The sequence below is a fragment of the Bacteroides oleiciplenus YIT 12058 genome (genome assembly GCF_000315485.1).
Lineage (GTDB): Bacteria > Bacteroidota > Bacteroidia > Bacteroidales > Bacteroidaceae > Bacteroides > Bacteroides oleiciplenus.
The window spans coordinates 403,700-461,370 of record NZ_JH992941.1; the positions used below are offsets into that span (position 1 = coordinate 403,700).

The 57,671-nt window shown below is 46.5% G+C and carries 34 protein-coding genes, 1 tRNA gene and 1 pseudogene (2 of these 36 running past the window's edge); 23 read left to right on the forward strand and 13 right to left on the reverse strand.

The window, feature by feature from the left end; all coding sequences use genetic code 11:
• The 7 genes from HMPREF9447_RS09770 to HMPREF9447_RS09800 form a co-directional block, all read left to right on the forward strand.
• Window positions 1-405 carry the 3' end of an MFS transporter gene (locus HMPREF9447_RS09770; protein WP_009129555.1) on the forward strand. 918 nt of this gene lie to the left of the window's left edge, so the window shows 405 of its 1,323 coding nt (coding positions 919-1,323); its start codon lies off the left edge, out of view; its stop codon occupies window positions 403-405.
• A 55-nt stretch (window positions 406-460) separates the two neighbouring features.
• A complete protein-coding gene (locus HMPREF9447_RS09775) occupies window positions 461-1,693 on the forward strand; it encodes an exo-beta-N-acetylmuramidase NamZ family protein (RefSeq protein WP_009129556.1) in 1,233 nt (410 codons plus the stop codon).
• Window positions 1,694-1,862: 169 nt separating this feature from the next.
• Window positions 1,863-4,838 carry an FAD-binding and (Fe-S)-binding domain-containing protein gene (locus tag HMPREF9447_RS09780; RefSeq protein WP_009129557.1) on the forward strand — a complete coding sequence of 992 codons (2,976 nt, stop codon included), beginning with the start codon at window positions 1,863-1,865 and terminating at the stop codon, window positions 4,836-4,838.
• Window positions 4,839-4,901: 63 nt separating this feature from the next.
• Window positions 4,902-6,089: an acyltransferase family protein gene (locus tag HMPREF9447_RS09785; protein ID WP_009129558.1), complete on the forward strand. Its 1,188-nt coding sequence runs from the start codon at window positions 4,902-4,904 to the stop codon at window positions 6,087-6,089.
• A 49-nt stretch (window positions 6,090-6,138) separates the two neighbouring features.
• Window positions 6,139-6,990, forward strand: coding sequence for a hypothetical protein (locus HMPREF9447_RS09790; protein WP_009129559.1), 852 nt, complete (start codon window positions 6,139-6,141; stop codon window positions 6,988-6,990).
• A 23-nt stretch (window positions 6,991-7,013) separates the two neighbouring features.
• The gene (gene murQ / locus HMPREF9447_RS09795) at window positions 7,014-7,829 is read left to right on the forward strand and encodes an N-acetylmuramic acid 6-phosphate etherase (protein ID WP_009129560.1); all 816 of its coding nucleotides are present in this window, start codon (window positions 7,014-7,016) and stop codon (window positions 7,827-7,829) included.
• A gap of 30 nt (window positions 7,830-7,859) precedes the next feature.
• Window positions 7,860-9,719 carry a serine hydrolase gene (locus HMPREF9447_RS09800; protein WP_009129561.1) on the forward strand — a complete coding sequence of 620 codons (1,860 nt, stop codon included), beginning with the start codon at window positions 7,860-7,862 and terminating at the stop codon, window positions 9,717-9,719.
• A 75-nt stretch (window positions 9,720-9,794) separates the two neighbouring features.
• Here the strand turns inward: HMPREF9447_RS09800 and HMPREF9447_RS09805 are convergent, their stop codons facing one another.
• The 9 genes and pseudogenes from HMPREF9447_RS09805 to HMPREF9447_RS09845 all read right to left on the reverse strand — a co-directional run bounded on the left by HMPREF9447_RS09805 (window position 9,795) and on the right by HMPREF9447_RS09845 (window position 22,275).
• Window positions 9,795-10,424 carry an FKBP-type peptidyl-prolyl cis-trans isomerase gene (locus tag HMPREF9447_RS09805; protein WP_009129562.1) on the reverse strand — a complete coding sequence of 210 codons (630 nt, stop codon included), beginning with the start codon at window positions 10,422-10,424 and terminating at the stop codon, window positions 9,795-9,797.
• 21 nt (window positions 10,425-10,445) lie between these two features.
• Window positions 10,446-11,987, reverse strand: coding sequence for a glycine--tRNA ligase (locus HMPREF9447_RS09810; protein ID WP_009129563.1), 1,542 nt, complete (start codon window positions 11,985-11,987; stop codon window positions 10,446-10,448).
• Window positions 11,988-12,105: 118 nt separating this feature from the next.
• Window positions 12,106-13,311, reverse strand: coding sequence for an ATP-binding protein (locus HMPREF9447_RS09815; RefSeq protein ID WP_009129564.1), 1,206 nt, complete (start codon window positions 13,309-13,311; stop codon window positions 12,106-12,108).
• A gap of 109 nt (window positions 13,312-13,420) precedes the next feature.
• Window positions 13,421-14,110 (reverse strand): ABC transporter ATP-binding protein, encoded by a 690-nt coding sequence (locus tag HMPREF9447_RS09820; protein WP_009129565.1) that lies wholly within the window; start codon window positions 14,108-14,110, stop codon window positions 13,421-13,423.
• 41 nt (window positions 14,111-14,151) lie between these two features.
• Entirely contained in the window at window positions 14,152-15,405 is a 1,254-nt protein-coding gene (locus HMPREF9447_RS09825) for an efflux RND transporter periplasmic adaptor subunit (protein WP_009129566.1), read from the reverse strand.
• Between the two features lie 43 nt (window positions 15,406-15,448).
• A pseudogene (locus tag HMPREF9447_RS09830) lies at window positions 15,449-16,777 on the reverse strand (TolC family protein).
• A 125-nt stretch (window positions 16,778-16,902) separates the two neighbouring features.
• Window positions 16,903-18,270 carry a sensor histidine kinase gene (locus tag HMPREF9447_RS09835; RefSeq protein WP_009129569.1) on the reverse strand — a complete coding sequence of 456 codons (1,368 nt, stop codon included), beginning with the start codon at window positions 18,268-18,270 and terminating at the stop codon, window positions 16,903-16,905.
• A 27-nt stretch (window positions 18,271-18,297) separates the two neighbouring features.
• Window positions 18,298-19,662: a sigma-54-dependent transcriptional regulator gene (locus HMPREF9447_RS09840; protein WP_009129570.1), complete on the reverse strand. Its 1,365-nt coding sequence runs from the start codon at window positions 19,660-19,662 to the stop codon at window positions 18,298-18,300.
• 249 nt (window positions 19,663-19,911) lie between these two features.
• The gene (locus tag HMPREF9447_RS09845) at window positions 19,912-22,275 is read right to left on the reverse strand and encodes an ABC transporter permease (RefSeq protein WP_009129571.1); all 2,364 of its coding nucleotides are present in this window, start codon (window positions 22,273-22,275) and stop codon (window positions 19,912-19,914) included.
• A 333-nt stretch (window positions 22,276-22,608) separates the two neighbouring features.
• Here HMPREF9447_RS09845 and HMPREF9447_RS09850 point away from each other — a divergent pair, with 333 nt between their 5' ends.
• From HMPREF9447_RS09850 to HMPREF9447_RS09865, 4 genes are all read left to right on the forward strand, one after another.
• The gene (locus HMPREF9447_RS09850; protein WP_009129572.1) at window positions 22,609-25,287 is read left to right on the forward strand and encodes a DNA gyrase/topoisomerase IV subunit A; all 2,679 of its coding nucleotides are present in this window, start codon (window positions 22,609-22,611) and stop codon (window positions 25,285-25,287) included.
• A gap of 40 nt (window positions 25,288-25,327) precedes the next feature.
• Window positions 25,328-26,191, forward strand: a complete 864-nt coding sequence (locus tag HMPREF9447_RS09855; protein ID WP_009129573.1) for a DUF3316 domain-containing protein — start codon at window positions 25,328-25,330, stop codon at window positions 26,189-26,191.
• 24 nt (window positions 26,192-26,215) lie between these two features.
• Complete coding sequence (locus tag HMPREF9447_RS09860) at window positions 26,216-27,241, forward strand: S41 family peptidase (protein ID WP_044138115.1); 1,026 nt, start codon at window positions 26,216-26,218, stop codon at window positions 27,239-27,241.
• A 75-nt stretch (window positions 27,242-27,316) separates the two neighbouring features.
• A tRNA-Leu gene (locus HMPREF9447_RS09865) sits at window positions 27,317-27,398 on the forward strand.
• A 53-nt stretch (window positions 27,399-27,451) separates the two neighbouring features.
• On the opposite strand, the gene HMPREF9447_RS09870 is transcribed toward HMPREF9447_RS09865, so the two are convergent.
• Window positions 27,452-28,771, reverse strand: a complete 1,320-nt coding sequence (locus tag HMPREF9447_RS09870; protein WP_009129575.1) for an ATP-binding protein — start codon at window positions 28,769-28,771, stop codon at window positions 27,452-27,454.
• 591 nt (window positions 28,772-29,362) lie between these two features.
• Here HMPREF9447_RS09870 and HMPREF9447_RS09875 point away from each other — a divergent pair.
• The 12 genes from HMPREF9447_RS09875 to HMPREF9447_RS09930 all read left to right on the forward strand — a co-directional run bounded on the left by HMPREF9447_RS09875 (window position 29,363) and on the right by HMPREF9447_RS09930 (window position 53,690).
• Window positions 29,363-32,401 carry a SusC/RagA family TonB-linked outer membrane protein gene (locus HMPREF9447_RS09875; RefSeq protein WP_009129576.1) on the forward strand — a complete coding sequence of 1,013 codons (3,039 nt, stop codon included), beginning with the start codon at window positions 29,363-29,365 and terminating at the stop codon, window positions 32,399-32,401.
• 65 nt (window positions 32,402-32,466) lie between these two features.
• The gene (locus HMPREF9447_RS09880) at window positions 32,467-33,987 is read left to right on the forward strand and encodes a RagB/SusD family nutrient uptake outer membrane protein (RefSeq protein ID WP_009129577.1); all 1,521 of its coding nucleotides are present in this window, start codon (window positions 32,467-32,469) and stop codon (window positions 33,985-33,987) included.
• A gap of 18 nt (window positions 33,988-34,005) precedes the next feature.
• A complete protein-coding gene (gene bglX / locus HMPREF9447_RS09885) occupies window positions 34,006-36,309 on the forward strand; it encodes a beta-glucosidase BglX (protein WP_009129578.1) in 2,304 nt (767 codons plus the stop codon).
• Between the two features lie 72 nt (window positions 36,310-36,381).
• On the forward strand, window positions 36,382-37,746 hold the full coding sequence (locus HMPREF9447_RS09890; RefSeq protein ID WP_009129579.1) for a glucoamylase family protein: 1,365 nt from the start codon (window positions 36,382-36,384) through the stop codon (window positions 37,744-37,746).
• Window positions 37,747-37,922: 176 nt separating this feature from the next.
• The gene (locus HMPREF9447_RS09895) at window positions 37,923-40,751 is read left to right on the forward strand and encodes a helix-turn-helix and ligand-binding sensor domain-containing protein (RefSeq protein ID WP_009129581.1); all 2,829 of its coding nucleotides are present in this window, start codon (window positions 37,923-37,925) and stop codon (window positions 40,749-40,751) included.
• A gap of 221 nt (window positions 40,752-40,972) precedes the next feature.
• The gene (locus tag HMPREF9447_RS09900; protein ID WP_009129582.1) at window positions 40,973-44,011 is read left to right on the forward strand and encodes a SusC/RagA family TonB-linked outer membrane protein; all 3,039 of its coding nucleotides are present in this window, start codon (window positions 40,973-40,975) and stop codon (window positions 44,009-44,011) included.
• A 45-nt stretch (window positions 44,012-44,056) separates the two neighbouring features.
• Window positions 44,057-45,574 carry a RagB/SusD family nutrient uptake outer membrane protein gene (locus HMPREF9447_RS09905; RefSeq protein ID WP_009129583.1) on the forward strand — a complete coding sequence of 506 codons (1,518 nt, stop codon included), beginning with the start codon at window positions 44,057-44,059 and terminating at the stop codon, window positions 45,572-45,574.
• Window positions 45,575-45,669: 95 nt separating this feature from the next.
• Window positions 45,670-47,991, forward strand: a complete 2,322-nt coding sequence (gene bglX, locus HMPREF9447_RS09910; RefSeq protein WP_009129584.1) for a beta-glucosidase BglX — start codon at window positions 45,670-45,672, stop codon at window positions 47,989-47,991.
• Between the two features lie 7 nt (window positions 47,992-47,998).
• A complete protein-coding gene (locus tag HMPREF9447_RS09915) occupies window positions 47,999-48,856 on the forward strand; it encodes an endonuclease/exonuclease/phosphatase family protein (RefSeq protein ID WP_009129585.1) in 858 nt (285 codons plus the stop codon).
• Between the two features lie 11 nt (window positions 48,857-48,867).
• The gene (locus HMPREF9447_RS09920) at window positions 48,868-50,190 is read left to right on the forward strand and encodes a glucoamylase family protein (RefSeq protein ID WP_009129586.1); all 1,323 of its coding nucleotides are present in this window, start codon (window positions 48,868-48,870) and stop codon (window positions 50,188-50,190) included.
• 362 nt (window positions 50,191-50,552) lie between these two features.
• Window positions 50,553-51,767 (forward strand): alpha/beta hydrolase family protein, encoded by a 1,215-nt coding sequence (locus HMPREF9447_RS09925; RefSeq protein WP_009129587.1) that lies wholly within the window; start codon window positions 50,553-50,555, stop codon window positions 51,765-51,767.
• Between the two features lie 45 nt (window positions 51,768-51,812).
• On the forward strand, window positions 51,813-53,690 hold the full coding sequence (locus HMPREF9447_RS09930) for an outer membrane protein assembly factor BamB family protein (protein WP_044137973.1): 1,878 nt from the start codon (window positions 51,813-51,815) through the stop codon (window positions 53,688-53,690).
• Between the two features lie 108 nt (window positions 53,691-53,798).
• Here the strand turns inward: HMPREF9447_RS09930 and HMPREF9447_RS09935 are convergent, their stop codons facing one another.
• The 3 genes in view from HMPREF9447_RS09935 to HMPREF9447_RS09945 are tightly spaced (at most 35 nt apart) and all read right to left on the reverse strand, a layout consistent with a single transcriptional unit that may run on beyond the window.
• Window positions 53,799-55,121: a zinc-dependent metalloproteinase lipoprotein gene (locus HMPREF9447_RS09935; protein WP_009129589.1), complete on the reverse strand. Its 1,323-nt coding sequence runs from the start codon at window positions 55,119-55,121 to the stop codon at window positions 53,799-53,801.
• Window positions 55,122-55,139: 18 nt separating this feature from the next.
• Window positions 55,140-56,282 carry an Omp28-related outer membrane protein gene (locus HMPREF9447_RS09940; RefSeq protein WP_009129590.1) on the reverse strand — a complete coding sequence of 381 codons (1,143 nt, stop codon included), beginning with the start codon at window positions 56,280-56,282 and terminating at the stop codon, window positions 55,140-55,142.
• Window positions 56,283-56,317: 35 nt separating this feature from the next.
• Window positions 56,318-57,671 carry the 3' portion of a DUF6029 family protein gene (locus HMPREF9447_RS09945; RefSeq protein WP_009129591.1) on the reverse strand. It continues 227 nt past the right edge of the window, so 1,354 of the gene's 1,581 nt are visible here — the last part of the coding sequence; the start codon falls outside the window, past its right edge; its stop codon occupies window positions 56,318-56,320.

Sequence of the window (57,671 nt, forward strand, 5' to 3'; positions counted from 1 at the left end):
TTGTTTGCATCGCGCATCGGACTGAAAAAATCCATCTGGTGGATGGCAGCGTGCATGACGTTGCCTTGCCTGACATTCGTCTATCTGGCCATCGGCCAACCCGACAACCTGTTTGCCATCTCCACAGCCATCGCCATCGAGCAGTTCGGCTATGGATTCGGCTTCACAGCCTATATGCTTTACATGATGTACTTCTCCGAAGGTGAGTTCAAGACGTCGCACTATGCCATCTGCACCGCTTTCATGGCCTTGAGTATGATGATTCCGGGCATGTTTGCAGGTTACCTTCAGGAAGCGGTCGGCTACATCAACTTCTTCTGGATAGTAATCGTCTGCTGTGCCGCCACCATTGTAGTCACAGTGTTTGCTGACAGGAAGATTGACCCGGAATACGGGAAGAAGTGATAAGCGTTAAGTGATAAGTGATAAGCAAGAAATCATAAATTATAAATCATAAATCATGAAAAAGTATATTCTCCTCTGTGTCCTCTGCGTTCTCTGTGGTGCAATGAAGGCGCAAAAGATTAAGATAAAGACCGGCATTGAAGTACTGAAAGAGCAAAACTTCAAGTGTCTGGAAGGCAAACGCGTAGGTCTGATCACCAACCCTACGGGAGTGGATAACCAAATGAAATCGACCATCGACATCCTGCACGAGGCTCCCAATGTGAACCTGGTAGCCCTCTACGGACCGGAACATGGCGTGCGCGGCGACGTACATGCAGGAGACCACGTGACGGACATCAAGGATGCCAGTACCGGACTCCCTGTATATTCCCTTTACGGCAAAACCCGTAAAGCCACGCCGGAAATGCTGAAAGACATTGACGTATTGGTATATGATATTCAGGATATCGGTTGTCGCTCATTCACCTATATCAGTACGATGGGGCTGGCTATGGAAGCTGCTGCCGAAAATGGTAAAGAATTCATCGTTTTGGACCGTCCCAACCCGGTGGGCGGATTGAAGATAGAAGGCAATCTTGTAGAAGACAATTGCATTTCCTTTGTCAGCCAGTTTAAAATTCCGTACCTTTACGGGCTCACTTGCGGCGAGCTGGCTTTGATGCTGAACGGAGAGAGAATGATGGCGGCACAATGCAACCTGCACGTCGTAAAAATGAAAGGTTGGAAACGCAAGATGGACTATGTGCAGACAGGCCTGCAATGGGTACCCTCTTCCCCGCACATCCCGCATCCGCACTCGGCGATATTCTATCCCGTAAGTGGTATTTTGGGTGAGTTGGGATACATGTCCATCGGCGTAGGTTATACCATACCGTTCCAGATGTTCGCCGTCCAATGGGTGGAAGCTGAAAAGCTGGCCCGGAACCTGAACGCATTGAACGTGCCGGGTGTTGTATTCAGGCCGATGTACCTGAAGCCCTTCTACTCCGTAGGAAAAGGAGAGTTGTTGCAAGGCGTACAGGTGCATATCATGGATGTGCAGAAAGCACCGTTGAGCGACATCCAGTTCCTGGTGATGCAGGAAGTGGCGGCACTCTACCCCGACCGCGCCGTATTTGACCATGCCGACAAGGGACGTTTCCGGATGTTCGACATGGTGAGTGGTTCGGAGGAGATACGCAAGAGGTTCTCACAGCGCAACCGTTGGGAAGATGTACGCGATTATTGGTATAAGGATGCAGAAGACTTCCGCAAGCTGTCGAAGCAATACTACTTATACAAATAACAGGACAAGAAAGAAGTAGTCCCGAAAAAGGATAGGATTGAGCCCTATTCAGTCGTATACTCAATAGGGTTCAGTCGTATACTTAATGGGGTTCAGTCGTATACTCATTTCATCCCCTTCCACAGTATATTCTGGCGGGGGATAGAGTAAAGTTAAATTAATATACAATATGGCAAAGAGCAACTACATGGCCTTTCTGCACGATGCCTCTCAGGTCATCCCGCAAGAAAGGATATATACCGACGAACTGCGCCGGTTGGCATGGGGAACGGATGCGGGTTTCTACCGTCTCATTCCTCAAATCGTGATTCGTTCCAGCAGCGAAGGAGAAATCTCCGACCTGTTGAGATTGGCAAACCGCTATGGGCTACCTGTGACGTTTCGTGCTGCAGGAACCAGTTTGTCCGGTCAAGCCATTAGTGACTCTATCTTAATAGTAGCCGGAAAAAACTGGGAGAAGTACAGCATCTCTCCCGACCACGAGCAGATAACGCTGCAACCGGGCATCATCGGTCAGCGGGTCAATGAAATCCTTGCACCCTACGGGCGTAAGTTTGCTCCGGACCCTGCCTCGGTAAAATCGGCCATGGTGGGCGGCATCGTCATGAACAACGCCTCGGGCATGAATTGCGGCACACATGCCAACAGTGACAAAGTGCTGCTCTCCGCCCGCATCGTACTGGCTGACGGCACAGTGCTGGACACAGGGGATGACATCTCCCGCGCCTCCTTTGAAGCCACACATACCGATTTCCTCAACCGCATTTGCGAACTGCGTGATGAGATACGCGCCAACGAAGAACTCTCGGCACGCATCCGTTATAAATATTCCATCAAGAACGTCACCGGACTGAACTTGTTACCGTTCATCCGCTTCGACGACCCGTTCGATATAATCGCCCATCTGATGGTAGGCTCGGAAGGTACGCTTGCATTCCTCTCTCAAATCACCATGCGTACAGAGTACGACTATCCTTACAAGGCAAGTGCAATGCTCTACTTCAAGAGTATAAAGGACGCCTGCCGAGCTGTGGTAGCGATGAAAAAACTTCATTCTAATGAAGAATTAAAAATGAAAAATGAAGGATTACCTTGTGACGGAACAGCACAGCCTGATTCTTCATTCATTGTAAAAGGTGCGGAACTGCTGGACTACAAAAGCCTTTCTTCCGTAGATGACCCCGTCTACCTGAAATATAAACAGGAAGTCTCCGACGCTTCCGGCCTCACCGCCGTGCTGACCGAGACAAAAGCCCGCACCCGTGAGGAACTAGAACAAAACATATCAGCCATCGAAGCATGTCTGGAAGCTTTCAGCACCTACATCCCCGTGCACTTCACTGACCGGCCGGAAGAATACTCCAAGTACTGGGCCATCCGCTCGGGCATATTCCCCTCCGTAGGTGGCACACGCCAACCGGGAACTACCTGTCTCATTGAAGATGTAGCCTTCCACATCGAAGACCTGCCCGAAGCTACCGCCGACTTGCAGCAACTCATCGCCCGCCACGGCTATGATGACGCCTGTATCTACGGCCATGCCCTGGAAGGAAACTATCATTTCATCCTCAACCAGTCCTTCAGCACCGATGCCGAAGTGAAGAGGTATGAAGAATTGATGAATGACGTAAAATCACTGGTAGTCGATAAATACGACGGTTCACTGAAAGCCGAACATGGAACAGGGCGTAATATGGCCCCCTTTGTAAAATATGAATGGGGGGAAGCAGCCTTCGAAGCCATGAAGACCGTGAAGCAGTTGTTCGACCCGAAATGTCTGCTCAACCCGGGTGTTATCTTCAATGATGACCCGCAATGTCATATAAAAAATTTTAAACCACTGCCTCTTATTCCTGTTGATGAAGCCAGTCCGGCTGAGAAAGTGAATAAATGTATCGAATGCGGTTTCTGCGAAGTAAATTGTTTATCTTGCGGATTCACCCTCTCTTCCCGTCAGCGTATTGTGTTGCAACGGGAAATATCACGTCTGAAACAAAGCGGAGAAAATCAGGAACGTCTAGTATTACTCGAAAAGCAATATCGCTATCCGGGCAATCAAACCTGTGCCGGTGATGGCCTCTGCTCCATGTCCTGTCCGATGAATATTAATACGGGCGACCTGACTCATATCATCCGCCAAGAATTGTTGCCGAAAGGCAGCCTCGGATATAAGGCAGGTGATTTCGTTGCCAATCATTTTGCAGGTGTAAAGAGTACGTTGCGCCCTGTGCTGTCATTAGCCAATTTCGGGCATTCCGTATTAGGAACAAAAGCCATGAGCAGCATCACGAAAGGCATGCATAACCTGTTAGGAATACCTTTGTGGACGCCTGCTATGCCAAAATCCTATAGAATAGGGAATGAAGAATTAGGCTACACTGTTGTGCCACAAGGTAATTCTTCATTCTTCACTCCTAATTCCTCATTCAACAAAGTAGTCTACTTCCCCAGTTGTATCAACCAAACCATGGGTCTCCCGAAACGCTCTCCCGTGGTACAGCCTCTGGTCAACAAAATGATTTCCCTCCTCCGGAAAGGCGGTTACGAAGTCATCTTCCCCAAAGATATGGACAAGCTCTGTTGCGGCACCATCTGGGAAAGCAAAGGCATGCTCGACATTGCCGACCGCAAAGCCGCCGAACTCGAAGCCTCCCTTTGGGAAGCCAGCGAGCAAGGCAAATATCCCGTACTTTGCGACCAAAGTCCCTGCCTGCACCGCATGCGCGAAACCATCAAAAAGATGAAACTCTACGAACCCGCCGAGTTCATCTACACTTTCCTGCGAGACCGTCTGGTCTTTACCCAGACCGACCGTCCTGTAGCCCTGCACATCACCTGTTCTATGCGCAAGATGGGACTGGCAGCCACCATCATCTCCCTGGCCAAGCTTTGCTCCACGCATGTCATCATCCCCGAAGAAGTGGGCTGCTGTGGCTTTGCCGGTGACCGTGGCTTCACCTATCCCGAACTGAACTCGTATGCTCTGCGCAAGCTCCGTCCGCAGATAGAAGCCTCCGGTGTGGCCATCGGTTACTCCAACAGTCGTACCTGCGAAATAGGACTAACAACCAATTCCGGCATTCCTTACGTCTCCATCGCTTACCTTGTAGACCAATGCACGGAGAAAGCGGAAAACAAAGAATAACCCTCATTAATTGATAACTAATAACTGATAACTTATAACTAATAACTTAACACACTTATTATCATGAGCAGTCAAATGAAAACCAACAAACGCATTCTTGCCCTCGACATCCTTCGCGGTGTCACCATTGCGGGCATGATAATGGTAAACAACCCCGGCACTTGGGGACATATATATGCCCCTCTGCGCCATGCTGAATGGAACGGCCTCACCCCAACCGACCTCGTCTTCCCCTTCTTCATGTTCATTATGGGTATCTCCACCTATATCTCCCTGAAGAAGTATAACTTCGAGTTCAGCCACGCCGCTGCCATGAAGATACTGAAACGTACTATTATTATCTTCCTCATCGGCCTTGCCATCGGCTGGTTCTCCAAGTTCTGTTACTACTGGACAAACCCCAGTGAAGGTATCGGCTTCGGCGCCCAACTCTGGGAATCTGTGTGGACATTCGACCGCATCCGCATCCTGGGTGTCATGCAACGCCTCGCTCTTTGCTACGGCGCCACTGCCATCATTGCCCTGACCATGAAACACCGACATATCCCCTACCTCATTGCCACCTTACTGATAGGTTACTTTATCCTTTTGATATGCGGCAACGGCTTTGCCTATAACGAAACCAACGTACTTTCCATAGTGGACCGTGCCATCCTTACCCCCGCTCACATGTATAAGGATAACGGTATCGACCCCGAAGGACTTTTAAGCACCATCCCCTCCATTGCCCATGTTTTGCTGGGCTTCTGCGTAGGTCGGATGATGCTGGACGGCAACAAAGCTCAAAGCCGTGAGGAGTTGCTCAATTCGCATCTCATCAAGTTATTCCTGATAGGCACCATCCTTACCTTTGCAGGCTTCCTGCTGAGTTACGGCTGCCCCATCAACAAGAAAATCTGGTCTCCCACTTTCGTCCTCACCACTTGCGGACTGGCCTCCAGCTTCCTTGCATTACTCATCTGGATCATCGACGTGAAAGGATATAAGAAGTGGAGCACCTTCTTCGAAGCTTTCGGCATCAACCCGCTATTCATGTATGTTCTGGGTGGAGTGCTTGGTATCCTGTTCGGTAGTATCAGGTTCCCTTGGGGCGAAGCCAGCATCAGCATACACGGATTCTTATATAAGATTATCCTTATGCCCGTATTCGGTGAAACCGGTGGCTCACTGGCTTACGCACTGCTCTTCGTAGCCATCAACTGGTGCATCGGCTATCAACTGTATAAGCGGAAAATATACATCAAGATATAAGAAGGAGTAGCGGAGTTACCAACATAGTAAACAATTAAAATTGAACGATATGATATTAATAGCAGACAGTGGCTCTACAAAAACCGATTGGTGTGTTGTAGAGAATGGTAAACTCATCCAACAGGCTTTTACGAAAGGTACCAACCCTTTCTTTCAGTCGGAAGAGGAAATCAGTAACGAAATAGCGACAGCGCTGCTGCCCCAGTTAACAACCAATGCCTTCGACGCTGTGTACTTTTATGGCGCAGGTTGTGGCTTCCCCGACAAAATTGCAATGGTGCACCGCGCCATCACCCGACATCTCCAGGTCTCGGGCGACGAAGTAGAAGTAAATACAGACATGCTTGCCGCCGCCCGCGGACTCTGCGGACATGAGCCGGGCATCGCCTGCATCATGGGTACAGGTTCCAACTCGTGTTATTATGACGGAAAACACATAGGAGCCAACGTTTCTCCCCTAGGTTTTATCCTTGGTGACGAAGGTAGTGGCGCCTGCTTAGGTAAATTGTTGGTAGGCGATATTCTAAAGAATCAGATGACTCCGGGACTAAAAGAGAAGTTCCTCAAGCAATTCAATCTGGAACCGGGGGACATCATCGACCGTGTATACCGCAAACCGTTCCCCAACCGTTTTCTGGCAAGCCTGTCACCCTTCCTTGCACAGAATCTGGACGAACCTTGTGTGCGCACGCTTGTACTGAACAGTTTCAAGGCTTTTCTGAAAAGAAATGTAATGCAGTACGACTACGAACATAGCAAAGTACACTTCATCGGTTCCGTAGCATTCCATTACAAAGAAGTGCTTGCCGAGGCAGCACAAGAAATGGGCATTCAACTAGGCACCATCCTCAAAAGTCCGATGGAAGGCCTGATTAAGTATCACAGCACTATTGACAATTAAAAATTAATATTTAAATCATCATCATGGCATTCATAAAGATATCAGAGCAACCTTCGCTCTACAACGACTTAGAGAAGAAGTCTGTCCGCGAAATATTGGAAGACATCAACACAGAAGACCAGAAAGTGGCATTGGCCGTTCAGAAAGCCATTCCACAAATTGAGAAACTGGTCAACCTAATTGTTCCTCGCATGAAACAGGGCGGACGCATTTTCTATATGGGCGCCGGCACCAGCGGACGTCTGGGAGTATTAGATGCATCGGAGATACCGCCCACGTTCGGCATGCCTCCGACACTTGTCATCGGTCTGATAGCAGGTGGTGACACTGCCTTACGCAACCCAGTGGAGAATGCAGAAGATGATACCCGCCGTGGCTGGGAGGAACTCATCGAGCGCAACATCACCGACAAAGACACCGTTATCGGCATTGCAGCTTCCGGCACCACTCCTTACGTTATCGGCGCCATGCAGAAAGCTCGTGAGCATGGCATCCTCACAGGATGCATCACCAGTAACCCCGACTCACCGATGGCGGCCGAGGCGGATGTTCCTATCGAGATGGTGGTCGGTCCGGAATATGTGACAGGAAGCTCACGCATGAAATCAGGCACAGGACAGAAGATGATACTGAACATGATTACCACTTCTGTCATGATACAATTAGGCCGCGTGAAAGGTAACAAGATGGTAAATATGCAGTTGAGCAACCAGAAGTTGGTGGACCGTGGCACACGTATGATTGTAGAAGAGCTCGGTCTGGATTATGGCAAGGCGAAAGCACTGCTGCTGATGCACGGTTCGGTGAAAAAAGCAGTGGATGCTTACAGAGGGAAATAAACATCATTTATCTCTTAATACAGTAATAGTATGAAACTCATCTCCTCTTTTCTTTTCCTTGCGTTGCTTGCCCTGCAAACCAACGCACAATCCCTGCAACGCGTAGCCCCCGAACAAGTCGGCATGGACTCCCGCAAACTGATGTACGCTGACGAAGCTATAGAAACCGCCATAGCCAACAAGGATATTCCCGGCGCTGTGCTCGCTGTAGTACGCAATGGAAAAATGGCTTACCTCAAAGCTTATGGCAACAAACGCGTGTATCCCAACACCGAGCCTATGACCGTGAACACAATCTTTGATATGGCTTCATGCAGCAAGTCCATGTCTACCGCCACCTGTACTCACATCCTGGCAGAACGTGGAAAAGTCCGTCTTCTGGACCCGGTCAGTCTCTATATCCCCGGATTCAAGAACTGGGCAAGCGAAGACGGCAAAGACAAGAAGGTCATCCGCATCGCCGATCTATTGACGCACACTTCCGGTCTTCCTCCTTACGGCCCCACCGCTGAATTGGAAAAGCAATACGGCTCTCCCAGCCCCGACGGATTAATAGAATACATTGCCAACTGCCGCCGTGACTTTAAACCGCAGACCGATTTCCAATACAGTTGCCTCAACTACATCACCCTGCAACGTATCATTGAAACCGTCAGTGGGCAATCATTGCGTGACTTCGCCCGCGAAAATCTATTTGATGTTCTGGGTATGAACCATACCGATTACCTGCCCTGCAAACGTGATAAAGATGGAAAATGGGTAAATACAGCAGATGCCCATTGGGCATCCACCACCGATGGAGACTGGCATAGTCTCATCGCCCCCACCGAGAAGCAACCCGATGGCAGCGTCCTCTGCGGACAAGTGCACGACCCGCTGGCTCGCATCATGAATGGCGGTATCTCCGGTAATGCCGGCGTTTTCTCCTGTGCCGAGGACATCGCACTTCTCTGTGCCGCCCTGCAAAACGGTGGAGAGTGGAACGGACACCGTATCCTCAGCCCACTGGGAGTAAAAGCCCTGAGTACCGTTCCCCGCGCCACCGCCTCATTAGGCCGCACTTTAGGTTGGGACAATTTCACTGCTTATGCTTCCAACAATGGAGATTACTTCGGTCCTAACACCTACGGTCATACCGGCTATACCGGCACATCCATCGTGATAGACCCGGACAATGACACTTCAGTCATTCTGCTCATCAACGCCGTGCATCCCGAAGACGGACACAGTGTAGTACGCCTGCGTTCGCTGGTATCCAATGCTGTAGCTGCATCTATCTACCCCGCCCCACGCATCTATACGGAGCATTACTACAAACGTTTCCTCCAATTCATGGATGAACCCGCCATCACATCCAAAGACATCGTCATGGTAGGTAACAGCCTTACAGAAGGTGGTGGCGATTGGAACGTCCGCCTCAACAAAAAGAATATCCGCAACCGTGGAATCATCGGCGATGAAGTAATGGGCATCTACGACCGCCTGCATCAGATACTCCCGGGGCAACCCGCAAAACTGTTCCTCCTTGCCGGTGTCAACGATATCTCGCATGACCTGACTGCCGACAGCATTGTCAGCATGATACGTATGACTGTAGAGCGTATCCAGCGCGAATCTCCCGACACAAAACTTTATCTGCAAAGCCTCCTGCCTTTCAACGAAAGCTTCGGGCGCTACAAGAAACTTACCGGAAAAACCGATATGGTTCCCGAAATCAATGCTCAACTGGAAGCTTTAGCTAAAGAATACAAGATTACATTCATCAACCTCTTCCCTCTATTCACGGAGAAAGGGACAAATGTACTGCGCACTGAACTGACCAGTGACGGATTACATTTGAATGAAGAAGGGTATAAGATTTGGGCGAAAGCGTTAAAGAAGAAAATATAAGAATCACCAAGTATAAAACCAAAGAAGGCATATCTAAAAAATAGATATGCCTTCTTTATATTCTTAAGAAATATTTTACTGAACCACTCTTGTCATAATCACATCAAAAGCCAATACTGAATATCCAGGAATACTTCCAGAACCGGAAGAGCCGTACGCTGAATCCCATGGAATATAAACCATCCAACGCTCTCCAGTATGCATGTACTGCAAGAAAGCTCTCCAACCACTTGTCAATGCAGTTGAATTTATTGTGAACTTAACCGTCCAATCGTAGGGGGTAGGTTCTTTTTCAGGCTTCATAGGAATATTTTGATCTATTGCGCTATAGCCGGTAAAACTACCATCAAACTTAGTACCGGTAATCAGAGTGCCATAATAATAAGCATAAGCGGACTCTGTATATAGCGGACGTTGCCCAGACATATCTTTCACAAGTTTTTTGCAATATATGTATTGAGGGTTTTCATTTGTACTGATAAGTTCATTCATTATATAGAACATCTCACCTACCTGAACCTTCTCCAATTGTTCCAAAGTAGCGACATAATTATCTCCTGCAACCACTTTGATTGAATCGATGAATGCCTGATTACGTTCTTGCCAATTCGAATACTTCCCTTCTTCTTCCACCTCTTCACAAGAGATGAACACACCCATGGTGAGCAACAGGAAAGGCAAAAATACTAAGAGTCTTTTTTTCATTCTGCTAATTTATTGTATTACTTATTGCAACGTCTTCAGCAATGACGTAAGGCTGACACGGTCTGCAATGATGTTATTCAGTTCAGCAATAGCTACGCGTTCCTGCTGCATCGTATCACGGTTACGCAGCGTCACGCAGTTATCTTCCAGAGTTTGATGGTCAACAGTCACACAGAACGGAGTACCGATGGCATCCTGGCGGCGGTAACGCTTACCGATACTATCTTTTTCATCATACTGACAGTGGAAGTGGAACTTCAATGAGTCGATGATTTCACGGGCCTTTTCAGGCAGACCGTCTTTCTTTATCAACGGCATCACAGCCAACTTCACAGGAGCAAGTGCAGCAGGTAATTTCAATACGATACGGCTTTCTCCATTCTCCAGTTGTTCTTCACAATAAGAAGCAGCCATGATACTGAGGAACATACGATCCACACCGATAGAAGTCTCAATAACATACGGAGTATAACTCTCATTCGTCTCGGGATCAAAGTACTTAATATTTTTACCGGAGAACTTTTCATGCTGAGACAAGTCGAAGTTCGTACGGCTATGAATACCTTCCACTTCCTTGAAGCCGAAAGGCATCAAGAACTCGATATCCGTAGCAGCATTAGCGTAGTGAGCCAACTTGTCATGGTCATGATAACGATAGCTACCATCACCGAATCCCAGTGCCTTATGCCATTTCAGGCGGATTTCTTTCCACTTTTTGAACCAGTCCAGTTCAGTGCCCGGTTTCACGAAGAACTGCATTTCCATCTGTTCAAACTCACGCATGCGGAAAATGAACTGACGGGCAACAATCTCGTTACGGAATGCCTTACCAATCTGTGCAATACCGAAAGGTATCTTCATACGGCCGGTCTTCTGCACATTCAAGTAGTTCACAAAGATACCCTGAGCTGTTTCAGGACGCAGATAAATCTTCATGGCACCATCAGAAGTAGAACCCATCTCTGTAGAGAACATCAGGTTGAACTGACGAACTTCCGTCCAGTTCTTTGTACCGCTGATGGGACAAACGATTTCTTCATCCAGAATAATCTGACGGAGATCATCAAGGTTATTATCATTGAGCGCCTTAGCAAAACGTTCGTGCAAAGCATCACGTTTAGCCTGGTGTTCCAGTACGCGGCCGTTTGTGCTGCGGAACTGTGCTTCGTCAAAAGATTCTCCGAAGCGTTTAGCAGCTTTGGCTACTTCCTTATTGATTTTATCATCGTACTTAGCCAGTTGGTCTTCAATCAGCACATCGGCACGATAACGTTTTTTAGAGTCACGGTTATCAATCAATGGATCATTGAATGCGTCTACGTGTCCGGAAGCCTTCCAGATAGTGGGGTGCATGAAGATAGCGGAGTCGATGCCGACAATGTTTTCGTGCAGCAACACCATGCTCTGCCACCAGTATTGTTTTATGTTGTTTTTCAGTTCCACACCCATCTGACCGTAGTCATACACTGCTCCCAATCCGTCGTAGATGTCGCTGGAGGGGAATACGAAACCGTATTCCTTACAGTGCGATACGAGTTTCTTAAAAACGTCTTCTTGTGCCATTTTTTTGTTATATCTATTAATTTTAATCCTGTTCTTTATTAAAAAGCGCCACAAAGATAGGGATTTATATCATAAGTCGGGCAGGCGGGGTATTAATTTATCTTATCATTGCACGTTGTTACACAAACTGATGCATAGGAATAACGTCAATCCAACCCTCTTCCGTACGAATCTTATCTGTTTGATTAAGAGTTATAAGAATCCCTCTATCCATTTTAAAGAAACGCATGGCTTCGCGCAATCCTCCCACTTCACGTGATTCATTTTCCCGATGCAACTCCAGACAGACCTGAATAAGCTGTATCGGTACATTCTTCTCACATACCACAAAGTCGCATTCACTATTATTCTCACTAAAATAATAAAGTTGCCGATAACGACGGCGCAGCTCCCAATAAACTACATTTTCCAGCATATGCCCCGTGTTTTCGGTAAAGGAAACGGTAACAGCTTGCGAAAGGGCTGTATCAATGAAATATATTTTCTGAGGATTGACATATTGTGCTTTCAATGACCATGAGAACTTGGGCATACGACTGATGAAATAAGCTTCTTCAAAATAGCTCAGGTATTCCAAAGCCGTCTTACCGGTTTTTATACCGACCATTCCAGCCAGTTTATTAGCAGAAGCAAGGTTTCCGAAATTAGCTGCCAGATAAAGCAATAATGCCTTAAGGGAAACTACATCACGAATCCCATAACGGACTGCTATGTCCCGATACAAAATATCATCAAATAATGCTGTAAGTACATCCTGATTACCAGTGCGCACAAACTCCGGAAAGCCACCATTCCGAAGATACTCCATAAAAGATTCGGCACAAGGCGTTAACGACCGGAAACGGAGGAACTCTTTATATGAGAATGGATAAAGTTCTTTCGAGATATGTCGCCCGGTAAGTTTTGTACCTAATTCCTTACTCAGTAGAGAGGCATTGGAACCGGTAATACAAACATTGAATCTCTGATCCAGCTTCTGTCTTACATATAATTCCCAACCTTCTACCACTTGAATTTCATCAAAGTAGAGATTCCTTTTCCCTGTTTCTTCTATCAGAAGGTCGAGTAATTCAAAGTCTTTGATATCAAAACGAAACAGTTTTGGGGTATCAAAATTCAAATAAAAAGCCTCGTCGATAGTTGGCCCGACATGCTGCCGCATCAACGTACTTTTTCCACAACGACGTATCCCTGAAATCACTAAAGCATGATTTGCATTATCTACAGGCAATGCCGCCAATAACTCGCGCGAAAGAGATTCATCATGCCTAAAGAATTCCTGCTGTTGATTATAAACCTCTTTGATATCAGAATATTTCACCATACGTTTATTTATTTTGTATAGAGCAAAGATAGTTTATTTATTGCTAATAATCAAATTTGATTATTAGCAATATTCAAGTTTCTCTATTACTAATAAACAGTTTCACCATTTATCGTAATAAACTCTCGCTTTGCACTTCCGTCACAACCTGCCCATCGAACAGATTGATAATCCGGTGGGCATACGAAGCATCGTGGCGTGAATGTGTCACCATGACAATCGTAGTTCCCTGACGGTTCAGTTCAAGAAGAAGCTCCATGACATCCTTTCCGTTGCGGGAGTCGAGGTTACCGGTCGGCTCGTCAGCAAGTATCAGCATAGGATTGATTACTACGGCACGGGCAATGGCTACGCGTTGCTGCTGTCCGCCGGATAACTGGGTAGGAAAGTGCCCGGCACGATGGTCGATACTCATCCTCTTCAGAGTTTCCTCTACCCTGCGCTTACGCTCGGAAGGTTTGATTTTCATGTAAGTAAGCGGCAGTTCCACATTCTCGAATACATTCATCTCTTCGATAAGGTTGAAACTCTGGAAGACGAAACCTATTTTTCCTTTGCGGGTATCGGTGCGCTCACTCTCTTTCATGTGACCGACTTCTACGCCATCGAGATAGTACTCGCCCGAAGTCGGACTATCGAGCATGCCCAGAATATTGAGTAACGTAGATTTACCACAGCCCGAAGGCCCCATTATAGCCACAAATTCCCCCTTCTCCACTTCCAGGGAAATACTGTTTATTGCTGCCGTTTCCACCTCTTCCGTACGGAACACCTTATTCAGTCCTTTAATCTTAATCATATTCTTTATTTTTTATCAATTACAAGTCAATACCCTATTTATCAATCCTTCAAAATCAGTTCTCCGGCATCCGCAAAATTTTCATAACTTGAGATAACTACTTTTTCTCCCGGCTCAAGTCCGCTCACCACCTCATAGTACATCGGATTCTGGCGTTTAATCTGTACATTGCGGCGCACTCCCTTTTTCCCATCCGAAGTAATCACAAATACCCATTGCCCGCTCGTACTCTGATAGAATGCCCCACGGGGAATCAGAGTCGCCTCTACCGGCTGTCCCAGTTGCAGATTGATATAATAAGTCTGCCCCGTGCGGATATTATCAGGGCGCTCGCCTACAAATACGAAGTCTGTTCTGAACTGCTTATCGCGCACTTCCGGATAAACTTTCCGGACACGCAGGGCATAATCCCTGTCCTGCCGTTCAAAAGTAGCCTCAAGCCCCTCGCGGACACGGTCGATATAGTGCTCGTCAATAAAAGCTTCCACCTTGAAATCGGACAGGATATTAATCTGCCCAATCCGGGTGCCGGCAGTGATGGATTGTCCTATCTCTACATCAAGCAATCCAAGTTGTCCGCTCACCGGAGCTTTCACATTCAGATTATCCGCCCGTTGGCGTACAAGCACAAGATTACGCCGCATATTGTCAAGGCTCTCTTCAAGTTGCCTGACCTGCACTTCACGGTAAATAGAATCCTGTTTCCGGCTTTCGACCACCAGATTGCGCTTATTGAAAGCCAGTTCATATTCTTCCTGAGCCTGCAAATATTCTTCCCGCGACACCAATTTTTCCTCATACAACCGTTTATACTGTTCAAACCGGCGCTTCTGCCGCCCCACCTCAATATCAAACTGCAACTGGTCTTTTTTCAGGCTCAGCCTGTTCTGTTCCATATCAAGCAGGGTATTTCGCAGGAAGTTCTGCTTCTCGGCCAGTTGGGCTTCACTATCAAGAATGCTAAGGTTAAGCATCGGATTAGTGAGACGCACGATAACCTTGCCTTGTTCCACCGTTGTCCCTTCTTCCACTATCTTTTCGGCAACCATGCCACCTTCCGCCGCACTCAATTGCACAGTGCGGATGGGCAATACCTGCCCATTGACACGCATATAATCATTGAATAATCCTCTTTCTACCGACCGGACGTTCAGTGTATTTCTATTCACACGCACTCTGCGAGTCTGATTACCGAAGAATAGCCATCCGGCTGCTAAAGTTAGTAACAAACCGATAATTATATACGGTATATGCTTTTTTTTCAATCCTTTTTTCTGTTCGATAATAGTATCCATAGCTTCATTCACTGTTTATTGGTTTATTACTGGCTGCTCCTGTTTATTCACCGATGAAAGGCTCCCCTTTATAATAATTCACAAGACGCTTTTTAAGGCTATACTTCAGGCGTGCATTCAGCTTTTCCGCCCTTGCCTGCATCAACCGGTTAGCGCTTGTGTGCAAATCGATAGCACTGACAAGTCCTTCCTCATATTTACGGAGATTAAGCTGGTGCGCTATCTTCATGGCTTCCTCCTGCCTGTCAGCCTGGTAGAATTCATCGGCCTGACCGTTCATATCGGCTACAGCCTGTTCTATCTCGCTGTACAAAGTTCGCCGGGCTTCTTCCTACTCATTCCGGGCAATGATAAGTTCCTGCCTGCTCCTTTTCAAATTCGACACCCGGGACAAACCGTCAAAGAGGGGAAAAGAAAGGGAAAAGCCAACATAATATCCCCGTTTATTCCTGAACTGTTCGGAGAAAGGAATATACTCACTGCCATCCATAAAGCGTGCAAAACCTGTCGATATTCCGCCCTGGGCCATCAGTGTGGGCAACAGAGAGCCTTTTGCCGCACGATAAGAGAGTTGCCGGATACGCAAAGAAGCGTCTGCAACTTGCGCAGTGGGCAGAAACAGCAGCGCATGCTTATATATATCGATAGGAGAATCCTCCGTTTTAGCTATCAATTCAAGAGTATCATATCCGGCTATCTGCAAGTCTTCATCAATGGGAAAATACATTTTTTCTTTCAGGCGGATAATTCCTATTTTAAGCAAGTTCTTTTGCCGGGTCAGACTATAACTGTCCGAAGCTTCTTTGGCTGCCAACTCGGCCACATCGGGAGAAGATTTCAGACCGAGTTCTTCCATACGCCGGGTACGTTGAAGGTTCCGGCTACTTTCTTCCCACTGCTGTTGTGCCAAATCAACCATCTCGCAATAATAGAGAGTATTAAAAAAAGCCTCCATCGTTTCGTAAGCAGTCAGGTCTTCCGCCTCTTGTAATTGATGTTTTCCCATCAACCTGCTTACCTTTTGCATCCTAACCCTCGTAATACCTGCAAGACCGTCAAACAACACCAGGCTGGAAGAAATGCCATAGGTGTTACTGAATGAATTAACATCAGTATATGTATTCGTTTCAGAATCCAGTCCGCGCCCAAAACTAAAATTAGCATTCACTTCCGCTCCAACAGAAGGCAAGAGTCGGGCAATGGCCTCCCGATAATTCTGAGTATAGATTTTATTCCGGGCTTCCTGACTGCTAACCCGTGTATTATTCTGCACAGCATATTCCATACATTCTTCCAGCGTCCAGACCTTAGTCTGCCCGTGCAGAATAATGGTAATACTCAAAAAAAAGGAAATACATACTACTCTTTTCATAAGCCTCCGGATATAAATTACAATGATATTCAGGTAATATATATCCAGAAGTATGCCAAACCGATAACAAACTATATATCAAACATTTAAGAAATATTCAAGACTAGCAAGAGTGTAAGATAGCTTTACACTTGCACAGGAGATACTTTACAAAACACCATCCCGAATATCGTCCAACCTCCGGCAGTATAGTGTTTCAGATTGCCACCATGCAGACGCATGATATAACGCGAGAGGCTCAGGCCGATGCCTGAACCGGACTCCTTGGTAGTAAAGAAAGGAACAAAAATATGCGGAAGTATCTCTTGCGGAATAGGCGCCCCATTATTACGCACTTCGATAACCGTTTGCCGGGACGATGCGATAACCGCCAGTTCAATGCTCTTTTCGGAATAAGCCTCCCCTTCCCCACTCCCGAAAGCTTCCGCAGCATTTTTCACCAGATTAACGAGTACTTGCAACACCTGACTCTCATCTGCATACAATGGCGGCATATCACCTTTCTGAATAATCTGAACCGTACCCCCTTGTTCTTCTATTTTAGCAGAACACAGGCCCACCACCTTTTCAAGCAATAATCTTGTATCAATAAGCGCTATCTGCGGCTGGGGAATACGCGTAAACTGACGATAAGACTCTACGAAATTCAGCAATCCCTTAGTTGTGGCATTGATGGTTTCAAGAGCATCCACAGTATTCAGATAAAGGGAATTACCAGAAACTTCGGCGCTATGCGAGCGAAACGAAAACAACAACGACTCACTCAATGAAGTAATCGGCGCAATGGAATTCATGATTTCATGCGTCATCACCCGGATAAGACGTATCCACGACTCCATTTCTTTAGCTTCCAATTCACTACCGATATTATTAAGCGTAATGATACGGAAAGAAGTGCCGGAGATTACGATTTTAGTCAGGTGAAGACTAAGTTCCGTCTCTTCCCGCTCATTCGCAATCTTTACGAGAGACGCCTCACCCGGTTTCAAATTTAGAAATAAGGAGGGAAACGATTCATCGACATTGCGCAACTGGTTCAGATGCGAAATACTACTCAGGCCCAGCAATTCCATAGCCGAACGATTGGCATTGCGCACAAAACCATCTTCATCAGTAATAATAATACCGGTAGATACACTTTCCACAATCGTGCCGAGAAACTCCTCATTCTCTATAATCTCGCGACGGGCTTTTACCAAAATCCCTTTAATCCGGTTCAGCATCCGGTTCAGTTCTTTCTCCCGAAGCGACATCCGGGTAGTAGAGAAATGGAAAGAATAGTCGCCGTTCTCCATTGCATTAAGCAGGAACAGGATGTTTTTATTGAATTTTCTGTAGTTTTTGAATAGCCTGAATAAAGAAAATATCACAATAGCCGCACATACAACGCCATAAATGATTTCTTCACGGACGAACAGCAAAGTCGCCGCCATGAGTGCAACCATCAGCACCAGAAGATAGGTTATCAGTTTGTATTCTATTGATTTGAACATTCTCTTTTCTCTTTGGCAGATGTCCGGTTAAAGTTCATACTTTTTAATCTTGCTATATAGCGTAGGGCGCGAAATACCAAGTTCAACAGCTACGGCAGAGATATTGTTATCATACTTCCTTAAAGCCTTTTCTATCAATATCTTTTCCATTTCTTCCAACGTGAAGGATTCTACAACAAATGAAGTCTCATCCGGTGTACGCATATAAAAGTCGGCAGGTTGCAGTTCCTCATTATCACTCAGGATAACAGCCTTCTCAATCGCATGTTCCAATTCCCGCACATTCCCCGGCCAGACATAGTTTTCCAGCTTCCGGAGTGCCTTTTCACTAAATTTCAGGTTGCCTTTATTATATTTTTTCGCAAGGCGTCGCAGAAAGAATTCAGCCAGTTGCGGAACATCTTCCCGACGTTCGCGCAAAGGCGGAACTTCAAGATGAATAGTATTGATGCGGTACAGCAAGTCTTCCCTGAACCCTCCTTCCTTCACGGACTTGAACAAATTCTTATTGGTAGCCGAAATCAGGCGGATGTCTACCGGAATGGACTTATTACTCCCTACCCGTGTGATATGGCGCGTCTGCAAAGCGGAAAGGAGTTTAGCTTGTAAAGGATAACTCAGATTACCTATTTCATCCAGGAAAAGAGAACCACCGTCAGCAGCCTCAAACTTTCCCGCCCTATCCACTTTAGCATCTGTGAAAGCACCTTTCACATGTCCGAAAAGTTCGCTTTCGAAAAGAGTTTCGGTGACAGCACCCATATCTACACTGATAAGTGTCTCTGCCGCCCGGGGCGAATAGCGGTGTATCATCTTCGCTATAAGCTCTTTACCGGTCCCGTTCTCGCCGGTGATAAGGACGTTGGCGTCAGTCACGGCAACCTTCTTAATCATAGTGAGCAGGCGCTGCATGGCAGGAGATTGCCCCCAGCAGATATCTTCTTCCTTTTGAATCTCACGGTTAAGTACACTCTGTTTCTCACGCAACTTTTTCACTTCTTTACGCGATTGGCGCAAAGAAAATGCCGATTGCAGGGTTGCCAGCAGTTTGGCGTTATCCCATGGCTTCACGATAAAGTCGGTTGCCCCAGCTTTAAGGGCTCTCACGGCAAGGTCGATATCGGCATATGCAGTGAAAAGAACCACGGGCAGTTCTTCATCCGTTTTCTTTATTTCAGAAAGCCAGAACAGCCCTTCATTGCCGGAGTTGATGCCTGCCGAGAAATTCATATCGAGCAGCACCACATCCGGGCTTTTATCTCTCAATTCGGAAATGAGTGTATTGGGGGATGTAAGCAAAGAGATATTCTCAAAATAATCGCTTAAGAGTATCCTCAGGGCACTGAGCACATTCTTATTATCATCAACAATGAGGATGTTTCCTTTCTTCATTCGGATATTTCTTTTAAAAGGTTTTCGTCCCGGTCTGCAAGCTCTCACGAACAAATATCGTAATATTCCGGCAGAATAAAAAATTAATCGGGTAGCAACTGCTAATTCCTGTTTTTACCCTATCCACGCCGTACCTGGGATGCACTTGCTCCGTACATACTCCGTACTTTCTTCGCTCAGAGGTACTCCTGACCGAAGAACGTACGGAGCAAGTACGTCTCAGATACGTTCCAGGTACGGTGCAGGTACCTATTCTGTTTTTAATGATTCTATAGGATTTGCCGTCGCCGTTCTCCAGGTCTGATAACTCACCGTAATCAACGCAACTAACGCTGATATGACACCGGCCATTAGAAACACCCAGGGACTCAGAGACGTTTTTACAACAAAACCATCCAGCCAATTATACAGGAAGATGTAAGCTATCGGGCAAGCTATTAGGAATGAAATAAGTACCCAGACCACTACATCTTTATTTAGCAACAGTAATAAGTCCGCCACCTTCGCACCATTAATTTTACGTATGCCGATTTCCTTCACCCGCCGCTGGGTGGAATAGAATGCAATAGCAAAAAGTCCGGCTGCCGAAATAATGAATGTTATCAGCAAAGCATAGCCCAGCACATTGCGTGCATTCATCTCGGCTTTGTATTGCGCATCGTAAGCTTCGTCCAGGAAGTGATACTCAAAGGGAACATTCGGATTCACCTCTTTCCACATCTTTTCCATCGCTTGCAGGGCATCCTGCGGATTGCCGATGGTCCGTACAAAAATAGGATTGTGGTCGTCACGCGACAGGTTCACATATAACTGCGGACCGGGTATTTCATGAAGAGACTTCACATAAGAATCACGTATCACTCCTTTGATTATATAGCTTTTCCCGTCGTTCTCTATCAATTTTTGACCGATGGATATATATATGAAAGGCGCGTCGACCGGATTGTCTTCCACTCCAAGGGCACGTGCCAGCGTTTCATTGATTACGCACCAACGGGCATCTCTGGCAGTCTCCAACCATAAAGGATTTTCACCCTCAACAAACTCCATATCGAAGAAGTCGAAGTAATTGGGCGACACTTCCGAAAAATCCACCAACATAGCATCACCGCCATCCATGTTGCGTACGCCTACTCCATTGCCCGTCCGCAGAGGTAAGTCATATTGCTTCATGGCAACATCTGCAATAGCCGGATTCTTCTTCAATTCATCGCGCAGTGCTTTGTAATCGGCACCAAACCATCCCCAGCCATTCACATAAAATACATTTTTATTATTAAATCCCAGGTCTTGTGATAAAAGAGTATCAATCTGCCTACCGAAGAAAAAGACGATTATCAACAGGCTAATGGAAGATGTGAACTGTATGATGACAAGCACTTTTTGGAAAACAGACATTTTCTTTCCCCGGAATTTACCGCCAAGCGTATCAATAATGCCGAACTGCGTCATCCTGAATGCCGGAAAAGAACCGGCAACCAGAACAGTGACAACTATCAGGCAAAAAAGGAATATATAGAGCTGCGGATTGGTAAAATCGATAACTGTCATCGAGTCTGTATAGTTATTGAATACAGGCAGCGTCAGCATCGCCAGCAACAGTCCTCCGGCTACTGCAATAAGGACATAGATAGCTGTTTCTTTATAAAATTCCAATATCAGTGTTTTCCTCCCCGCTCCCTGGGATTTTTTTATTCCGATGCTCTTGGCACGTATGAATGCAGTGGATATAAACAGATTAGTAAAGTTGATACAGCCTATTATCAGGATAATCAGAGCTGTGAAAACCAATATCTGTAAGAAGCCCTTATCACCTTTCACCGCATATTCAAATTCCGGCTCCGTCTTGCTGAAATGTATCTCCCTGACGGGCTCCAATTTCACTTCATTATATGCATCCTGCAAAAATTTGCCCGCTCCTGCCTTATTAATTAGGGTGAGGCGCTCTCCTATAAGTTCCTTATCTGCATCCGGCGATAGAATAAAATAAGTATCATAGTGAAACCCACTATCCCATCCACGCTTAAAAGAACCGAAGAAAGGAAATATCACCTCCGCCAGCATATGCGAATTACGCGGAATATCATACATCACTGCCGAAATAAAAAAGTCAGAACCATGCGACACAATTCGCTGGCCGACAGGGTCCTCACCAGGAAAGTATTTCTTAGCAGCAGATTCTGTGATAATTGCATTATTGGTGCCGGAAAACGCAGTTTCAGGATCCCCTTCTTTCAATGGGAAACCAAAAAATGAAAAGAAGTTGTGGTCAGTCACAATAGACGCCACCCCAAAATGAACCATATCATGAAAAGTCACTCCCATGGGTCGTCTCACCACCCGGCACATCTGTTCAATGGAGGGAAGTTCTTTCTCTGCGATTTCTCCCAGCGGTTGAAAAGAGGTAGCTGCCCTGATCCGTTTGCCGTTAAGATCGAAGTCCTGTACCACCCTATACATCCTGTCACCATCTGGATAGAAATTATCATAAGTGAGTTCATTTATCGCCCACAGGCCGACAACTATGGAAACCATTATGCTAAGACTAAGGCTGCATATATTCAGGGTTCCCACCACCTTTTGCTTGTTGAAGTTTCTAATGAATTGTTTCATTGGGTCAATTGCTCTTTTTTAAGGTTACAGCCGACTATCCGGCCCAAAGATAGAATTTTATTGCTCTTCTCGGCAAATAGTATATCTAAATCCATGCCAAAACGATACTATATTAATAATCAATCAATTGTCAGAAGCAAGTAATAACAGAGGTGTTAAGGAAGTTTACACGCAGTGGAAAAAAGCCGAATGGTAGCATTCATCCCGGCACACATCATCACGCCCCCAATAATTAAAAGACCTTCATTTGCAGGATTTACCGAGAAAATTTGTATTTTTGCGTTCGACTGAGAAATGCAGTGATTATTCAGAATAGATATTCCCAAAACAGATATGAGCGAAGACTTTGAAGCACCGAAAGACGACTTGGAAAAGAAACTCCCGGCAGGGAGCGATGGACATTCGGATTATAAACCCGCTGACACGAAGGACGTAAAAGCAAAATACCAGCTTAGCGGTATGTACCAGAATTGGTTTCTGGATTATGCGTCGTACGTTATTCTGGAACGTGCCGTACCCCACATCAATGATGGTTTAAAGCCTGTGCAGAGACGTATCCTGCACTCCATGAGGCGAATGGAAGATGGGCGCTACAACAAGGTGGCAAACATCGTGGGACACACCATGCAGTTTCACCCGCACGGTGATGCCTCCATTGGTGATGCATTGGTGCAATTGGGACAAAAAGACTTACTAATAGATTGCCAGGGGAACTGGGGTAACATACTTACAGGTGACGGTGCCGCTGCTCCCCGTTACATCGAAGCGCGACTGTCGAAGTTTGCCCTCGATGTAGTGTTCAACCCCAAAACCACCGAATGGAAACTTTCCTATGACGGACGAAACAAAGAACCGGTAACTCAGCCCGTAAAATTCCCTTTGCTGTTGGCACAGGGGGTAGAGGGTATTGCGGTAGGTCTTTCATCCAAGATACTCCCCCACAACTTCAATGAACTTTGTGATGCATCCATCAATTATCTGCACAAAGAGGAATTCAAACTCTATCCGGATTTCCAGACGGGTGGTAGCATCGACGTATCCAAATACAATGATGGCGAACGCGGCGGAGCCGTACGCGTACGTGCCAAAATAGAAAAGATTGATAACAAAACGCTTGCCATCAAGGAAATTCCTTACGGCAAGACGGTGGCCAGTGTTTGTGATTCCATCGTGAAGGCAAGCGAGAAAGGCAAAATCAAGATAAAGAAAGTGGAAGACCTGACGTCCGGCAGCGTGGAAATATTGGTTCATCTTGCTCCCGGTGTGTCTTCGGATAAAACAATCGATGCCTTATATGCCTTTACTGACTGCGAAGTAAGCATATCGCCCAACTGCTGCGTCATCGATGACCAAAAGCCGCATTTCCTCACAGTGAGCGATGTGCTGAGAAAATCAGTAGACAATACTTTGTCTCTGCTGCGCCGGGAACTGGAAATACGCAAAGATGAAATACTGGAAAGCCTGCACTTTGCTTCATTGGAAAAAATATTCATCGAAGAACGCATCTATAAGGACGAGAAGTTTGAACAAGCCAAAAATATGGATGCAGCTTGCGAGCACATTGATGAACGCCTGACACCTTTCTATCCGTTGTTCATCCGCGAAGTGAACAAAGAGGATATTCTCAGACTGATGGAAATAAAGATGGGACGTATCCTTAAATTCAATTCCGACAAAGCGGAAGAACTCATTGCCCGCATGAAGACGGACATAGAAGAGATAGACCACCATTTGGCAAATATCATAGAGTATACGGTGGACTGGTATCTGATGCTGAAAAACAAATACGGCAAAAATTTTCCACGCCGTACGGAGTTGCGCAGCTTCGATACCATCGAGGCAAGTAAGGTAGTGGAAGCCAACGAAAAATTATATATCAACCGCGAAGAAGGCTTCATCGGCACTGCTTTGAAGAAAGATGAATTCCTCTGCAACTGTTCAAGCCTAGATGATGTCATCATCTTTTTCCGGGACGGGCGCTATCTGGTTACTCCCGTATCCGATAAGAAATTCGTGGGAAAGAATATTCTCTATGCCAATGTATTCAAGAAGAACGATAAGCGCACGATATACAATGTAGTTTATCGTGACGGGAAAGAAGGCACACAATATATCAAACGGTTTGCCGTAACAAGTATTATCCGCGACCGTGAATATGATGTGACGCAAGGTACTCCCGACTCACGCATCATGTATTTCACTGCCAATCCCAATGGTGAAGCGGAAGTCATCAAGGTGACACTGAAACCCAATCCTCGCGTGCGCCGCATTATCTTTGAAGAAGACTTCAGTACTGTCAGCATCAAGGGTCGCCAGGCAAGGGGTAATATCCTGACCAAGCTCCCGGTACATAAGATTGCTTTGAAACAGCGCGGTGGCTCCACACTGGGCGGACGTAAAGTGTGGTTCGACCGTGATGTGCTTCGCCTCAACTACGACGGACGCGGTGAATATCTGGGAGAATTTCAGAGTGACGACAGCATCCTGGTGGTACATGACAACGGCGATTTCTACATCACCAACTTCGACCTCAGTAACCACTATGAGGCGAATATCCGCATACTGGAGAAATTTGACCCGAACAAGGTATGGACTGCCGTGCTTTACGATGCGGACCAACAGAATCTGCCCTATATCAAGCGTTTCTGCATGGAAGCAACCAACCGTAAGCAGAATTATCTGGGAGAAAATAAGAACAACAGGCTAATCTTGTTGACAGACGAATGTTATCCGCGTCTGGAAGTCATATTCGGCGGCCATGACAGTTTCCGTGAACCGCTGATTATAGAGGCAGACGAATTTATTGCCGTAAAAGGCTTCAAAGCAAAAGGCAAGCGTATTACTACCTTTACATTGGAGACTGTTAATGAACTGGAACCGACACGACAGCCCGAAACCCCGGAAGAAACAGAGGAACAGGAAGAGGAGGAACCCGAAATCCTGGACCCCGATCATGGCAAGAGTGAGGACGATATCCGAGATGAAATAACGGGGCAGATGAAACTGTTCTAAGTGATTAACGATTAGTGATTAGTGATAAGCAACTATATCAATGAGTTTATATAGAATAGGTATAATAGCCGCATGCCTGCTGCTCGGAACGGGCGGAAGTGTAAAAGCGCAAAGCGTTGAAGAACGGGCGTTACAAGAATTGAGGGCTGACTCTTCGGCAAGAACACGCTTTGTAACCCGGGCCACCATGTACGGCGTAGGCTATGCCAATGTATTCGACACTTATCTGTCACCACAGGAATACAAAGGTATCGACTTCCGTATTTCCCGTGAAAGCATGCGCATGACCAAGTGGATGAATGGCAATGTATCCTTGCAAAGTTTCTTCCAGGCGGACATCGGGTATACCCACAACCGTGTGGACAATAACAATATGTTCTCCGGGCTGGCAAACTGGAACTACGGATTGCATTACAATTTTCCCATTACTCCGAACTTTAAATTACTTGCCGGAGGACTTATCGACCTGAACGGCGGTTTTGCATACAGCCTGCGCAACGGTAACAACCCGGCACAGGCACGTGCTTACATCAACCTGGATGCATCCGGAATGGCAATATGGGATTTGCGGATTAAGAACTATCCGATTTCTTTGCGCTACCAGATTAATCTGCCTTTTATGGGTGTCATGTTCTCTCCCAATTACGGGCAGTCGTACTACGAGATTTTTACGCTGGGGAATTGGAACGGAGTGATAAACTTCACTTCCCTGCACAACCAGCCCTCCTTGCGGCAGATGCTAACCGTAGACTTTCCGGTGGGACGAGCTAAAATGCGTCTTGCCTACCTGTGGGATGCACAACAATCCAAAGTGAATGACATAAAGACGCATACCTATTCGCATGTGTTCATGGTAGGTTTCGTAAAGGAACTGTTTCTCATTCGTGACAAAAGAAAAAAGTGACTATTGAGAGAAAGTGATAGAATGATGAAAAGAAAAGGAATATATCATATTAAATTAGGGTGGCTTGGAATACTTTTCATGTTGCTGCCTTTACTATCGAGTTGTATCAGGGAAGAAGAGTATAACAATTCCCCACAAGGCAACTTCGAAGCTTTGTGGAAGATTATCGACGAAAAATATTGCTTTCTGGACTACAAACAGGTGGATTGGAATGCAATCCATGATAAATATCAGCCGCTCATTACTTCCAATATGCCAAACGATGGGTTATTTCAAGTGCTCGACAGTATGTTGGCGGAACTGAAAGACGGGCATGTCAACCTCTATAGTTCCTCAAATATGGCCCGTTACTGGGATTGGTATCTGGATTATCCACGCAATTTCAACGAAAGTATCATCGAGCGGAAATATCTTGGAAAGACTTACCGCATTGCCGGTGGTCTTAAATACAAGATTCTTGAAGATAATATCGGGTATATTTATTATGAGTCATTCTCCGATGGTGTGGGAAACGGTAATCTGGATGAAGCACTCTCCTACCTGGCCCCATGCAATGGATTGATTTTTGATGTACGCAACAATGGTGGAGGAAACCTGACTTATTCCACCCGCATAGCCGCCCGTTTCACAAACGAGAAAGTATTGACGGGATACATTCAGCATAAGACCGGAAAAGGGCACAGTGATTTCTCCGAGCCTGAACCCATTTACCTGGAGCCGTCCAATAGTATTCGTTGGCAGAAGAAGGTGATGCTTCTTACCAACCGCCATTCTTATAGTGCTACGAACGATTTCGTGAATGCCATGCGCTATTTCCCTAATGTCACGCTGGTAGGTGACAAAACCGGTGGCGGTTCGGGACTGCCTTTCTCTTCAGAGTTGCCCAATGGTTGGGGAGTACGTTTCTCTGCCAGTCCGCATCTGGATGCAAAGAAGCAACATATCGAGTTTGGCATTGACCCGGATGAGAAAATAGATATGGATGAAACCGACCTTGAGAAAGATGCTATCATTGAACGGGCAAGAGAGCTCTTAAAAGTTACCCAATAATTACTTTCTGCACCAAAGTGTTTGCTGGAAAGAAAAATCTTTCTATCTTTGCCGACGCTTAACAAAAAAGCCACTGCGGGTGTGGCGTAATTGGCAGCCGCGCCAGACTTAGGATCTGGTGCCGAGAGGCGTGTAGGTTCGAGTCCTATCACCCGCACATAAATTAAAAAAGCCTTCGGAATTAAGTTTTCCGGAGGCTTTTTCTATTATCTATATATCTAACAATGAAAGCTTTCCTAAATTACAGTTGTATTTCTTCAGCTCTTTTTCCGCCTCCATCAGATTCGCAACTTTCTCTTCCAGTACAGTACTACTATATCGGGCCTCATCTTTCTTTATTTCATAAATGGCAACTGTCTTATCCAAATCATTCAATGCAATAAGGTCTATCTCATTTTCTCCTTTTCGGTTCCAGTACATCCCCACATTAGTATATAGGCCAGACTGCATAAACTTATCACGGAAGTAGCGCTCCAGCATACCTCCTGAAAAAGTATTATAATCCCTACGAATTATATTCTCCACCAATTTCAATGCACCGGATTCTATATACCCTTGATAACGATAAATAAAACGGAACCAGAAAGTAAGAAAATTATCGGCTATGCAGTATCGTACTTGCTTTGAGTTCTCTTTGGCGAAGATAGGACGCTTCTTACTGATCAATGAATAATAGTTTTCCAACTTAGCCAAATAGCCACCTATTTCAGCTTTTCCTAAACGATTCTCTATCTCTCCACGAGTATAATCTCCGCCGGCTATGCATTCTAATATAGAAAAATAGATAGAATAATCCGGTCCAAATTCTTCAATCAGCAAATTCTTCCCTTCATTCAGAAAAGGAGAATTGGAACGTGTCAACAGACCAATCATTTTATCTTTGGTATATGCCTTATTCGTCATAAACAGGCTGACATACCAAGCCACTCCTCCTGTAAAGGCATAAAGTGCCAAAAGGTCTTCCGGTTGATACGACGGATTGTGATCGGCTAATATTTCTTTCAGTACTTCCACCTTGAATGGTTTCAGATGTATCATTTGCCCGGCACGAGAAAAGAGGGGTTCTTTCCGGTCTTCAAAAATCTGGTGCATTAACGAATAAATAGAGCCACTGACTATGAGATTCATTTTCGACGTTCCTTTATTCAAGTCCCACTCTCTCTGTATCTCACTGAAAACAGAGGGATTGGTACGCTGAAAGTCTTGAAATTCATCGATGATAAGATTAAAAGGACGTTCACGAGAGATGACAAGTAAATGGTGAAACAGCTTGGCAAAGGATGTATAATTACCAATAGGCCATCCTAACTTATTTTCCGCTTCATCCACAAAGTCTTGGCAGAGCAGGGCTTCCGCTTTACGTGCAACAAAGAAATAAAGAGTCAGACTTCCTGCTGTACTTTGCAGTGCCAACTGGGTTTTTCCAATTCGTCTCCGCCCGAACAGGACAGTCATTTGCGACTCTTGCAGAGACGCTTCACGAATATTATCTAATAATTCTTGCTCTTCTTCACGATCGTAAAACTTCATAATACACTATTTTTTAGTCAATAAGCACACTACATCCGACGCAGTTATAGTAACAGCTATTACCGTAATATCCGTTACTATAATGCAAAGATATTATTTTTTATGCTCACAGCCAAGGATGTAAGACACTAATAATATTTATCATTTGGTTCATTATTGGAAAGAAATTAAGCAATGCAGTACGCGGCTTACTACCATAGTTTCGTCTGCTTACTACCTTTGTCTGCTATGGTGCCTACCAAGATTGTACGAGTTGTACAACTGGTGCAGCATGAGTTATACGACTGGAGCAGTACGAGTTGTACAACTCGTACAATCTTGGTAAGGAGCTAAAAAAGAAGAGTCGTAAGGTTACAGAAACGTAGTAGTATACCTGATAAATACATCTTATAATGCACTCTGATTAAAGCAGTACGGGATAGCTAATTCGTTGTTAAATTAAAAATTTAGATTATATCTGTGCAGTAATCCCCTTCCCCCTTTTCTCTTCCTCCAATTGTGTTAAAAACCCAGGATTTAAAAGCCCTTGAAATCTTTTTTCCATTTTCATTGTTCTGATGCAATATATCATTCACATAAAAATTTAATGCAATGAAGAGAAACCTAAACCCTCCTATGAAGAGAGCCCTAAGGCTTAAAAATCTATTCTTGGCGGTGTGTTTCCTATTAATAGGTACCACCGCTTTTTCTCAGGAACGGACCGTAACCGGTGTCGTTACCGATTCATTCAATGAACCGCTGATAGGTGTATCTATAGTAGTACAAGGCACCAATACCGGCGTAGTAACCGGACTGGATGGAGATTACTCTATCCAAGTACCAGCAGGTGCCACCCTCGATTTCTCATACGTAGGTATGGAGAAACAGAGTATCAAGGTAGGCGACCGGAGCGTTATCAATGTACAACTGAAAGAAGACTCGCAGATGCTTGCCGAAACAGTGGTCATCGGTTACGGTAGTGCCAAGAAGCGTGACCTCACAGGCTCCATCACCAACATCAAGGGCGATGAGATTGCCAACAAACCTGTAGCCAACCCACTGTCCGCCCTGCAAGGCAAAGTGGCCGGTGTACAAATCATCAACTCCGGTAAGGCTGGAGCCGACCCGGAAATACGCGTACGTGGTACCAACTCTATCAACGGTTATAAACCGCTGTATGTAGTGGATGGGCTGTTCAATGACAACATCAATTTCCTGAATCCGCAGGACATTGAATCCATGGAAATCCTGAAAGACCCTTCCTCACTCGCCATTTTCGGTGTACGTGGCGCAAACGGCGTTATCATCATCACCACCAAGAAAGCCAAAGAAGGGCAGACCCGCGTAAACATCAACGGTTCGTTCGGCTTCAAGGCTGTCACGAATAAGATTGCGATGACGGACGCCGAAGGTTTCAAGCTATTGTATAACGAACAGTTGAGAAACGAAGGTAACCCGGAATATGATTTCTCGGACTGGACAGGCAATACCAACTGGCAGGACGAAATCTTCCAGACCGGATTTATCACGAACAACAACATCAGCATTAACGGTGCATCTGAAAAGCACAGCTTCTACCTCGGCGCAGGTTATGCCTACGAACAAGGCAACATCAAGAATGAAAAGTACAGCAAAATCACGTTGAACATCAGCAACGATTATAAAGTGACGGACAACTTCAAAGTAGGTTTCCAGTTCAATGGCGCACGTATATTGCCGGCTGACACAAAGAGTGTTGCCACTGCTTTGCGCGCGGCTCCGGTAGCTCCGGTGTACAATGAAGAATATGGATTATATACTTCACTGCCCGGTTTCCAGAAAGCACAGATGAACAATCCGATGGTAGACGTTGCACTGAAAGCAAATACCACGAAAGCGGAAAACTACCGTGGTTCGGGCAATATATACGGACAATGGGACTTCCTGAAACATTTCCAGTTCAAGGCGATGTTCTCATTGGATTATGCATCCAACAGTACGCGGACTTACACACCCATTATCAAGGTGTATGATGCCAGCGCCGAAGGGGATATAGCCACACTGGGCACCGGAAAGACCGGAGTGAGCCAGGCAAAAGAAACAGAAATGAAGGTGCAAAGCGACTATCTGTTGACGTATACCAACTCATGGGGCGACCATAGTCTGACGGCTACAGCCGGTTTCACTACCTATTATAATAAGCTCGAGAATCTGAACGGCGCCCGCACACAAGGTGTAGGTCTGGTTATTCCGGATAATTCGGATAAATGGTATGTGAGCATCGGCGATGCAGCTACAGCTACAAACGGGAGTACGCAATGGGAGCGCTCCACCGTGTCGGTGCTGGCACGTATCCTCTACAATTATAAAGGTAAATATCTGTTCAACGGTTCTTACCGTCGTGACGGTTCTTCCGCATTTTCTTATACTGGCAACCAATGGCAGAATTTCTACTCCGTAGGTCTGGGCTGGTTGATGAGCGAGGAAGAATGGATGAAAGGTATCGAGTGGTTGGATATGTTGAAGCTGAAAGGCTCATGGGGTACATTGGGTAATCAGAACTTGGACAGAGCTTATCCGGCAGAGCCGTTGCTGACGAATGCCTATTCTGCTGTATTCGGCACTCCGTCCGCCATCTATCCGGGGTATCAGTTGGCGTATCTACCTAACCCTAATCTCCGTTGGGAGAAAGTAGAAGCCTGGGAAGTGGGTGCAGAAGCCAACTTCTTCCGCAATCGCCTGCACTTTGAAGGGGTGTACTACAAGAAGAAAACGAAAGATTTGCTGGCAGAAGTGCCGGGTATTTCGGGAACAGTACCGGGTATCGGCAACCTGGGCTCCATTGAGAATATGGGTGTGGAACTTGCCCTCAACTGGCGCGACCAAATTGGTGACTGGGACTACAACATCGGAGCTAATCTGACGACTATCAAGAATAAAGTACTGAGTCTCGTACAGGAAGGTTACTCCATCATTGCCGGAGATAAGAGTCAGAGCTACACAATGGCAGGTTATCCTATCGGATACTTCTACGGTTACAAGGTGGAAGGTGTTTATCAGACTCAGGAGGAGATTGATAACTCGCCGAAGAACAAACTGGCAACCGTCACTCCGGGTGACCTGAAGTTCAAGGATGTGAACGGTGACGGTGAAATCACTACGGCAGACCGTACGATGATTGGTAACCCGACGCCGGATGTCACTTACGGTATCACACTCGGAGTAGGTTATAAGAATTGGGAATTGGCTGTGGACATGATGGGACAAGGTGGCAATCAGATTTACCGTACGTGGGATAACTACAACTGGAGCCAGTTCAACTTCATGGAGCAGCGCATGGATCGTTGGCACGGAGAGGGTACAAGCAATACCCAGCCGTTGCTGAACACGAAGCACACCATCAACAATATGAATTCTGAATATTATGTAGAAGATGGTTCGTTCTTCCGCATCCGTAATGTATCTCTGGCTTATAACTTCGACAAGGCACTGATTTCTAAAATCGGCATGCAGGCATTGAAGCTCTACGTAAACATACAGAACCTGAAGACGTGGAAACATAACACCGGATATACACCGGAACTGGGCGGAAGTGCCATAGCTTTCGGAGTAGATGACGGCAGTTATCCGATGCCGGCTATTTATACATTCGGCTTCAACCTGACGTTCTAAGGGGCGTAGCGCCCCGGCAAGGTTTCCTTGCGGCATATACAAAATTCAGATTAAAAAAAAAGATTATGAAGATAAAGAAATATATCCTGTCACTGTTGATTGGCGCAACCGCCCTCTCATTCAGTTCCTGTAATGACTTCCTGGACCGCGACCCATTGGGACAATTCACGGAAGACGATGACCCCAACGCCCTTGTAGGCGGAAAGATATTCAATGTTTACTACCTGATGCGCTCGTACGACATCACCGCAGGTATTCCCGCTTTCATGGTGCACATGGTGCGAAGTGAGGATTCCGAGAAGGGTAGTGATGCCGGCGACGGTGGAAACGAAGCAGCCATGTGGGATGACTTTGAATACGCCGCCAACAACGGTCCACTGGGTGCCTACTGGAGCCAGAACTATAAAATCATCTATCAATGTAACGAGATTCTGGACGACATCGCCAAAAGCGAAAATAAAGATGATACAGAATCCATCCGCAACCGTGGCGAAGCACTCTTCTTCCGTGCCTACTGCTACTTCAACCTGGTACGTGCCTTCGGCGAAGTGCCGTTGGTAACCATTAAAGTAGTGGAAGCCTCTGATGCCAACGTGCCCAAGACTACCGCAGAAAAGATATACGAACAGATTGACAAAGACCTGACCGAAGCAGAGGATTGTCTGCCACTGCGATGGACCAGCGACTATACGGGACGCCTCACCTGGGGAGCCGCACGTGCACTGCACGCACGCACTTACATGATGCGCAACGATTGGGAGAATATGTACACAGCTTCCACCGAAGTCATCACTTCCGGCATCTACAATCTGAATACTCCCGTGGACAAAGTCTTCACCGTAGAGGGTGAAAACTGCGGCGAAAGCATCTTCGAATTGCAGTGCGAAGCCACCGACGCTATGAAAGAAGACGCCAGTATCGGCAGCCAGTTCTGCCAGGTGCAGGGTGTGCGCGGAGCCGGCGACTGGGACTTGGGTTGGGGTTGGCATATGGCTACCAAACTGATGGGAGAGGCTTTTGAAGAAGGTGACCCACGCAAGGATGCCAGTCTGCTCTACTTCCGCCGCAACAATGAAGACCCTATTACGCCGGAAAATACGAACAAGCCTTACGGTGAGTCTCCCGTATCCACCGCTATGGGTGCTTACTTCAATAAGAAGGCTTACACAGATCCTACACTGCGCAGGAAGTATACCCGCATGGGATTCTGGGTAAATATCCGCATCATCCGTTATCCGGACGTGCTCCTGATGGCAGCCGAAGCAGCCAATGAAAAAGGATTGATGGGTGAAGCAAGCGGTTATCTGGAACAGGTACGTGCACATGCCCGCGGCACACTGACGAATGTATTGCCCAAAGTGGAATCTCTGGACCAAAACGTACTGCGCGAAGCCATCCGCCACGAGCGCCGCGTAGAGCTGGCATTGGAGCCCGACCGCTTCTATGACCTCGTACGTTGGGGCATCGCACAGGAAGTGCTTCAGGCTGCCGGAAAGAATTATCAACCGAAGAACGCATTGTTGCCATTGCCACAGACGGAAATAGATAAATCGAACGGAGTACTGGTACAGAATCCGGACTATTAATGATATAAATAAAAGTATATGAAAGTAATATTCAGAAAAACAAGCCTGTTGCTACTGGGTGCCCTGATGAGCATATCAGCCGCACAGGCACAAAAATCTCCACTGGACATGGACCGCTTCATCGATGCACTGATGAAGAAAATGACCGTAGAAGAGAAAATCGGTCAGTTGAATCTACCTGTCACGGGTGACATCACCACAGGACAGGCTAAAAGCAGCGACGTAGCCACGAAAATTGAAAAAGGAATGGTGGGTGGGCTCTTCAACCTGAAAGGAGTAGACCGCATCCTCGAAGTCCAAAAACTAGCAGTAGAGAAATCACGCCTCGGCATTCCCTTGCTGTTCGGTATGGACGTGATACACGGATACGAGACCATCTTCCCCATTCCATTGGGGTTATCCTGTACATGGGATATGGCAGCCATCCAGCGTTCTGCCCGCATCGCAGCCATCGAAGCCAGTGCCGATGGCATCTCCTGGACATTCAGTCCGATGGTAGATATCAGTCGCGACCCACGTTGGGGACGTGTCTCCGAAGGTTCGGGAGAAGATCCTTTCCTGGGTGGAGCTATTGCCCAAGCAATGGTCTACGGATACCAGGGAGCGAATCAAGAGGAGCAATTGCGTCGCAATGATGAAATCATGGCATGTGTTAAGCACTTCGCCCTGTATGGCGCCGGAGAGGCCGGACGAGACTATAACACCGTAGATATGAGCCACAACCGGATGTTCAACGAATATATGTACCCGTATGAGGCAGCCGTAGAAGCGGGTGTGGGTAGTGTGATGGCCTCTTTCAACGAAGTGGACGGCATACCTGCCACCGGAAATAAATGGCTGATGACCGACTTGCTCCGTGATAAATGGGGTTTCCAAGGTTTCGTAGTGACAGACTTCACCGGTATTTCCGAAATGATAGAACATGGTGTCGGTGATTTACAAACTGTAAGTGCTCTCGCTCTGAATGCCGGAGTGGACATGGATATGGTCAGCGAAGGTTTCGTAGGCACGCTGATGAAATCCATCAAAGAAGGTAAAGTGCGGATGGCTACACTGAACACAGCCTGCCGCCGGATACTGGAAGCGAAATATAAACTGGGGCTGTTTGATAATCCTTATAAATACTGTGACGTAAATCGTCCGAAACGGGATATATTCACCAAAGAGCATCGCGACGAGGCACGCAAGATAGCTGCCGGGAGTTTTGTATTATTGAAGAACGACGCAAGTGTGCTTCCACTGAAAAAGCAAGGCACCGTCGCCGTCATCGGCCCCCTCGGTAATAGTCGCAGCAACATGCCCGGTACCTGGAGCGTAGCCGCCCGCCTCAACGATTATCCTTCGCTCTATGAAGGTCTGAAAGAAATGATGGCAGGCAAAGTTAACATCACTTATGCCAAAGGAAGCAACCTCGTCGGCGATGCCGCCTACGAAGAACGCGCCACAATGTTCGGTCGGTCATTGAACCGAGACAACCGCACAGATAAGGAGTTACTGGACGAGGCCCTGAAAGTAGCTGCCGGTGCCGATGTAATTGTAGCCGCCCTGGGAGAGTCTTCCGAAATGAGCGGTGAAAGTTCCAGCCGCACAGAGCTCGGCCTGCCTGACGTGCAGCACACCTTGCTGGAAGCTTTGTTGAAAACCGGAAAACCTGTTGTGCTGACGCTCTTCACCGGCCGACCGCTGACGCTGAACTGGGAACAAGAGCATGTACCTGCCATCTTGAATGTATGGTTTGGCGGTAGTGAAGCGGCTTATGCGATTGGTGATGTATTGTTTGGAGATGTAAATCCGAGCGGTAAACTGACGATGACTTTCCCGAAGAATGTAGGGCAGATACCTTTGTTCTACAATCATAAGAACACCGGACGCCCGTTGGCGGAAGGCAAATGGTTCGAGAAATTCCGTAGTAATTATTTGGATGTGGACAATGAGCCGCTGTATCCTTTCGGTTACGGTTTGTCATACACCACTTTCCAATATAGTGACATTGCCCTGAGCATGCCGACACTGGGGAAAGATGGTTCCGTGACTGCCGTAGTCACCGTAACCAATACCGGAAAGCATGACGGTGCAGAAGTAGTGCAACTTTACATCCGCGATCTTGTAGGAAGCATCACCCGCCCTGTACGCGAACTGAAAGGATTCAATAAAATCTTCCTCCGTGCCGGAGAAAGCAAGACGGTATCCTTCAAGATAACCCGTGACCTGCTCCGCTTCTATGATTATGAGCTGAACTATGTGGCAGAACCGGGCGATTTTGATATTATGATTGGCGGAAGCAGCCAGGCGGTGAAGACGGCTCGTCTGACATTAAAATAATAATTTAGCGGCGTGCATTTCTTAAGCCTGTAAGGCTTTTATCTTATTATTTACTCTTAACCCCTTTTATATATGAAACATATTCCTCAATACCTTCTCCTCTTCTTGCTTCTCTTCGGAGCGTGCAAGAGCCCCAACTCCGGAAGCCCCGCCCCGCTCACCGACGATGCCCTTATGGACACCGTCCAACGGACCACCTTCAATTACTTCTGGGACGGTGCCGAACCTAACAGCGGCCTTGCTCCTGAACGTATCCACATGGACGGCATCTATCCCGAAAAAGACCAGAATGTGGTCACCTCCGGCGGTAGCGGCTTCGGCATCATGGCCCTGCTATCCGGCATCGACCGCGGCTACATCACCCGCACCGAAGGCCTTGCCCGCATGGAAAAAATAGTCTCCTTCCTCGAAAAAGCCGACCGCTTCCATGGTGCCTATCCCCATTGGTGGTATGGAGATACCGGAAAAGTAAAGCCCTTCGGACAAAAAGACAACGGCGGCGACCTTGTAGAAACCGCCTTTCTCATGCAAGGGCTGCTTGCCGTACATCAATATTACGTGAATGGTAGCGGAAAAAGTGAAGATTCAGCTCAGGCAGACCCTGCTTTAACAGCAAGAGAGCAAGCCCTTGCCCAGCGCATAGATACCCTCTGGCGCGATGTAGATTGGAACTTCTACCGCCAGGGAGACCAAAATGTACTTTACTGGCATTGGAGCCCCGAATACGGCTGGGCCATGAACTTTCCCGTTCACGGCTACAACGAATGCCTCATCATGTACATCCTTGCCGCTGCCTCACCTACTCACGGGGTCCCTGCCGCCGTCTATCATGACGGTTGGGCACAAAACGGCGCCATCGTCAAACCCCACAAAGTGGAAGGTATCGAACTTCATCTGCGTTATCAAGGTTGTGAAGCCGGCCCCCTCTTCTGGGCCCACTACTCCTTCCTCGGCCTAAATCCCACAGGATTAAAAGACGAATACTGCGCCAATTACTTTGATGAAATGCGCAACCTGACCCTCGTCAACCGCGCCTACTGCATCCGCAATCCGAAACACTGGAAAGGTTTTGGCGTTGACTGCTGGGGCTTGACCGCCAGCTACTCCGTCAACGGCTACGCTGCCCACATGCCAAACGAGAAAGACGACCACGGCGTCATCTCCCCCACCGCCGCCCTATCGTCTATCGTCTATACTCCGGAACAGTCACTGGCCGTAATGCGTCACCTCTACGGGATGGGTGACAAAGTCTTCGGCCCCTATGGTTTTTACGATGCTTTCAGCGAAACAGAAAATTGGTATCCCAAACGCTATCTTGCCATCGACCAAGGCCCGATAGCCGTCATGATAGAAAACTACCGCACCGGATTATTATGGAAACTCTTCATGAATCATCCGGACGTACAGGCAGGACTAAAGAAGTTAGGCTTCCAATAAGGTTTCTATGAAGAAAGGAGAGTTTCTCACTGCAATGAAAAAGCCATTCTCACCCAAGAAAGAGAACTTTTTCATTACAGTGAGAAATTTATTTTCATTGAAGCCCGAAATTAATTATCTTTGTCCCAAGAACAACTGTAAGGTCGTGACCTTAGCTAACCTTTATTCAATCTGTTATGGACATCCTAAAGTATATATTTATCACCTTTGTGTCCCTCTTCACTTGCACCACGATAACTGCCAATCAAAAACCATATGTTACCAATCTGTCACGTGACAAATATCACGGAGCCAATAAAAACTGGTCTATCGGACAGGATGAAAAAGGTATCATGTACTTTGGCAACGCTATCGGTCTGCTGGAATCTGACGGTATGGAATGGAGACTCTTCCAAACGCCGGATGCAAACATTGTACGTGCCATAGCCGTAGTCGATCATCAGACTATCTACAGCGGTGGCTCCGAAGACCTGGGACGCTGGGACCGTGACCAGTCGGGACAACTAAAATACACCTCTCTGAAAGGACTGCTTAAAGGAAACAACCCACTGGACAATCAAAGCTTCTGGCGTATCTGGATAGTGGGAGATAAAGTCTACTTCCAGTCTTTCAGCCATGTTTATATGTACGACCATCAAACACTTACCCTCGTAGATGGCCCTACCGACCTACTGTTATTACTGAAGGTACGCGATGAATACTGGGTACAAGAAATGTACGGCGCACTCTACCAACTGGACCACCTGGCACTCAACAAGATACCCGGAAGCGAATTCCTGAACGGTACCGTTACCCGCGTTATTCTGCCCTATGGCACAGACCGCTACCTGATAGGAACCTCCACCGGAGAAATCTACATCTACGATAAAGAAAAATTCATTCCCTGGAACCCATCCCTCTCGCGACGGTTACAAGGGCAAGAGTTGAATTGTGGCATCTACTCTTCCAAACGAAACACTTATTACCTGGGCACACAACTTAGTGGCGTATATGAAGTAGACACCCAAGGGAATATCCTGAACCACTTTTCTGCCGCCAATTCATTACAGAACAACACCATCCTGTCCTTGTACGAAGACAACCAGAATAACGTCTGGGCAGCCATGGACCGAGGACTCGCCTACATCCGCTATACCGACGGACTAAGCTATTACCGTTCCACCGACGGCGGGTTCGGCGCTGTCTACGATGCCACCATCTGGCACGGCAATCTGCTTGTCGGTACCAATCAAGGCATCTATTATACGGCCCAGAAGAAAATCGACGATCTGGATATGTTCTCTTCTCTCAAGTTAATAGAAGGTACCCAGGGACAAGTATGGTCTTTCCAGCAAATAGGTGGAAAATTATTCTGCGGCCACACAAACGGCCTGCTCGAAATCCTCCCCGACCTGCGCATCCGCCAGTCCTACCACATCAATACTGGAGTCTTCCGTACCCTGGAAGCAACCATCAACGGAAAACAAATACAAATCATCATCACCTATAAGGATCTCCTCATACTGAACCAGTCCACCGGAGAACTGAGTTCCATGGGACAAATATCCGACCCTATATCCAATGCCGAAGTAGACCATTTAGGAAATATTTGGTTGGAGACTACCAGCCGGGGTGTTTATAAATGTCGCCTGAATGATGAACTGAATGCTTTTCGTTATTATACGTATTATGGTAAAAAGGAAGATAATTCGCTACCCGAACATCTGCGACTCTTCAAATCGGGCGGACGCATCCTGTTCCTAGGTGATGACCAGTTCTATATATATAATGAAGGGAACGATGACTTACAGATAGAACAGCACCTGAACCAATGCTTTAAAGATATACACAATCTTAAACGCATTATCCCCTTTAACAGTGAAGAGAGCTGGGCCACTACAGGTTCTTCCGTCTACCTCTTTTTCTATGACGGTTACATTGCCCGTATCAAGGAAGCATATAAAATAGAAGCTGATAATCTTTCCCTGGTCACCGCCTATGAAAATGCTGCTGTACTTAACGACTCTTTGTCATTGATCTGTCTGGATGCAGGTTTCATCCTTCACAATGTTTACCGTAGTAAACGTCAGACGGTGGAGCTATCGACCCCCAACCTGGAGTTCGTTCACACGGGGACAGGGGCTTACACAGGTTATGTAGATCTTAACCAGCCCATCCATGTTCCCTACAAGGACAACACAGTCACCGTAGGCTTCTCTGTCAATGCCGCCTTTGCCGGAAATCTCTTTGTACAATACCAGCTGGAAGAAGTAGATAGCACCTGGAGTGCCTCCGAGCGACGGAACAGCATATCCTATGCTCGTCTGCCTAAAGGAACATATACGCTACGGCTTCGCACCACAGACGGATTGAACAACTATTCACCGGATACCCTTCTGACATTTGAGGTTCTCCCTCCCTGGTATAATACCATCTGGTGGTACCTCACCTGCTGCGGGCTCATTATCATCGCCTTATTTGTTACTTTCTATCTGATGAAACGGCGTTTACAGACAAAACACCTACGCCGCATGAAAGCTCAGGAAGCAGCACATCTGCGTTCACTGAACGAACAACTGCAAAATGAGATTGAGGAAAAGGATGCTGAACTTTTCACCCAAACCTCCTTTATCATCCACAAAAACGAACTGATTCTGAAACTGAAAGAGATTGTTGACGAAATATGCGCCCGGAATACGCAAAAGGGATTGATGCCTTTCTATCAAAAGATAAATACTCTGCTCGCTAACAATCTCGACACAGAGGATGACTGGAAAATGTTCCTCATCAAATTCGAGCAGAAGCATCGCAATTTCTTCAGACGTCTGAAAGAAATGCACCCGCAGCTCACCAATAATGACCTGCGCCTTTGTGCTTGTCTTAAACTGAACATGGAAACAAAAGATATTGCCGCCCTAATGAACCTTTCAGTGCGGGCTGTAGAGAATAACCGATACCGATTACGGAAAAAGTTCAATCTTCAACCTACTCAAAATCTGAATGAGTACTTCTTAAGCATAGACTAACAAAAAACGATAAGCCACTCAAAACGAGTGGCTTATTTTGTTTTGAGTAGTAAAAGCGTAGTCCTTCATTTGTTAAAAAACAGGGATGTGTATTGGTGGTGAACCTCTTTTTTGTGCCCGGCTCATTTCCATTCATACTTTTGCCCACAGATTTAATTCTCGCAGAATTCAGATGCGAGGGATTAAATCAGAACTGAGTTATCCACTAAAAATTTAATGCAATGAAGAAAAAAACACTTCTTCCCTTGGAGAAAGCCTCATGGCTTAAAAGTTTATTTCTATTAGTGTGCCTCCTACTTTCCGGCAACACTGTATTCGCTCAAGAAAAGATTGTAACCGGTGTAATCACCGATTCATTTAATGAGCCGTTGATCGGAGTATCTGTCGTAGTGCAAGGCACCAGTAACGGCGTAGTGACCGATATGGATGGGAAGTATTCCATCAAAGCTACCCCAGGTTCTACCCTCCAATTCTCATACGTAGGCATGGAAAAACAAAGTATCAAAGTAGGTAGTCAGAATGTCATCAACGTCCAGTTGAAAGATGATTCACAAATGCTTGCCGAAACAGTAGTTATCGGTTACGGTAGTGCCAAAAAGCGTGACCTGACCGGTTCTATCACCAACATTAAAGGTGATGAGATTGCCAACAAACCGGTTGCCAATCCGCTGTCCGCCCTGCAAGGGAAAGTAGCTGGTGTACAAGTCATCAACTCCGGTAAGGCTGGTGAAGACCCCGAAATCCGTGTACGCGGAACGAACTCCATCAATGGTTACAAGCCTTTGTACGTAGTAGATGGTTTGTTCAATGACAACATCAACTTCCTGAACCCGCAAGACATCGAGTCTATGGAAATCCTGAAAGACCCGTCTTCACTCGCCATCTTCGGTGTACGTGGTGCAAACGGTGTTATCATCATCACCACCAAAAAGGCTAAAGTGGGACAGACCCGTGTAAACATCAACGGTTCGTTCGGTTTCAAGAGTGTGCCCAACCAGATTGAAATGGTGGATGCAGCCGGCTTCAAAGAACTGTATAACGAGCAGTTAAGAAACGAAGGCAGCCCCGAATTCGACTTCAAAGGCTGGAACGGAAACACCAACTGGCAGGACGAAATCTTCCAGACAGGCTTTATCACCAACAACAACGTCAGCATTACAGGTGCTTCTGATAAGCACAGCTTCTACCTCGGTGCAGGTTATGCCTACGAACAAGGTAATATCAAGAATGAGAAATACAGCAAAATCACTTTGAGCGTCAGCAATGAGTATAAACTGACTGATAATTTCAGAGTTGGCTTCCAGTTCAATGGCGCACGTATATTGCCCGCTGATTCCAAGACTGTAACCACTGCTGTTCGTGCCACTCCGGTAGCTACGGTATTCAACGACCAGTATGGTCTCTACACTACCCTGCCCGAATTCCAAAAGGCGCAGATGAACAATCCGATGGTAGATGTTGACCTGAAAGCTAATACGACACGCGCAGAGAACTATCGTGGTTCGGGTAATGTATATGCTGAATGGGACTTCCTGAAACATTTCCAGTTCAAGGCTATGTTCTCTATGGATTACGCATCGAATAACAGCCGCAAGTACACTCCTATCATTCAGGTATATGATGCCAGTGCAGAAGGAAGCATAGTTACGCTGGGCGATGGTAAAACCGGTGTCAGTCAGGCAAAACAGACAGAAATGAAGACGCAAAGCGATTATCTGTTGACTTACAGCAACACATGGGGTGAACATAGTCTGACGGCTACCGCAGGTTTCACTACTTATTTCAATAAACTGGAACAACTGGGAGCTGCCCGCGCACAAGGTGTAGGTCTGGTGATTCCTGATAATTCTGATAAATGGTATGTTAGCATTGGTGATGCAGGTACTGCTACCAACGAGAGCACACAATGGGAACGCGCCACCGTATCTATGTTGGGACGTATCCTCTACAACTACAAAGGCAGATACTTGTTCAATGGTTCGTTCCGTCGTGACGGTTCTTCAGCTTTCTCTTACACAGGCAACCAATGGCAAAACTTCTACTCTGTAGGTGCCGGTTGGTTGATGAGCGAAGAAGCTTTCATGAAAGATATCACCTGGCTGGATATGTTGAAACTGAAAGGTTCATGGGGTACACTGGGTAACCAGAATCTGGACAAAGCTTATCCCGCAGAACCTCTGCTGAGCAATGCGTACTCTGCTGTATTCGGAACTCCGTCTGCCGTTTATCCCGGTTATCAGCTTTCTTACCTGCCCAATGCCTCTCTGAGATGGGAAAAGGTAGAAGCATGGGAAGTAGGTGCAGAAGCCAACTTCTTCCGCAACCGCTTACATCTGGAAGGTGTATACTACAAGAAAACGACGAAAGACCTGCTCGCTGAAGTACCGGGTATCTCCGGAACCGTGCCGGGTATTGGTAATCTAGGCTCTATCGAGAATAAGGGTATCGAGCTTGCCATCAACTGGCGCGACCAGATCGGTGACTGGAACTACAGCATAGGCGGCAACCTGACCACTATTAAAAATAAGGTATTGAGCCTTGTACAAGAAGGTTACTCCATCATCTCGGGCGACAAGAGCCAGAGCTACACCATGGCCGGCTACCCGATCGGTTACTTTTATGGTTACAAGGTGGAAGGTGTTTACCAGAGCCAGGCCGATATAGACAACTCCCCGAAGAATACACTGGCAACCGTTACTCCGGGCGACCTGAAATTCGTAGACGTGGATGGCAATGGCGAAATCACTCCTGCCGACCGTACCATGATTGGTAATCCGACTCCGGACGTAACTTACGGCATCAACCTCAACGTAGGTTACAAAAACTGGGAACTGGGCATCGACATGATGGGACAGGCCGGTAATGAAATCTATCGTACGTGGGACAACTACAACTGGAGCCAGTTCAACTTCATGAAACAACGTCTGGACCGTTGGCACGGCGAAGGCACCAGCAACAGCCAACCGTTGCTCAACATGAAGCATACCATCAACAATCTGAATTCTGAATATTACATCGAGGACGGCAGTTTCTTCCGCATCCGTAACGTACAGTTGGCTTACAACTTTGACAAGACGTTGCTCTCCAAAATCGGAGTACAGGCACTCAAACTGTATGCTAACGTTCAGAACCTGAAGACCTGGAAGCATAATACCGGTTATACTCCTGAATTAGGTGGTACGGCTATTGCATTCGGTGTAGACGATGGCAGCTATCCGATGCCGGTGATCTATACATTCGGTTTCAACCTTACTTTCTAAAATGAAAAATGAAGAATTAAACATTAATCATTAAACATTGAAAACATGAAGATACAAAAATATATCCTGTCACTGTTGATTGGCTCTGCAGCCATCTCATTCAGTTCATGTAACGACTTCCTGGACCGCGATCCACTGGGACAATTCACGGAAGACGACGCCCCCAACGCCCTTTTAGGCGGAAAGATTTATAATGTGTACTACCTGATGCGTAGCTATAACATCACTGCCGGCATTCCTTCCTTCATGATAGAAATGGCACGCAGCGAGGACTCGGAAAAAGGTAGTTCGGCAGGCGATGGCGCCGATGTGGCAGCTATGTACGATGATTTCGAGTATACTCCTTCCAACGGAACAATGGGTGCCTACTGGACTCAGAACTATAAGATCATCTTCCAATGCAACGAAGTGCTGGATGATATTGAAAAAGAAGGGAAGACCGATACCGAGACGATGCGCAATAAAGGGGAAGCCCTTTTCTTCCGCGCCTACTGCTACTTCAATCTGGTACGTGCCTGGGGTGAAGTTCCTCTGATTACTTTCAAAGTAGTGGACTCTGCTGAAGCGAATGTAGCTAAGAGCAGCATCGATAAGATCTACTCACTGATTGATAGTGACCTGACTGAAGCTGAAAAACTCCTGCCACTGCAATGGGATTCCAACTATACTGGCCGCGCCACATGGGGTGCCGTGCGTTCTCTGCATGCACGTGCTTACATGCAGCGTAACGATTGGGACAATATGTATAAACTTTCTACAGAAGTTATCGGTAAGGGACTTTATAACCTCGATACTCCGGTAGATAAGATTTTTACAGTGGAAGGTGAGAACTGCGGTTCCAGTATCTTTGAACTGCAATGCGAATCTACCGATGCACTGAAAAACAGCCTTACCATTGGTAGCCAGTTCTGCGAGGTTCAGGGCGTACGTGGCTCCGGTGACTGGAACTTAGGTTGGGGATGGCACATGGCTACCACCGAACTGGGCAAAGCTTTTGAACCGGGCGACCCGCGCAAGGATGCTACCTTGCTCTACTTCCGCCGCAGTATTGATGAACCCATCACGGAAGCCAATACCAACAAGCCTTACGGTGAGTCACCTGTTTCTACGGGTATGGGTGGTTATTTCAACAAGAAGGCATACACCGAACCGTCATTACGTTTGAAATATACCAAAGGTGGTTTCTGGGTAAATATCCGCCTTATCCGCTACACAGATGTATTGTTGATGGCTGCCGAAGCTGCCAATGAAAAGAATCTGCCGGGTGAAGCCAAGACATATCTGGAAATGGTGCGCGCACATGCCCGCGGTCTGGATACAGACATTCTGCCTGAGGTGACTACGAATGATAAAGTTGAACTGCGCAAAGCCATCATGCACGAACGCCGCGTAGAGTTGGCGCTCGAACCGGGACGTTTCTATGACCTCGTGCGTTGGGGTACTGCTAAAGAAGTACTTGCAGCAGCCGGCAAAACCTATCAGGATAAGAATGCTTATCTGCCTATTCCGCAAACGGAAATAGATAAGTCGAAGGGCGTACTGGTACAGAATCCAAACTATTAATAAAATGGGGAGTCGAGCATTCAAAGTTTTGGTTCTTGATGCTCAACTCCCCATTTTTTAATTTTCAATTTTCAATTCTCAATTTATATAAGTGTATGAAGAAAGTTTTCAGAAGGACAAGTGTTCTGTTGGCAGCAGCGTTTCTTAGCACTGCTGCCGTACAGGCACAAAAATCTCCGCAGGATATGGATCGCTTCATTGATGCCTTGATGAAGAAGATGACTGTGGAAGAGAAAATAGGACAGTTGAACCTGCCTGTTTCCGGCGAGATTGTAACCGGTCAAGCTAAGAACAGTGATGTAGCCAAGAAGGTAGAACAAGGACTTGTAGGAGGACTCCTCAATCTGAAAGGAGTAGAAAAAATCCGCGACGTACAGAAACTGGCGATAGAACATTCACGCCTCAGCATCCCCTTACTATTCGGTATGGACGTGATACATGGCTACGAAACCATATTCCCCATTCCCTTGGGACTATCTTGTACCTGGGACATGCCAGCCATCGAAAAATCTGCCCGCATTGCAGCCACCGAAGCCTCGGCCGATGGTATTATGTGGACATTCAGTCCGATGGTAGACATCAGTCGCGACCCACGCTGGGGACGGGTTAGTGAAGGAAACGGTGAAGATCCATTCTTAGGTGGCGCCATCGCACGTGCAATGGTATTAGGCTTTCAGGGTACGGATGTAAATGAGCAACTGAAACGAAATGACGAAATTATGGCATGCGTCAAGCACTTTGCCTTGTACGGAGCCAGCGAGGCCGGACGCGACTACAACACAGTAGACATGAGTCACAACCGCATGTTCAACGAATATATGTACCCTTATGAAGCTGCCGTAAAAGCCGGTGTAGGTAGTGTAATGGCTTCCTTCAATGAGGTCGACGGTGTGCCCGCCACTGCCAACCGCTGGCTGATGACGGATGTATTACGTAAGCAATGGGGCTTCAACGGCTTCGTTGTAACCGACTTCACCGGCATTGCCGAAATGGTAGAGCATGGCATCGGTGACCTGCAAACCGTCAGTGCACGTGCTCTCAACGCAGGGGTAGACTTAGATATGGTGAGCGAAGGCTTCTCGGGAACCCTGAAAAAATCTCTTGAGGAAGGCAAGGTAAGCATGGAAACTCTGGATACTGCCTGCCGCCGCATCCTCGAAGCAAAATATAAATTGGGATTATTTGATGACCCTTACAAATATTGCGACCTGAAGCGTCCTGCACGCGACATCTTCACAAAGGAACACCGCGACGTTGCCCGCAAGATTTCTGCCGAAAGCTTTGTCCTCTTGAAGAATGAACCTGCCGGAACAGGTCAGAACCCCGTATTGCCACTGGCAAAGAAAGGAACTGTTGCCGTTGTCGGTCCTTTAGCAAATACCCGCAGCAATATGCCGGGCACCTGGAGCGTAGCCGCCCGATTGAAAGATTATCCTTCCGTATACGAGGGCCTGCAAGAAATGATGGCTGGCAAAGTAAACATCACTTACGCCAAAGGTAGCAATCTTATCAGTGACGCAGCTTACGAAGAACGCGCCACCATGTTCGGCCGTTCGCTGAACCGCGACAACCGTACGGATAAGGAATTACTGGACGAAGCCCTGAAAATAGCTGCCAATGCCGATGTGATTGTAGCTGCACTGGGCGAATCTTCCGAGATGACCGGTGAAAGTTCAAGCCGTACGAATCTTGATCTTCCTGACGTGCAACGCACCCTGCTGGAAGCATTACTGAAAACGGGCAAACCCGTAGTGCTGACTCTATTCACCGGTCGCCCGCTGACGTTGAACTGGGAACAGGAAAACGTACCTGCCATCCTAAATGTGTGGTTTGGTGGTAGTGAAGCGGCTTATGCGATTGGCGATGTGTTGTTCGGTGATGTTAATCCGAGCGGTAAGTTGACGATGACATTCCCGAAGAATGTAGGGCAGATACCTATCTATTATGCTCATAAGAATACAGGTCGTCCGTTGCCGGCAGGCAAATGGTTTGAGAAATTCCGTTCCAACTATCTGGATGTAGACAATGATCCGCTGTATCCGTTCGGCTACGGTTTGTCGTACACCACATTCCAGTACAGCGACATCACTTTGAGTGCACCAATTATGGGACAAGATGGTTCTGTTACCGCTAAAGTTACGATAACCAATACCGGAAAGCGTGACGGCGCGGAAGTGGTACAGCTTTATATCCGCGATTTGGTAGGAAGCATTACTCGTCCGGTCAAAGAACTGAAAGGCTTCGAGAAGATTTTCCTCAAAGCGGGTGAAAGCAAGACGGTATCCTTTAAAATCACTCCGGACCTGCTGCACTTCTATGATTACGACCTCAACTACGTAGCCGAACCGGGAGATTTCGACCTGATGGTCGGCGGGAATAGCCAAGTGGTAAAAACAGCCCGTCTGATATTAAAATAAGAAAGATATGAGAAACCTAACATACATCGGCATAGCAAGTCTGCTATTATTTCTCTGCGGTTGCAAGGACTCGTCCGTATCAAGCGTACAACCATTGGACGTCATGACCTTCAATATCCGACTGGATGCACCTTCGGACAGTGCCAACAACTGGAAGTACCGCAAGGATAATGTCTGCCAGATGATTGCATACTATCAGCCGGACTTGTTGGGTATGCAGGAAGTATGTCACAACCAGATGGAAGACCTTAAACAAGGTCTTCCTCAATATACTGCACTCGGCGTGGGACGTGACGACGGAAAAGAAGCCGGAGAATATTGTCCGATATTCTTCAATACCGAACGGTTCAAACTGGTGGAATATGGTAACTTTTCCCTTAGCGAACATCCCGAAACCATCGGTGTAAAAGGCTGGGATGCATCTTATAACCGCATCGCCACCTGGGCTATATTGGAAGAGAAAAGTAATGGTAAGAAACTTGTTTTCTTCAACACCCATCTGGATAATGACGGGAAAGTAGCCCGCAATGAAGGTATCCGGTTAATTCTGAATAAAATGAAGGAAATAGCCCCGCATACACCCGCCATTCTTACAGGTGACTTCAATTGTATTCCCGGAGAAGAGCCTTTACAAACTCTGGAAGACAATGAAATGAAGAATGCAGCAAAGCTGGCAACTGTGGCCTATGGTCCGTCATGGACTTTCCATGATTTCGGCCGACTGCCAATGGAAGAGCGTGTATTGCTGGACTATGTCTTCACAACTAATGAAGCAAATATCGACCGCTACCGTGTCATTAAGGATACGCCGGACAATGGTTTCTTATCCGACCATTATCCCGTACTCGTTAAACTAACCTTCTAACAATCATTCCCATGAAAATACGATATAGCTTATTGTTGCTCTCACTGTTACTGGGGTTTACGCAATGTAAAAGTCCGAATGTAAAGCCGGATCGTATAAGCAACGAAGCCCTAATGGATACCGTGCAAAGGAGAACGTTCAATTATTTCTGGGACGGTGCCGAGCCCAACAGCGGACTGGCACGCGAACGTATCCACATGGATGGTGTCTATCCCGAAAATGACAAGAATGTTATTACCACCGGAGGCAGCGGTTTCAGTATTATGGCAGTGCTTGCAGGCATCGACCGCGGTTACGTTACCCGTGCCGAGGGGCTCGCTCGCATGGAACGTATCGTTTCATTCCTCGAAAAAGCCGACCGCTTCTATGGCGCTTATCCGCATTGGTGGTATGGAGATACCGGTAAAGTAAAACCTTTCGGACAAAAAGATAATGGTGGTGATCTGGTGGAAACTGCTTTTCTGATGCAAGGACTTCTTGCCGTACACCAGTATTATATCAATGGTTCTGCCGGGGAACAAGTTCTTGCCAAGCGTATCGATACCCTCTGGCGTGATGTAGACTGGAACTTCTACCGCCAGAACGGCCAAAATGTTCTCTACTGGCATTGGAGTCCTGAGTATGGTTGGGAGATGAACTTCCCCGTACATGGTTACAACGAGTGCCTCATCATGTACATCCTTGCAGCCGCATCCCCCACACATGGGGTTCCTGCTGCCGTCTATCATGAAGGCTGGGCAGAGAATGGTGCCATCGTAGAACCACATAAAGTAGAAGACATCGAACTCCACTTGCGCTACCAAGGTTGTAAAGCCGGTCCTCTCTTCTGGGCACATTATTCTTTCCTTGGACTGAACCCGACGGACTTAAAAGATAAATACTGCACCGATTATTTCAACGAAATGCGTAATCTGACCCTAATCAACCGTGCTTATTGCATTCGCAATCCGAAAGGCTGGAAAGGTTTCGGCGCCAATTGCTGGGGCTTGACTGCCAGTTACTCCGTCAAAGGATATGCCGCACACGCTCCGAACGAACAGAGTGACTATGGAGTTATCTCTCCCACCGCCGCCCTTTCGTCCATCGTGTATACTCCGGAATACTCACTGGAAGTTATGCGCCATCTTTACGGAATGGGCGATAAGGTATTCGGCCCATACGGGTTTTACGATGCTTTCAGTGAAACGGACAACTGGTATCCGCAACGCTACCTTGCCATCGACCAAGGCCCCATCGCCGTAATGATAGAAAACTATCGCACCGGATTACTGTGGAAGCTCTTCATGAGTCATCCGGACGTACAAGTAGGATTAGAAAAGTTAGGATTCAAGTAATCTTATGGATGCTGTTTAGACTTCTTTCATTGCCCAATAAGACTTTCCTCATTGCCTGTTCTTAGTTCGTTACACTATAGTTATACGCAAGGATAACTATAGTGCCCCTTGCGTATAACTATAGTGTAACGCAAGGGATACTATAGTGAAACGAAGAAAAAGTGCCTGATAAACTACATCCCGATAGGCAGGTGGCGAAATAAAACATGCCTGCAAGAATCATTTCTACATTAGAGAAAAAATAATGCCTTCTTTCTAATGATGTAACACCACGGAAAGTATCTGTAACATCCTCCTGCCCAAGCAAAAGAAACATCGCCTATCTTTGCCAATAGAAGTAAACCTCTAAAAGAAATAGAAACATGAAAAACAGGAAAACACATTTATTGGCATTGATTATTCTGCTGGGTATGGGCACTTCTGCATCCGCACAGAAAATTCCCTTCGTTTATAATGTGGAAAACACAGGAATAAAGAATCCGGCTCCCGTGCTGCCGGGTATTGATGAATTGCCGGTAGTCAAAACACTGACCGATCCTTTCCAATGGTCCGACGGAAGCGGCCGTTCCACCAACTTCAAGGACTGGAGCCGCCGCCGTGCTGAGATAGCCCGCGAAATAGAACATTATGAAATAGGCGAAAAACCCGTAGTATCCAGAAAAGATATTACTGCCGATATAGTGGATGATACTCTCAGGGTAAATGTAACGGTGAACGGACAAACACTCATTCTTAAAGCAAAAATCACTTATCCTGAAGGCAAAGGCCCCTTCCCGGCTATCATCGGAATAGGTAGAGGTACAGGCAGCCTCCCTCCCGCTATCTTCACAAGTCGCAACATAGCGCAAATTGCATTCAACTTCACACAGGTCATGTCGCACACTCAAAAACGCGGCAACGAACCCATCAACAAACTGTATCCCGACCGCACGGACATGGGGGCTTATTGTGCTTGGTCATGGGGAGTGAGCCGCATTATCGACGGATTGGAAATTGTAGGGAAAAAGAGTAAGATAGATACTAAACGACTAGCAATATCCGGTTGTTCCTTTGCCGGAAAAATGGCTCTCTTTGCCGGAGCATTCGACGAACGTATCGCACTCACCATCGCTCAGGAACCGGGGGGCGGTGGCGCAGCAGCCTGGCGTGTCTCCGAAACTCTGGGTGAAGTGGAAACTTTAGGCAGGACCAGCCATGCCTGGTTTAAGGAGAGCATGTTCCAATATAAGGAAGAAAATGTATCAAAACTACCGTATGACCATCACGAACTGTGTGCCATGATAGCCCCACGTGCATTACTGGTTCTCGGCAATCCGGACTATGTATGGTTGGCAGACGAATCGGGTTACGTCTCCTGCCGCGCCGCCCGCAAGGTATGGGAAACCTTCGGTATCGCCGACCGAATGGGCTTCTCCATCGTAGGCGGACATGGGCATTGCCAATTACCCACCAACCAATATCCTGAAGTAGAAGCTTTTGTAGATAAATTCCTACTTGGGAAGCAAGATGCGAATACAGAAGTCACCATCGCACCACTTTACGAAAAAGTTGATTATGAACGCTGGTTATACCACTAAAACTCTTTATCTTTGGGGGTAACACTTACTAATACCCCCAAATTTATGAAAAGAGTTTTATTGGCCATCTGCGTGATGGCGCTGTCAGTCCTCTCCTACGGACAAGACGGCAAGGAGCGAGCCTTTACTTTCGCCTGGCTCAGCGATGTACATCTCAATTCTTTCGCCTATGCCGAAGATGACCTGCGGCAATCCATTGAAGACATCAATGCCAATCCTGATGTGGACTTTACCATTCTCAGTGGCGATGTAACGGAATTCGGCGATACGAAAGAATTCTATCTGCTGCAGGAGATTCTGAAGAATTTCCGTAAGCCCTATTTCCTGCTTCCCGGCAACCATGATGTGAATTGGAGCGAGAATGGTTGTACCATGTTCGATAAGATTTTCCGGGCATCCCACTTTTATCATGACTGGCAAGGAGTACGCTTTATAGGTTGTGGTGCCGGACCAAGCCTCCGTATGGGACCACCGCACATTCCACGCGAAGAAATCCTGTGGCTTGATTCCATTGTGCGCGCCACTCCTCCTGAACAACCTGTCATTTTCATCAACCATTTTCCTATCAATCAGGATTTGAGCAACTGGTATGAGGTAGTGGATATTCTCAAAACCCGCAATATTCAGGCCATACTTGGCGGACACCTGCACGTGAACCGTGCTTATGATGCAGAAGGTATTCCCGCCGTCATAGGTCGTTCCTCACTGAGAAGACAGGACCCGATAGGCGGATATAATCTCGTCACCCTGCGCGGAGGCAAACTGGAATTCTGCGAACGTATCATCAAGACCGAAACCCAACCGGCTTGGAACACCATCCATCTGGCATCTTTGGATGAGAAAAAGGATACAGTTTACTATCGCCCGGATTTTGCCATCAATACTGCATATCCTTCGATCAGCGAGGTGTGGAAACTCAAAGATGTAACAGACGTAGCCTCACAAGCCAGCATTGACGGCAACCTGTACATCTACACCAATACCGCAGGTGTGGTTCACGCGCTCAACGCCACCAATGGAAAAACCTTGTGGACCTACACCACCGGAAACAAAATCTTCTCCGCTCCTTTCATCACTCCGAAACTCGTAATCGTCTCTTCTTGTGACGGTTTCATCTATGCGCTGGACAAGAAAAAAGGTACTGTACGTTGGAAACATAACACCAACTATCCCATTGTGGCCTGTCCTGTTGTTGCCGACGAAACCATCTACATCGGTAGCAGTAACGGCAAGTTCTACTCACTAAAGCTGGTGGACGGCACCGTGAACTGGACTTGTGATGGCTTGCATGGCTATATAGAGGCACGCCCCGCCATAGACAAGGAACGCGTATACATAGGAACCTGGGGAGCCATGTTCTATGCCATCGACCGGAAGACCGGAAAAAAAGTCTGGGAATTCGATACTAAACGGGGCAGATACTTCTCACCGGGTGCCTGCTGGCCTGTAGTACTGCCTTATACCGAACAAGGCAAGAAAGCCGAACAGGTCATTGTCCTCAGTTCCGATTACTTCATCCGGGCATTTCAACCCGGAAGCGGAGAAATCCTCTGGGCTTCGGATGAAGCTAAAGGCCGGGAATCTCTCGGTTTTTCTCCCGATGGAAAAACCATGTACGTGAAAGGAATCAAGAATAACATCACTGCTGTGGATATTTCGCATGGTGAGTATACCACTCTTTGGAATATACTGATGCCCTACGAGGGTAACTTCATTCCTACCCGCATGGAAACAACGGAAAAGCTGGTATTCATTCCAACTGAGTTTGGCGTACTCCATGCTGTGAAGACAAATGGAAGCGGCATCGCGTGGTCTCACAAAGTTTCTCATTCGGCCATTACCTCCCTGGCAAATGCTGGAAAAGGAAAGATAATCGTTATGACAATGGATGGTACGGTGAGTTGTCTGAAGTATCCGGAATAATTAAAAGCCATCAGGATATTATAAACAAAAATTCCCCTTTCGCACTTATAGCGAAAGGGGAAATTCTATATTATCAAGAATTAGTTGATAAGGACACTACTTTTTCATTTACTCATAAGCTTTCATTTCAAAATGAATCGGAGTACGACTGGACGGTTGCTGTTGTTCCGGAGTGCGAATCTTCGGTCCCGGAATGAACGGGCTGCGCAACATCACATAACGCATACGCGTTGCCTGATCTGCCGTAAACCGGTCTGCATCAGAAATGGCATAATCCATTACGTTAGTCGAACGGAAAGTCACACCCGGATGTTTGCAGTCATTACGCATCACCAGAACCTTATAGTCTGCCTGCGTCATTGTGCCGCTATTTCCCAAATATTTCAGGAGATAGTCATCATACTCTGCCTTATTATATGTCGGAGTATCTTCACAGAAGTCACTGTCAATGCACCAGTCTGAACTTCCCGTCTGATCCTCGTCATTTTCCGAGAATGCATGACGTAGTCCTAAATAATGCCCCAATTCATGTGTCAATGTAGCAACAATATCAGAACTGCTATAATACGCATCATGATCATAAATATAATCATTATTGATACTGACACAATGCGGGTAAGGAATATTGGTATAATCAACCTCATATGCCAATACACTCAGACCTTCCAAATGGTCCGGTTGAATCGTGTAAGGGAAAGTAGAAATTCCCAATACCCCTTCTTCAGTGAAAGTATAAAGACAGACATTAATATAACGGTCCTGATCCCACATCAAGTCAATATACTTCTGAGGTGTATTGGCTGTATATCCCATAAATTCCCTACAGCTAAGCCGGGCATTGGCCCATTGTATACGATGTACGCCAGGTTCCTCCATCTTATTGCCATCAGGGTCTTCAGTAGCCAGTACAAACTCCATATTCAAGTCCACGCCACTACTTTTACAAAGTTTATTTACATCAGCAAGTATCGTTTCCAGCCAGCCCGTCTTCACATACTGTTTCGTATTACTTTTACTGGAATAGATGACATGAAAAACAACAGGTAACTTATAGTGATAATTATCATCAGGCACAACAACTTTCTGACTAACCGTAATAGTTTGAGACGACACACCACCTGCCGCTGCAACGGTTATTCTGGCTGTACGTGCACCTCTATCTGTATTCTCAGCAATGTTCAACTGAACATCGGCAGTTCCTTCACCACCAGTTTTTAAAGGCACACACCAAGAAGCATCCGAAGTCACTGTCCAGGAAGCGTTCGATGTTATCTTCAAGGTTAATGTAGTAGCCGTGGCATCCAGCTCCGTAAACGAGGATTGCGAAACTTCCACGTAAGGAGCTTCTTCATCATCATCGCTACAGCCTGCCACGAAAGGTAAGCATAAAGCGAACAGGAAAAGTAATTTGAGATTTTTCATTTTAGTCATATCTGGTGAATTAAGTTTTTATTTGTATTCAAAGGCAACACTCCCGTTGATAGGACAATCAATAACATTGTCAACAGTAAAACGGTTCGCTGAGTTCGGTTTGGAAACAACAATCACAACATGGCATTTACCCAGATTATTGATGCCTGCCTGCGCAATATTAAACTCGCAGAAGAAATCCGCTTTTTCACCCTTCGTCCATCCGGTGCGTCCACCCAGTAAAACACCGGCTGCGGGGGAAGTAGAATTAGCAGCACGCAAAGCTTTATTATGGATCATCGGAGATTCCAAAGTGACATCAGTAGAATTAGCCTGTGCATGTTGAATACCATCTTCCAGCAGCCAGGCAGCAATACGGTAATCGGCATCTGCCCCTATTTTTATTTTAGCCTGCACTTTCACTTTACCGGAAGCTTCTGTTCCGCTTACGGCAGCTGAAATTCCACAAGTGGCAGGCTCTTCCAAAGCCAGCCTCACATTCGTAGAAATAGTATTGGATATCTGCTGGGGATAATTGGAACCGATAGACATATTCTTATCCATGTTTATCACCATAGCCGGGAAGCTGTTCATTCCCGCAGCACTGATAATGGCTAGAGAAGCCTCATTAGTCATCGGATCTGTTTCATTAATATTAGTATGTACTGCAACAAACACAGTGCTGGCTGCCCGTTCTGTTTCGGAGAAGATATTGATACCGGAAATCATATAAGGGCAATAAGCACATCCTGTACTGGTGCCCTGCACAGCCAATACGCGTTGCTTAAATCCTTCAAAAGTGCTCGCACTCGGATCAGATGGCAAAGAAGGTATGCCACTTACAGCCTGTATTGTGATCTTATCAGAAATCTCGCCGTTATAGCTGGCAAAAAATTGAAAGCTCCCTTCCGTAGCGGAAGAAAAGGAAGTATTGCCATAAACAGCCGAAGCTTTATAAATAATAGCTTTGTCTGTAACATCGGAGTTGCCCTTCATTACAGTAAAGGCGGCCGCATCCTGCCCATTTGCTTCAATCACAGTGACCGAAGTACGCAGTACCAAAATACCGGTTTCGTTACCTCCACCGTTCTCCGGTTCATCATTGGAATTTCCACTACAAGCGGAAAAGACAACTATTATAATAGTAGCTGCCAAATATAAGTATTTACTTAAATGTATCATTTGTTCTATAATTCTTTTAGTATTACATATTGTTATCAAAAACTGGTTGTTAACGTCAGGTTAGCACCGGTATAGGCAGGCTGGTAACGGCATACTCCACCCGAACAGACAAATCCGGCACGGTTACGCCCATAACTCAGTTGCAAGCGGGTGCGATGTTGTGTATAGCTGACAGAAGCATTATAATAATGCTTGTCCGTAGTGCCATGATTCCACATGTCACTTACGGCGAAACTCCAGCGGGGAGCCAGACTCAATTCCACTAAAGCTGCCGCCCAGTCCTTCTCATAATCTGTAGAGTAGAGATATTGTACCTCTACACGTAAGGCCGTCTTCTTATTAAACTTATACGTATTGTCCAGTACAAAGATATTTGAAGCATAGGTCACATCCTGCATGCCATGACTCGGACTCCATTCCTGCACGGATACCAGCAAAGCCGTTTTCCACCGTTTGTTCCACTGATGTTCTACATCCACATTTATATCACGCCACAAAAGACGGTTTTCCCCCGTCAGATCTTTATCCGAATAGAATGTGGAGAAATTAGCATGGAAATTCCAGTAATCGTTACGCTGCTTGTCACCACGGATAGAGTAATAGGCATCAATCTGCCCTCCGGTTTCACCTTCGGCATTCACCTGATAAGGGTTAAGGTTTGCCAGCATATAGGTGTATTGACGAGTTAGGGCAGGCAGGTAGTTCAACACATTACCGGCACCTTCACCTATCAACGTAAGCATCGTATTCATGTGTTCCAATCGGCGGAATGTGCCCAATACACTAAAACGGTTATGACTATATCCCAATTCCGCCAGGATTGCATTTCCATCCACCATATTTGCACTGACAGAAGTAGGCAGGTCTTTCCCTTTACTCACATATTCAGCACGTACAGTCCAATCGTTCCAGTCCCAATTAATGCGACCGGAAAACATATCAAGATTGGAGGTGGTAAGAATATCAATTAAATCGGCATTCTCCTTCAAATCCTCATAACGATTTACATAACTACCTTCTACGTTCAGATTCATATTCTGTAAACCCAGAAGTGAAGAAAGTGAAACACTGGCATCAAATCCGCGGACGTAACTGTCTGCATAATCCAGATAAAGGCGGGGGCGTCCATATAGCCCGCTCAAACGAACATATTCTTTATATTCATAACGCCCTTGCACGCCTTCAATAGAATTATTGAAGCCTAAAGCCCGATCCTCGTAACTACGAAACACAAGTCCACTACCGTATTGATCGTAAATATCACCAGCACGGAAACCAAAATTCTCATCTTGCCAACTCACATATTTAGCCCCTAAAAGCGTACGTTTGCCATTACTGTAAACAGCATAATCATACCCTTGCAAAGCAGGTAAAAATCCTTCCAACTGA

Excerpts from the sequence above, each read along its gene's own strand:
- HMPREF9447_RS09915 (WP_009129585.1), top strand. The coding sequence starts at position 47,999 with ATGAGAAACCTAACATACATCGGCATAGCAAGTCTGCTATTATTTCTC.
- HMPREF9447_RS09930 (WP_044137973.1), top strand. The coding sequence starts at position 51,813 with ATGAAAAGAGTTTTATTGGCCATCTGCGTGATGGCGCTGTCAGTCCTC.
- HMPREF9447_RS09850 (WP_009129572.1), top strand. The coding sequence starts at position 22,609 with ATGAGCGAAGACTTTGAAGCACCGAAAGACGACTTGGAAAAGAAACTC.
- HMPREF9447_RS09780 (WP_009129557.1), top strand. The coding sequence starts at position 1,863 with ATGGCAAAGAGCAACTACATGGCCTTTCTGCACGATGCCTCTCAGGTC.
- HMPREF9447_RS09890 (WP_009129579.1), top strand. The coding sequence starts at position 36,382 with ATGAAACATATTCCTCAATACCTTCTCCTCTTCTTGCTTCTCTTCGGA.
- HMPREF9447_RS09785 (WP_009129558.1), top strand. The coding sequence starts at position 4,902 with ATGAGCAGTCAAATGAAAACCAACAAACGCATTCTTGCCCTCGACATC.
- HMPREF9447_RS09870 (WP_009129575.1), bottom strand. The coding sequence starts at position 28,771 with ATGAAGTTTTACGATCGTGAAGAAGAGCAAGAATTATTAGATAATATT.
- HMPREF9447_RS09800 (WP_009129561.1), top strand. The coding sequence starts at position 7,860 with ATGAAACTCATCTCCTCTTTTCTTTTCCTTGCGTTGCTTGCCCTGCAA.
- HMPREF9447_RS09820 (WP_009129565.1), bottom strand. The coding sequence starts at position 14,110 with ATGATTAAGATTAAAGGACTGAATAAGGTGTTCCGTACGGAAGAGGTG.
- HMPREF9447_RS09935 (WP_009129589.1), bottom strand. The coding sequence starts at position 55,121 with ATGACTAAAATGAAAAATCTCAAATTACTTTTCCTGTTCGCTTTATGC.
- bglX (WP_009129584.1), top strand. The coding sequence starts at position 45,670 with ATGAAGAAAGTTTTCAGAAGGACAAGTGTTCTGTTGGCAGCAGCGTTT.
- HMPREF9447_RS09875 (WP_009129576.1), top strand. The coding sequence starts at position 29,363 with ATGAAGAGAAACCTAAACCCTCCTATGAAGAGAGCCCTAAGGCTTAAA.
- HMPREF9447_RS09905 (WP_009129583.1), top strand. The coding sequence starts at position 44,057 with ATGAAGATACAAAAATATATCCTGTCACTGTTGATTGGCTCTGCAGCC.
- HMPREF9447_RS09790 (WP_009129559.1), top strand. The coding sequence starts at position 6,139 with ATGATATTAATAGCAGACAGTGGCTCTACAAAAACCGATTGGTGTGTT.
- murQ (WP_009129560.1), top strand. The coding sequence starts at position 7,014 with ATGGCATTCATAAAGATATCAGAGCAACCTTCGCTCTACAACGACTTA.
- HMPREF9447_RS09855 (WP_009129573.1), top strand. The coding sequence starts at position 25,328 with ATGAGTTTATATAGAATAGGTATAATAGCCGCATGCCTGCTGCTCGGA.
- HMPREF9447_RS09805 (WP_009129562.1), bottom strand. The coding sequence starts at position 10,424 with ATGAAAAAAAGACTCTTAGTATTTTTGCCTTTCCTGTTGCTCACCATG.
- HMPREF9447_RS09895 (WP_009129581.1), top strand. The coding sequence starts at position 37,923 with ATGGACATCCTAAAGTATATATTTATCACCTTTGTGTCCCTCTTCACT.
- HMPREF9447_RS09835 (WP_009129569.1), bottom strand. The coding sequence starts at position 18,270 with ATGTTCAAATCAATAGAATACAAACTGATAACCTATCTTCTGGTGCTG.
- HMPREF9447_RS09860 (WP_044138115.1), top strand. The coding sequence starts at position 26,216 with ATGAAAAGAAAAGGAATATATCATATTAAATTAGGGTGGCTTGGAATA.
- bglX (WP_009129578.1), top strand. The coding sequence starts at position 34,006 with ATGAAAGTAATATTCAGAAAAACAAGCCTGTTGCTACTGGGTGCCCTG.
- HMPREF9447_RS09900 (WP_009129582.1), top strand. The coding sequence starts at position 40,973 with ATGAAGAAAAAAACACTTCTTCCCTTGGAGAAAGCCTCATGGCTTAAA.
- HMPREF9447_RS09920 (WP_009129586.1), top strand. The coding sequence starts at position 48,868 with ATGAAAATACGATATAGCTTATTGTTGCTCTCACTGTTACTGGGGTTT.
- HMPREF9447_RS09840 (WP_009129570.1), bottom strand. The coding sequence starts at position 19,662 with ATGAAGAAAGGAAACATCCTCATTGTTGATGATAATAAGAATGTGCTC.
- HMPREF9447_RS09940 (WP_009129590.1), bottom strand. The coding sequence starts at position 56,282 with ATGATACATTTAAGTAAATACTTATATTTGGCAGCTACTATTATAATA.
- HMPREF9447_RS09845 (WP_009129571.1), bottom strand. The coding sequence starts at position 22,275 with ATGAAACAATTCATTAGAAACTTCAACAAGCAAAAGGTGGTGGGAACC.
- HMPREF9447_RS09880 (WP_009129577.1), top strand. The coding sequence starts at position 32,467 with ATGAAGATAAAGAAATATATCCTGTCACTGTTGATTGGCGCAACCGCC.
- HMPREF9447_RS09925 (WP_009129587.1), top strand. The coding sequence starts at position 50,553 with ATGAAAAACAGGAAAACACATTTATTGGCATTGATTATTCTGCTGGGT.
- HMPREF9447_RS09810 (WP_009129563.1), bottom strand. The coding sequence starts at position 11,987 with ATGGCACAAGAAGACGTTTTTAAGAAACTCGTATCGCACTGTAAGGAA.
- HMPREF9447_RS09775 (WP_009129556.1), top strand. The coding sequence starts at position 461 with ATGAAAAAGTATATTCTCCTCTGTGTCCTCTGCGTTCTCTGTGGTGCA.
- HMPREF9447_RS09815 (WP_009129564.1), bottom strand. The coding sequence starts at position 13,311 with ATGGTGAAATATTCTGATATCAAAGAGGTTTATAATCAACAGCAGGAA.
- HMPREF9447_RS09825 (WP_009129566.1), bottom strand. The coding sequence starts at position 15,405 with ATGGATACTATTATCGAACAGAAAAAAGGATTGAAAAAAAAGCATATA.